The sequence below is a fragment of the Paraburkholderia xenovorans genome, assembly GCF_046030735.1.
GTDB classification, from domain to species: Bacteria; Pseudomonadota; Gammaproteobacteria; order Burkholderiales; family Burkholderiaceae; genus Paraburkholderia; species Paraburkholderia xenovorans_A.
The window spans coordinates 1-57,671 of the sequence record NZ_JAQQBV010000005.1 but is presented as its reverse complement, the minus strand read 5'-3'; the positions used below and the strand labels follow the sequence as shown (position 1 = coordinate 57,671).

Annotated in this window: 45 protein-coding genes (1 of these 45 running past the window's edge); 12 read left to right on the top strand and 33 right to left on the bottom strand. The window is 60.9% G+C overall.

All coding sequences use genetic code 11. The features are described 5' to 3' along the window. The 17 genes from PQQ51_RS06485 to PQQ51_RS06405 form a co-directional block, all read right to left on the bottom strand. Positions 1 to 376 carry the 5' portion of an Lrp/AsnC family transcriptional regulator gene (locus PQQ51_RS06485; protein ID WP_408495799.1) on the bottom strand. Its footprint begins 119 nt before the window's first position, so 376 of the gene's 495 nt are visible here — the first part of the coding sequence; its start codon is at positions 374 to 376; the stop codon falls past the left edge of the window. Between the two features lie 48 nt (positions 377 to 424). Then, positions 425 to 1,150: a haloacid dehalogenase type II gene (locus PQQ51_RS06480; protein WP_408495797.1), complete on the bottom strand. Its 726-nt coding sequence runs from the start codon at positions 1,148 to 1,150 to the stop codon at positions 425 to 427. 102 nt (positions 1,151 to 1,252) lie between these two features. Continuing rightward, positions 1,253 to 1,978 carry a haloacid dehalogenase type II gene (locus PQQ51_RS06475; protein ID WP_408495796.1) on the bottom strand — a complete coding sequence of 242 codons (726 nt, stop codon included), beginning with the start codon at positions 1,976 to 1,978 and terminating at the stop codon, positions 1,253 to 1,255. A gap of 527 nt (positions 1,979 to 2,505) precedes the next feature. Next, positions 2,506 to 4,107 carry a peptide chain release factor 3 gene (locus PQQ51_RS06470; RefSeq protein ID WP_408495794.1) on the bottom strand — a complete coding sequence of 534 codons (1,602 nt, stop codon included), beginning with the start codon at positions 4,105 to 4,107 and terminating at the stop codon, positions 2,506 to 2,508. Between the two features lie 322 nt (positions 4,108 to 4,429). Beyond that, the gene (locus PQQ51_RS06465; protein WP_408495792.1) at positions 4,430 to 5,575 is read right to left on the bottom strand and encodes a fimbrial protein; all 1,146 of its coding nucleotides are present in this window, start codon (positions 5,573 to 5,575) and stop codon (positions 4,430 to 4,432) included. Between the two features lie 27 nt (positions 5,576 to 5,602). After that, on the bottom strand, positions 5,603 to 8,290 hold the full coding sequence (locus PQQ51_RS06460) for a fimbria/pilus outer membrane usher protein (RefSeq protein WP_408495790.1): 2,688 nt from the start codon (positions 8,288 to 8,290) through the stop codon (positions 5,603 to 5,605). A 137-nt stretch (positions 8,291 to 8,427) separates the two neighbouring features. Next, on the bottom strand, positions 8,428 to 9,171 hold the full coding sequence (locus PQQ51_RS06455) for a fimbria/pilus periplasmic chaperone (protein ID WP_408495788.1): 744 nt from the start codon (positions 9,169 to 9,171) through the stop codon (positions 8,428 to 8,430). 77 nt (positions 9,172 to 9,248) lie between these two features. Beyond that, the gene (locus PQQ51_RS06450) at positions 9,249 to 9,815 is read right to left on the bottom strand and encodes a fimbrial protein (protein ID WP_408495786.1); all 567 of its coding nucleotides are present in this window, start codon (positions 9,813 to 9,815) and stop codon (positions 9,249 to 9,251) included. A 375-nt stretch (positions 9,816 to 10,190) separates the two neighbouring features. Beyond that, complete coding sequence (locus PQQ51_RS06445) at positions 10,191 to 11,573, bottom strand: MFS transporter (RefSeq protein ID WP_408495784.1); 1,383 nt, start codon at positions 11,571 to 11,573, stop codon at positions 10,191 to 10,193. A gap of 118 nt (positions 11,574 to 11,691) precedes the next feature. Then, positions 11,692 to 13,131, bottom strand: a complete 1,440-nt coding sequence (locus PQQ51_RS06440; RefSeq protein ID WP_408495783.1) for an NAD-dependent succinate-semialdehyde dehydrogenase — start codon at positions 13,129 to 13,131, stop codon at positions 11,692 to 11,694. Then, positions 13,128 to 14,165 carry an aldo/keto reductase gene (locus PQQ51_RS06435; protein WP_408495781.1) on the bottom strand — a complete coding sequence of 346 codons (1,038 nt, stop codon included), beginning with the start codon at positions 14,163 to 14,165 and terminating at the stop codon, positions 13,128 to 13,130. The genes PQQ51_RS06440 and PQQ51_RS06435 overlap by 4 nt, the downstream gene beginning before the upstream one ends. A gap of 89 nt (positions 14,166 to 14,254) precedes the next feature. Further along, positions 14,255 to 14,779 (bottom strand): formaldehyde-activating enzyme, encoded by a 525-nt coding sequence (gene fae / locus PQQ51_RS06430; RefSeq protein ID WP_408495779.1) that lies wholly within the window; start codon positions 14,777 to 14,779, stop codon positions 14,255 to 14,257. 604 nt (positions 14,780 to 15,383) lie between these two features. Further along, positions 15,384 to 15,674 carry an H-NS histone family protein gene (locus tag PQQ51_RS06425; RefSeq protein WP_408495777.1) on the bottom strand — a complete coding sequence of 97 codons (291 nt, stop codon included), beginning with the start codon at positions 15,672 to 15,674 and terminating at the stop codon, positions 15,384 to 15,386. Positions 15,675 to 15,836: 162 nt separating this feature from the next. Then, positions 15,837 to 17,036, bottom strand: coding sequence for a serine hydrolase domain-containing protein (locus tag PQQ51_RS06420; protein WP_408495775.1), 1,200 nt, complete (start codon positions 17,034 to 17,036; stop codon positions 15,837 to 15,839). A 117-nt stretch (positions 17,037 to 17,153) separates the two neighbouring features. Next, positions 17,154 to 17,357, bottom strand: coding sequence for a hypothetical protein (locus PQQ51_RS06415; protein ID WP_408496087.1), 204 nt, complete (start codon positions 17,355 to 17,357; stop codon positions 17,154 to 17,156). 525 nt (positions 17,358 to 17,882) lie between these two features. Continuing rightward, positions 17,883 to 18,143: a hypothetical protein gene (locus PQQ51_RS06410; protein ID WP_408495773.1), complete on the bottom strand. Its 261-nt coding sequence runs from the start codon at positions 18,141 to 18,143 to the stop codon at positions 17,883 to 17,885. An 88-nt stretch (positions 18,144 to 18,231) separates the two neighbouring features. After that, entirely contained in the window at positions 18,232 to 19,707 is a 1,476-nt protein-coding gene (locus tag PQQ51_RS06405; RefSeq protein ID WP_408495771.1) for a sigma-54 interaction domain-containing protein, read from the bottom strand. A 313-nt stretch (positions 19,708 to 20,020) separates the two neighbouring features. Between PQQ51_RS06405 and PQQ51_RS06400 the strand changes: the two genes are divergently transcribed. Continuing rightward, positions 20,021 to 21,421, top strand: a complete 1,401-nt coding sequence (locus PQQ51_RS06400; RefSeq protein WP_408495769.1) for a GntP family permease — start codon at positions 20,021 to 20,023, stop codon at positions 21,419 to 21,421. Positions 21,422 to 21,439: 18 nt separating this feature from the next. Here the strand turns inward: PQQ51_RS06400 and PQQ51_RS06395 are convergent, their stop codons facing one another. Together PQQ51_RS06395 and PQQ51_RS06390 are read right to left on the bottom strand one after the other, a co-directional pair. After that, entirely contained in the window at positions 21,440 to 21,823 is a 384-nt protein-coding gene (locus PQQ51_RS06395; RefSeq protein WP_408495767.1) for a VOC family protein, read from the bottom strand. Next, the gene (locus tag PQQ51_RS06390) at positions 21,820 to 22,728 is read right to left on the bottom strand and encodes a sugar phosphate isomerase/epimerase family protein (protein WP_408495765.1); all 909 of its coding nucleotides are present in this window, start codon (positions 22,726 to 22,728) and stop codon (positions 21,820 to 21,822) included. The genes PQQ51_RS06395 and PQQ51_RS06390 overlap by 4 nt, the downstream gene beginning before the upstream one ends. 276 nt (positions 22,729 to 23,004) lie before the next feature. On the opposite strand from PQQ51_RS06390, the gene PQQ51_RS06385 reads away from it, so the two are divergent. Further along, entirely contained in the window at positions 23,005 to 24,282 is a 1,278-nt protein-coding gene (locus PQQ51_RS06385; RefSeq protein ID WP_408495764.1) for an ABC transporter substrate-binding protein, read from the top strand. 81 nt (positions 24,283 to 24,363) lie between these two features. On the opposite strand, the gene PQQ51_RS06380 is transcribed toward PQQ51_RS06385, so the two are convergent. Next, positions 24,364 to 26,016, bottom strand: coding sequence for a GMC family oxidoreductase (locus PQQ51_RS06380; RefSeq protein ID WP_408495762.1), 1,653 nt, complete (start codon positions 26,014 to 26,016; stop codon positions 24,364 to 24,366). A gap of 47 nt (positions 26,017 to 26,063) precedes the next feature. Beyond that, positions 26,064 to 27,155, bottom strand: coding sequence for a Gfo/Idh/MocA family oxidoreductase (locus PQQ51_RS06375; RefSeq protein WP_408495761.1), 1,092 nt, complete (start codon positions 27,153 to 27,155; stop codon positions 26,064 to 26,066). A 300-nt stretch (positions 27,156 to 27,455) separates the two neighbouring features. Here PQQ51_RS06375 and PQQ51_RS06370 point away from each other — a divergent pair, with 300 nt between their 5' ends. Next, a complete protein-coding gene (locus PQQ51_RS06370; RefSeq protein ID WP_408495760.1) occupies positions 27,456 to 28,604 on the top strand; it encodes an MFS transporter in 1,149 nt (382 codons plus the stop codon). 27 nt (positions 28,605 to 28,631) lie between these two features. On the opposite strand, the gene PQQ51_RS06365 is transcribed toward PQQ51_RS06370, so the two are convergent. From PQQ51_RS06365 to hisD, 4 genes are all read right to left on the bottom strand, one after another. After that, positions 28,632 to 29,714, bottom strand: a complete 1,083-nt coding sequence (locus tag PQQ51_RS06365) for an MFS transporter (protein ID WP_408495759.1) — start codon at positions 29,712 to 29,714, stop codon at positions 28,632 to 28,634. A 173-nt stretch (positions 29,715 to 29,887) separates the two neighbouring features. Further along, positions 29,888 to 31,411, bottom strand: coding sequence for an amino acid permease (locus tag PQQ51_RS06360; protein ID WP_408495757.1), 1,524 nt, complete (start codon positions 31,409 to 31,411; stop codon positions 29,888 to 29,890). Between the two features lie 257 nt (positions 31,412 to 31,668). After that, a complete protein-coding gene (locus PQQ51_RS06355) occupies positions 31,669 to 32,799 on the bottom strand; it encodes a porin (protein WP_408495755.1) in 1,131 nt (376 codons plus the stop codon). A 442-nt stretch (positions 32,800 to 33,241) separates the two neighbouring features. Then, positions 33,242 to 34,525 carry a histidinol dehydrogenase gene (gene hisD, locus PQQ51_RS06350; protein WP_408495753.1) on the bottom strand — a complete coding sequence of 428 codons (1,284 nt, stop codon included), beginning with the start codon at positions 34,523 to 34,525 and terminating at the stop codon, positions 33,242 to 33,244. A gap of 463 nt (positions 34,526 to 34,988) precedes the next feature. Here hisD and PQQ51_RS06345 point away from each other — a divergent pair, with 463 nt between their 5' ends. The 3 genes from PQQ51_RS06345 to PQQ51_RS06335 all read left to right on the top strand — a co-directional run bounded on the left by PQQ51_RS06345 (position 34,989) and on the right by PQQ51_RS06335 (position 39,157). After that, on the top strand, positions 34,989 to 35,648 hold the full coding sequence (locus tag PQQ51_RS06345) for a ThuA domain-containing protein (protein WP_408495751.1): 660 nt from the start codon (positions 34,989 to 34,991) through the stop codon (positions 35,646 to 35,648). 108 nt (positions 35,649 to 35,756) lie between these two features. After that, entirely contained in the window at positions 35,757 to 37,544 is a 1,788-nt protein-coding gene (locus tag PQQ51_RS06340; RefSeq protein ID WP_408495746.1) for a thiamine pyrophosphate-binding protein, read from the top strand. A 14-nt stretch (positions 37,545 to 37,558) separates the two neighbouring features. Then, a complete protein-coding gene (locus PQQ51_RS06335) occupies positions 37,559 to 39,157 on the top strand; it encodes a GMC oxidoreductase (RefSeq protein ID WP_408495744.1) in 1,599 nt (532 codons plus the stop codon). Positions 39,158 to 39,220: 63 nt separating this feature from the next. Here PQQ51_RS06335 and PQQ51_RS06330 read toward each other — a convergent pair whose 3' ends face one another. The 5 genes from PQQ51_RS06330 to PQQ51_RS06310 all read right to left on the bottom strand — a co-directional run bounded on the left by PQQ51_RS06330 (position 39,221) and on the right by PQQ51_RS06310 (position 45,297). Beyond that, positions 39,221 to 40,303, bottom strand: coding sequence for a LacI family DNA-binding transcriptional regulator (locus PQQ51_RS06330; RefSeq protein ID WP_408495742.1), 1,083 nt, complete (start codon positions 40,301 to 40,303; stop codon positions 39,221 to 39,223). Between the two features lie 205 nt (positions 40,304 to 40,508). Beyond that, positions 40,509 to 41,600, bottom strand: a complete 1,092-nt coding sequence (locus PQQ51_RS06325; protein ID WP_408495740.1) for an ABC transporter ATP-binding protein — start codon at positions 41,598 to 41,600, stop codon at positions 40,509 to 40,511. 2 nt (positions 41,601 to 41,602) lie between these two features. After that, positions 41,603 to 42,388, bottom strand: coding sequence for a carbohydrate ABC transporter permease (locus PQQ51_RS06320; protein WP_408496085.1), 786 nt, complete (start codon positions 42,386 to 42,388; stop codon positions 41,603 to 41,605). Positions 42,389 to 42,497: 109 nt separating this feature from the next. Further along, positions 42,498 to 43,361, bottom strand: coding sequence for a carbohydrate ABC transporter permease (locus tag PQQ51_RS06315; RefSeq protein ID WP_408495738.1), 864 nt, complete (start codon positions 43,359 to 43,361; stop codon positions 42,498 to 42,500). A gap of 178 nt (positions 43,362 to 43,539) precedes the next feature. Beyond that, positions 43,540 to 45,297, bottom strand: a complete 1,758-nt coding sequence (locus tag PQQ51_RS06310; protein WP_408495736.1) for a thiamine pyrophosphate-binding protein — start codon at positions 45,295 to 45,297, stop codon at positions 43,540 to 43,542. Positions 45,298 to 45,569: 272 nt separating this feature from the next. On the opposite strand from PQQ51_RS06310, the gene PQQ51_RS06305 reads away from it, so the two are divergent. Both PQQ51_RS06305 and PQQ51_RS06300 read left to right on the top strand, forming a co-directional pair. Continuing rightward, the gene (locus PQQ51_RS06305; RefSeq protein WP_408495734.1) at positions 45,570 to 46,472 is read left to right on the top strand and encodes a helix-turn-helix domain-containing protein; all 903 of its coding nucleotides are present in this window, start codon (positions 45,570 to 45,572) and stop codon (positions 46,470 to 46,472) included. An 85-nt stretch (positions 46,473 to 46,557) separates the two neighbouring features. Continuing rightward, a complete protein-coding gene (locus PQQ51_RS06300) occupies positions 46,558 to 47,334 on the top strand; it encodes a DeoR/GlpR family DNA-binding transcription regulator (protein WP_408495732.1) in 777 nt (258 codons plus the stop codon). Here the strand turns inward: PQQ51_RS06300 and PQQ51_RS06295 are convergent. After that, positions 47,331 to 48,344: a glycoside hydrolase family 3 N-terminal domain-containing protein gene (locus tag PQQ51_RS06295; protein ID WP_408495730.1), complete on the bottom strand. Its 1,014-nt coding sequence runs from the start codon at positions 48,342 to 48,344 to the stop codon at positions 47,331 to 47,333. The two genes, PQQ51_RS06300 and PQQ51_RS06295, sit on opposite strands and share 4 nt — an antisense overlap. A 5-nt stretch (positions 48,345 to 48,349) precedes the next feature. After that, positions 48,350 to 49,396 (bottom strand): glycoside hydrolase family 3 N-terminal domain-containing protein, encoded by a 1,047-nt coding sequence (locus PQQ51_RS06290; protein ID WP_408495728.1) that lies wholly within the window; start codon positions 49,394 to 49,396, stop codon positions 48,350 to 48,352. A 347-nt stretch (positions 49,397 to 49,743) separates the two neighbouring features. On the opposite strand from PQQ51_RS06290, the gene PQQ51_RS06285 reads away from it, so the two are divergent. Together PQQ51_RS06285 and PQQ51_RS06280 are read left to right on the top strand one after the other, a co-directional pair. Then, on the top strand, positions 49,744 to 50,730 hold the full coding sequence (locus PQQ51_RS06285) for an alpha/beta hydrolase family protein (RefSeq protein ID WP_408495726.1): 987 nt from the start codon (positions 49,744 to 49,746) through the stop codon (positions 50,728 to 50,730). Positions 50,731 to 50,803: 73 nt separating this feature from the next. After that, positions 50,804 to 51,205: a RidA family protein gene (locus PQQ51_RS06280; protein ID WP_408495724.1), complete on the top strand. Its 402-nt coding sequence runs from the start codon at positions 50,804 to 50,806 to the stop codon at positions 51,203 to 51,205. A gap of 52 nt (positions 51,206 to 51,257) precedes the next feature. On the opposite strand, the gene PQQ51_RS06275 is transcribed toward PQQ51_RS06280, so the two are convergent. Beyond that, positions 51,258 to 54,737 (bottom strand): ATP-binding protein, encoded by a 3,480-nt coding sequence (locus PQQ51_RS06275; RefSeq protein ID WP_408495722.1) that lies wholly within the window; start codon positions 54,735 to 54,737, stop codon positions 51,258 to 51,260. A gap of 318 nt (positions 54,738 to 55,055) precedes the next feature. Here PQQ51_RS06275 and PQQ51_RS06270 point away from each other — a divergent pair, with 318 nt between their 5' ends. Together PQQ51_RS06270 and PQQ51_RS06265 are read left to right on the top strand one after the other, a co-directional pair. Further along, on the top strand, positions 55,056 to 56,720 hold the full coding sequence (locus PQQ51_RS06270; protein WP_408495720.1) for a methyl-accepting chemotaxis protein: 1,665 nt from the start codon (positions 55,056 to 55,058) through the stop codon (positions 56,718 to 56,720). A gap of 551 nt (positions 56,721 to 57,271) precedes the next feature. Beyond that, entirely contained in the window at positions 57,272 to 57,523 is a 252-nt protein-coding gene (locus PQQ51_RS06265) for a hypothetical protein (RefSeq protein ID WP_007178686.1), read from the top strand. Positions 57,524 to 57,671 lie beyond the last annotated feature (148 nt).

Here is a 57,671-nt window from a genome sequence, read left to right as displayed (position 1 = left end):
CAACCTCCTGATAATGCCCGATGTTCTTGACGAGAAACTTGAGTAGATAGTCATAGCCGCCGCTCACCAAATGGCACTCGATTATCTCGTCGAAGTCCCGCAGATTTGCCTCGAAGCGCACAAAGTCTTCACGGCGGTGGTCATGGAGCATGATCTCCGTGAAGACCGTGACCGTGCTGGTCAGTCTGGTCAGATTGATATGGGCGCCATAGCCCGAAATGATGCCCGCGGCCTCAAGACGTTTCACACGCTGCAAACAGGGACTGGCTGAGAGCCCGACGGCACTGGAGAGGTTCGCGTTCGTCATGTTGCCGTTCTTTTGCAGTTCGGCAAGGATCTTGATATCGATCCGGTCGAGTTTCTGTCGATTGCTCATAACGTGCTTGGTCGGTGTCGGCTGCGATGTCAATCGAAGATCGTCGTGCTATCCATTTGACAACTGCTCATGGTGCGCTTTGACCAGCTGGGCCATACTCGTAAACTTGAACTCGACTGAAGGCTCAGCAAGCGTTCTTAGTGTCGCGCCAAACCCGCGCTGTTCGAACCGGCGATGAATCCAGCATGAGCGCAGCCCGAGCTGCCCGGCGGGCTGATGATCATGATAGACGCTATCCGCAATGTGAAGGGCTTCCTCTTTCTTCACGTCAATCGAAGTCAGCACATCAAACAGATAATCGAAGTTTCGGTGTGACGGCTTGTAGGCCCCGACGTCTTCCGCGGTCACGATGGCGTCGAATTCCACCGCAAGCCTGGCGTTGCTGGATCTGAAGCTCTCGTTATCGACGTTGGAGACGATCACAAGCTTGAAATATTTCTTCAGATACTGGAGCGTACTCGCCGAGTCCGGGAATGCCGGCCAGTCGCGGATTGAGTGCCCGTAGGCAACAGCTTCATCCCAGGAATATCTGACGCCCCACTCTTCGGCGAGTCTCTTGTAGACGACCTGCAAGAGTCGGTTATACGGCAGCTCCGGGGTTGCCAACTGCTGAAAAGACTCGTGCCGGGCGTGCGCCTCGAGAACCTGATCGCGTGTAAGAGGATTGGCGAGACGGGCCGTGAGTGTCGACAGGCCCTCGGCTATCCCGGACTCCCAGTCAATCAACGTGCCGTAGCAATCAAACGTTAGTGCCTTGAAATCGGTCAACTGCACACCAGCCTCCGTCTTAAGATTTGCAACCCACCGAAATCGCCAACGGGAAAAGCTACTGACGCGGCGGTCAGCGCGCACCACGCCAGAGCTCTACCAAACCGCTTACTTCTTCAGCAGCGCCTCCTGGTGCGCTTTGGCAAGGTCCGCCATGCTGTTGAAACGGAAGTCGATATTCGGCTGCGCGCCCGGGTTCATCGTGGCGCCGAAACCCGGCTGCGAGTGACGGCGATAAATCCAGCACGACGCCAGACCAAACTCATTGGCAGGCTTGTGATCGTGGAAAAGGCTCTCTGCGGTGTGCAGGATCTTGTCTTTGCTGATGCCACGATCGCCTAGCTTTTCAATCATATACTCGAAGTTGCGCGGCGACGGCTTGTACGAACCAACGTCTTCCGCTGTGATGATCGCGTCAAATTCGACCTGCAGCTTCGCGTTACTGTACGTAAAGCTCTCGTTGTCGATATTCGATAGGATGACCAACTTGTAGTATTTCTTGAGGTACTGCAGCGCGCCTACGGTATCGTCGAACGCAGGCCAGTTGCGAACGGATTGGCCGTAAGCCACGCACTCTTCGTGCGTGAACGAAACGCCCCATTCTTCGGCGAGACGCTTGTACACGATGGGCAGCAAGTCCTGATAGCGCTTGGCCGGGGTGTACTTCTGCTGCGACGATTCGTGACGGGCATGAGCCTCCAGCACCTGATCACGCGTGAGCGCCGGCTTCACGCGATCCAGCAGGGTGCGCAGCCCCTCGAAAATACCCGTTTCCCAGTCGATCAGCGTGCCGTAGCAGTCGAAAGTCAGTGTGTTGAAGTCGGTCAGTTCCACAGTCACTCCTGTCATGTGTTGGTGATGGAGAACTCAGTGTAGTCAGACGTCCCGGCATCCAGAACCGATGTTTGGGTTATCGCCAGCAGCTTTTGTTGCCTTGGCATGACTCAACAGCAGATTCTACCGGCAGCCTCCGGGTGACCCTGTACGCGAGCGGCGCAACTATGTAAGTGCGCTGCGTCACCGCCGGTTGAGTCGAATCAACGAGACTTCGCTCATTTGGGGATCCGCATGGCGCGGGTCGGCGTGGTCATTGATGGGTTGCGTGGGGACACGAACGACAGTGGCGATCTGGAACGGTACCGTTATGGCCACAGTCTCAATTGCAATCAACAGCCGCTCCCGGAACTCAGAAGCCGTACGTCCGCTCCGTGTTGGAGCGGTTCCGGCATCCCACCTCGTTGACGCCAATTGCGCCACACCCATTCACGCTGATTCGCAAATGGGGCGCAAATGACTGAGTTCCGGCGCGTTATGTAAAAGAGGAATCAGGCGGAGCCTGGTGCTCTCCACGATACGCCGGCTTACATCGCTTTCTTGAACGGCGCGCCCGAATGCTCGCGCAATTCGTTGAACACGATCTTCGGCCACGCTTTCTGCGCGACTTCGATTTCCGACACATGCGAGGCCAGATACGTCGGCGCATCCGATGCATCGAGCGCAATCCGCGCCGCGTACGAATCGGTGAAACGGCGCAACTCCGCTGCATCGTCGCAGGTCACCCAGCGCGACATCCGGTAACGTGCCGGCGCCATCCGCACATCGACCTTGTATTCCGTCGACAACCGATGCGACACCACTTCGAATTGCAGTTGGCCAACCGCGCCGAGAATCATCAAACCGCCGACTTCCGGACGGAACACCTGAATCGCGCCTTCCTCACCGAGCTGCTTCAGCGCTTCACCGAGCTGCTTAGCGCGCATCGGATCGACCACTTCCACCGTCTGAAAAATTTCCGGCGCAAAAAACGGCAAACCGACGAACTGCAATTGTTCGCCTTCGGTCAGCGTATCGCCGAGACTCAACGTGCCGTGATTCGGAATCCCGATGATGTCGCCAGGATACGCCTCGCTAACCGTCTCACGACGCTGCGACAGGAACGTCACCACGTTATTCGCGCGGAACGTCTTGTTCGTGCGCGTCACTTTCACGGCCATGCCGCGTTCGAAATGCCCCGAACACACGCGAATAAATGCCACGCGGTCGCGGTGCGCGAGATCCATGTTCGCCTGCACCTTGAACACGACGCCGGTGAATTTCGGCTCGTCCGGCATCACCGGACGTTGCACGGTCATCCGCATCGACGGCGGCGGCGCCAGATCGACCAGCGCGTCGAGAATTTCCTTCACGCCGAAGTTGTTGATCGCCGAGCCGAACAGCACCGGCGATTGCTGACCGGCGAGGAACTGCTCGCGATCAAAGTCGGGCGACGCGCCGGTAATCAGGTCGATCTCTTCCTTCGCCTTGACCCACGCGTGACCGAAGCGGCGTTCGCCCTCTTCGTCACCCAGCGCTTGCAGCGTTTCGACTTCTCCGCCCGCCTTATCCTGCCCGGCGCGGAACAGACGCACCTGGTCGCGCTGGATGTCGTAGACACCCTGAAAGTCCTTGCCCATGCCGATCGGCCACGTGAACGGCACGGCGGCGACGCCCAGATGCTGTTCGATCTCGTCGAGCAGCTCGAGCGGCTCGCGCACTTCGCGGTCGAGCTTGTTGATGAACGTGACGATCGGCGTCTTGCGGCTGCGGCAGACTTCGAGCAGCTTGAGCGTTTGCGCTTCGACGCCGTTCGCGCCGTCGATCACCATCACGGCGGCATCCACCGCGGTCAACACGCGATAGGTATCTTCGGAGAAGTCTTCGTGGCCCGGTGTGTCGAGCAGGTTGATGACGGCGTTACCGTACTCGAACTGCATCACCGAGCTGGCCACCGAAATGCCCCGCTGCTTTTCGATTTCCATCCAGTCGGACGTCGCGTAGCGATTGCTCTTGCGACCCTTCACGGTACCGGCGATCTGGATCGCGCCCGAAAACAGCAGCAGCTTTTCAGTGAGCGTGGTCTTGCCCGCGTCCGGGTGGGAAATGACCGCGAACGTGCGGCGGCGTTTGAGTTCGGAGACTGACATCGGGTCTGGCGGTCACTGATAGAGGTTCGGGCGATCCCCAAAGGCTTGTGGCCCCTGGTCTGCCACGTTAGGCGCGGCGGCGTCGAGCTGCGGGAGTTGGGCTGGGAACCCTCGTCACAATGGCAACTCGACCGCGTCGGAACCGGGTCACGAACGAGCGTTCGACAATACGGGAATCGCCAGCGCAGAACAGCGCAAGGTGCGAATGATACACGTCATGGGGATGCGCGTCGGGAAATGCGGTTTGGGGGCCAGATAGCGCGTAGACCGGAACGATCTCCTACGCGCTATCTGGCCGAACCATTTCCCGGTCGCCGGGGCATTATTGATAGGACATCGTAAACGTGGCGAGCGCCTTCACGGTCCCTGCAGTGACGATGCCTTTGCTGATGTAACGTGCTGTCAATGGGACCGACAAGAGGCCGTTTGGCGAATCACCAATTAGCCATTGGTTTTTATTGCCGACCGCCGCCGAATCCGCTCCGAACGAAACGGGCGCTCCTGAGCCGTTTAGTATCTGAATACCGACCCCTTGAGCTGTCGAGTCCGAGGAAAGCTGAAGCGTATTACCCGTGTTGGCAGGATTGACGTTATCAGTCAGCGTGATCCACACCTTTGCTCCGCTTGTGCAGTTGAGCGACAACGGAACAGCGATAGGCCCCGTAACTGTCCCGACACCGGACGAGAGCGCCAACGTGGACACTGTAGGCAGTTGCACAGTAAGGGCTGGTTGGCTGACGGAGCAGGTCGCGCCCATGAATGTTCCCGACGCAGAGCCAGAGTAGGCGAACCCCGACAATTGGCTACCCAAGCCACCGTCTGATGAAAAGTAGCCAAGGCGCACCGGCGGGACTGACGAGAGAGACACGACACCGGGAGCAATCTTGCCGGTGACCACAAATGAGGCCGTCAACGTAATATCGACCGTGATCGCCGCGCCGCCAATCACGCCGGTTAAAGTACCGCAGTCAAATATGTAGCCGCCGCTGGTGTTGTTCAATACTTTATTGGCGATGTTGCATTTCGCCGAACTGACACTGTACCGAATGCCAATGCCAGACACGTTGGTGAGGAAAACATCGGTGTAACCCGCCACAGTCGACGCACCGGTCGGCAGATACAGTTGAAATGTTGTCGAAGTACTTTGAGTCCCTGTCGTATTAAACGCGCACGACAGTGGGAACGTGGTCGGTGCGAGCGTAGTTATTGTGGATCCAGCAGACGCATTCGAGGGTACAGCAACGGTACCAACAGCGAGGTTTTGATCACTCACGGTGGCCGAGCAAACCAAGCGTGCATTCGCCGACATGGATACCAAACTAACAATCAAAGCCAACATGCCATATGCAAAAAATCGCTTCAGCGAAAAGGCTCCGTGGTACACAAAATCGTGACTGCGATCGGCCTGCCGTCTGCACCAAATAACTCTGGGACAACACCCACGCTGTGAAAGCGTTAACATAAACATAGCTGGCACCTTCTCAATTCAATCGTTTCAATTTGCAGAACTGCTGCGCGAGTGAAGTGACTCGCCTCCGCCAAGGCAATGCCCCTCCACAGACGTATAAGCCGCGGTTGCCTTACCCGTCTGCTTCGGCAATACATAATCGATCCGGCACTGCTCGGACGCCGCCTCGCCCCACTTCACAAACAACGACCCCTTGTCTTCCAGACCACGCACGAAGATCCGGCTGTCCTGCGCGACAACGCCGACGTTGCGACCATTGCCGTCAACCACGTCCACGCCAAACGGCAACGCCTTATCACCGAGCTGCGGCGCGCGAATCAACGCCGCACGGCCGCTTACCGTCTTGTACTTGAGCATCACCACCGAGCCGAGGCGAGGCACAGCCTGTTCCGAAGTCGACTCGAATTCGACATCGGTCGAGGTTCCTTTCGGGTCGATGTCGACGGTATTCATCCCGTACGGCGTCAGGTAAGGCACCACGGCGTAACCGCGGCTATCGAGCTTGACACCCGGCGAACTCGTCACGCTTGCGCCCGCTGCGCCCGGCGCGTCGACGATGCCAAACGTATCGCCCACGGTTTGCGAGAAAGTCACGCCACCCGGATGCGCGACCACCGTGCCACTGATACCGGCAGACATCTGACTCGAACCCGATCCCGCACTCGCCGACGCCGTCATCTGCGCATACGGCGCGCGCCATGCACCGATCACACCGGTATTGGCGGAGCGGCCGCCACTGGCGCTGGCATATGTGCCGTACGCGTTGTACGAGTACTGGTTCGCGTCGCCGAGCGAGCCGCTCAGGTTGGCTTGCAGATTGGTGTTGCCGCCCGAGCTCGACAGATTGGTCGACAACAACGGCGCATGCTGGCTATGGCCGAGCGGAAGCGTCGTGCTGAGCATGTACTGGTTGGACATCGAGCCGTCCGAACTACGGGTACGCCCCGCCGTGATGCTGTATGTGCCGTACTTGAAACTGTTCGTGTAACCGGCTTGATAAAACGTATCGCTACCGCTGTGATTCCAGTACTGCTGCGACGAAGCGCTCAGAAACACGGTTCCATGGCTCTTGAGGTTCTGATTGACCGTGAGCTGAAAGCGATTGCGCTGACGATAGACGGAATTCGTATCGCCACCACGCATCGCGAGATCGCGAACCGAGGCCGCGTCCGACAGATTCATAAAGCCGGCGGTCGAGTAGCGATAAGCAGCAACCGCAATATTGGTGTCCGTCGGATCGATGAACTTGTTGTAGCCAACGCGCAGACTGGTGCCGCGCATCGTGCTCTGGTTCGGGATTTGCGTTTGCGCACCGGTAACGTCGGCTGAAACCGCGCCAAACCTGGTGTTCAATGCCGCGCCTACGTCAGCCGCTACGTAGCCATTAGCCGCCACGCCGCCGCCGTAAGCCGTCAGCAGGTTGGTGAGACCGCGTTGCAACGTGAACTGCGCGAAGTTCGGCTTCGTTACGAGCGAGTCGTTACGCAACTGTCCGGCGGTCACCGAGAAACGCGTCGTGCCGGGCCGCAACGATTGCGCCACCGACGCGAACGGTACCGTGAAAGTCTTGGTGCGGCCATCGGCTTCGGTCACCGTTACGTCGAGGTTGCCGCCGTAGCCGGTCGCATACAGGTCGTTGATTTCGAACGGACCCGGCGACACGCTGGTTTCATAGAGCAACTGACCGTTCTGACGGACAGAGACACGCGCATTCGTCTCCGCGATGCCACGCACCACCGGCGCGTAGCCACGTAGGGATTCAGGCAACATGCGGTCGTCGGTGGCGATCTGCGCGCCGCGGAACTGCACGCTGTCGAACACGTCGCCGGTCGTGTAGCCGTCGCCCAATGTCACTTGTGATTTCAACGCGGCTACGTCGTGTTGCACGTAGGTCGCGATGTTGTCGACATGCGAACCCTGGCCCGTCGCCTGCGATATCGACGATTGATGACGGAAATGCCATGCGCCAATATTCAAACCCGCGTTCAGGCCAAGGTAGCTTTGCGTCGACTCCATGCCCGAGCCGGCGGTGTGATAAGTGTTCGCGTTGTAGCTCACAAAGCCCGCGTTTACACCGGTTTGCCACATGTCGGGTGGCACATAGCCGCGCGCGGCATTGCGCATGTATTTCTGCGGCACGCTCAGCGTGAGTTTCTGCTCGGAGAAGTCGAAGTCGATCGTTGCGCCCGGCACGATTGCGGCAAGGTCGACGCATTCGTCGTCGGCCGCGGCGGCGCTTGCACTCGCGGCGGCATGCGTGTCTTTGACTGCATCGGTTTTAGCATGCGTTGATAGCTTTGTGCCGGTATCCGCCGCGACCTTGTCGAAATCGACGCCCAAGGTCTCCAGCATCTGACGGCTGAAGCATGCACGCGAGCTGTGACCGTCATGCGTAGCCACGAAGCGCACATCCTGACGCGCCACGCGAATCTCGTTGACCCAAAGATCGACGGCATACACCCCCGGCTCCACCGTATTGCCGCGCGCAAAACGCCCAACGTCCACGGTTTGCGCCGGGTCCGTACGCAAAAAAGTCGTATCGAATTGAACCGCCGCGATTTTGTCGACGCTTTCTGCCGCATTCACGTTCGCCGACTGGGTGCCGCCAAGCCCCGCGAACACCGACATGACAACGGCGATAACGGGGTTCAGGCCGAACGAACCAGAACAATCGCAGATGCGAGCATGCGACTGATGACGAGGTGAGAGTTTCATGATCTGACTGACTTCCGATGTCTTGCAACAGGCGTGCGGCGTCCGGTGCGTTGCTGATGCAACGCACGCCATTTACTCGAAGTGGGTTTTATGCAATTAGGCGCAGGGCTGCCGACCGAACAGCCGGTTGATGCGCGTTATGGATTGAGTGTCGCGTCGCCGTCGATGGCGCCGCCGTAGTCACTGATCGCGGTGTAGTGAACCTTCGCGCCGGCCGATACGCCATTCATCTTTGCAACCGGCAACACGGCCGACGCATGCGGCGCAACCATGCCGCCCTGTTCGTTCTTGAACAGGTGACCGCTGCTTTCTACATCGACTTCGCTAAATGAAACGTAGTAGGGCGTCGGATTGGAGACGCTTACTGCCTGCCCCTTGCCATCTGGCGACACTCCGATTTTCCAGCTCAATTGCGCGGGTGCGTCTTCTGGCTTGCCGGGCAGTTTGGCCGGACGTACGAACATTTTGATGCGGGTGCGATAGGCCAATTGCAACGAATTCACGCCTGAAGTCGCGTCCGCTTTGGGTGGAATATCCAGCACATTGAGCCAGTAGATCGATTCGCGATCCTGCGGCAGCGCTTCGCCGCTGTACATCACGCGCAGTGTCTGCGCTTTCTTCGGATCCATCCGGAAAATCGGCGGCGTGATGATAAACGGCACCTTGATATCGCCGGGCTTGGCATCTGCGTTACCGTCGTCCATCCATACCTGTACGAGCGACGGATTGTGGCTGTCGTTGTCCAGCTTGACCGTGACTTCGCGCTGCTCGAGCGGATACACCACTCGCGTACCGCCGATCGTCACGCTTGCCTGTGCGCCGCCTGCCAGTAGCGCACAGACAAAACCGGTTCCTATCGTGATTTTTTCGAGCAACTTCATCACAGCACCTTTGAACTTAATCTTGAAATGAGGCCGTAAAAAAGGCGTTCACCTAAGCGAACGCCCCCGGTCATCGCTTACTGATACTGCATCGTGTATTGCACCGACGTGCTCACTACGCCCGGCGTTGCCTTGCCCGTAGCGTAGTACTGCGCGAAGTACTTCATGTTTGCCGAACCGCCGGAGATGGTTGCGCCGTTGCCAGCGATGTCGTTGTTCGCACCGGTCGTGATGTTGATCGGTTGCATCGACGCGTTCAGCAGACGCACCTGGACGTTCGACGCCTGGCCCGAAGCGGCCTGGTTAGTCAGATAACCGGTGTCCTGGGCAACGGTCGGACCGTTTTCGAAGGTGGCAACCGCCTTGGTAGCCGCGCCCGAGCAGCCGCTCAGTGCGAGCGTCATGTCGGTCGGGCTGGACGTGCCGGCAACCGCGCCTTGCGTGGCGAGCGTGCCTGCCGAAACCGTCGGCAGCGTGACAGCCAGGTTAGCGGGCGAGCCCGATGCTGTGCCGTTGATCGAGCAAGTGGTGTCCGAAACCGTGCCAGTGAAGGCGATCGTGCCGTCCGCCGCGTGGGCGCCGAACGATGCAACGCCCAGCAAACCGCCAGCAGCGATCGCAATTGCGGGGAGGAAAGATTTCATTTTGTTGCTCCAATTGAGTTAAGAAATATTGAATCGGCGATTGATATTCAGTGAGATTCGCCATTCGCCCTCGGGTGTTCCAATGTTCGAGCCCGGGAATAACGGCTTTTCTTCGAATCATTGGCCGATCGTTCAGGCGCAACGGAATACTAAAATCCAGCGCGGCACTAGTACCTAGGACGATTCTGATTTCATCCCGACTCTTGATGGCAATTCGAAATATTTCCGATTAGTGGATTCTTTTTGCTTATTTGAAATGAGATTTTTCCTAAGCCCTTTGGATAAACGGCCTGGCCGAGACTTCGAGCACCCAATAAAAAAACCGCCGCACCGTTACCGGTGCGGCGGTTTTTTTGCCGAAGTATTTGCGTCGTGTTACGCGCCGCTAGCTTCGTTGAGCGTCAGGTGTTTGGTCTCAGGCGCCCAGGCGATCGAGACCAGCATCCCGATCAGCAGTACGGCCGCGAGCACCATCATGGTTGCGTGAAAACCAAGATGGACGATCCCCAACGGCAGAAGGAACGTACCGACCGCCGAGCCCAGCCGGCTGCACGCGATCGCCAGCCCGACGCCACACGCGCGCACCTCGGTCGGGAAACACTCCGGCGGAAACACGCCGACGAGATTCGAGAACGCGGACATCGTCAGCGTGAACACGGCGAACGCGACGATCATCGCCAGCGTTGCGGACTCGGGCAGCACGGCGAGCGCAACCAGCGACAAACACGTCACCGCGAACGAACCAATCAGGAATGCGCGGCGCGACAGTTTGATCGTGAGCCAGATGCCGATCAATGCGCCGAGCACGAGGAACCCGTTCAACAGGAAATCGGCGCCCGAGCCATCGTTCAGATGGATCGCCTTGAGGATGGTCGGCAGAAATGTGTAGATCGCGAAATACGGAATCACGAGGCACACAAAGAACGCGCAATTGAAAATGGTCCGCCGAATCAGGTCTTTCCGGAACAGCCGCATGAAGCCGCCGCGCGCTTGCGCGTGTTCGTCGTCGCCACTGTCGAGCGTCACGTGGGGGCCGAAGTGTTTGAGTACGACCGCCTTCGCTTCCGCGACGCGACCTTTGCCGCTCAGCCAGCGCGGCGACTCGGGCGTGCCCATGCGCAGCACCAGCACGATCAACGCAGGCACACCGGCCGATGCGAGCAACCATCTCCATGCATCGGGCGAAGCATCGGCATAGTGCATGCCGAGCACGTTCGCGACCACATAGCCGATCGTCCATACCACGCTGAACGAGCCGAGCAACGTACCGCGATGCTTGCGCGGCGAGAATTCCGCGAGAATCGCGTGGCCGACCGCAAAATCGCCACCCATGCCGAAGCCAATCAGCACGCGCAATACGCACAACTCCAACGGCGATCGCACATAAAACTGCGCAAACGCTGCCGCGGTGATGATCAGGAAGCTCAACAGAAAAATCTTCTGCCTTCCTAATTTATCCGACAGCCAGCCAAAAATCAGACTGCCGACAAAGATCCCCATCAACGCGGAACTGCCGATCATGCCCATCCAGAATGCGTCGAGAGGCATCTGGCGATTCAGCGAAGCAAGCGCGTAACCGATCGTGCCGAGCGCGAAGCCCTCGGTAAAGTGCGCACCGAACGTCAGCCCGGCGATCTTGACGTGAAACGCATTGAGCGGCACGTCGTCGAGAGAAACGGGACCACGCATGGCCGCTGCGGCGGACGGCATCGTGGGGGCGAGGCCGAGAGTGGCCGTATGGATATCCTGATTGCTCACGCTGTCTCCTTCGTTTTGTGGGCCGCCCGCGCGCGGTCGGCATAGGTCCGACCCAGGCGGCTTCGTCCGCCTCCATGCATGCAATACGAGGCGGACGCTTCAACGCGGGAAGCCGGGACTACCGTCCGAGGCCACCCATCATCATGTACTTCAGTTCGGTGTATTCATCGAGCCCGTACTTCGAACCTTCACGGCCGAGCCCCGACTGTTTGACGCCGCCGAACGGCGCAACTTCCGTCGACAGAATCCCCTCGTTGATGCCGACCATGCCGCTTTCCAGCGCCTCCGCCACGCGCCATGCGCGCGCGAGGTCGCGGGTGTAGAAATACGCGGACAGACCGAACGGCGTGGCATTGGCGGCGGCGATCGCCTCGTGTTCGGACGTGAAGCGGAAGCACGCGGCCACCGGCCCGAACGTTTCTTCCGCGGCGATCAGCATCGACTTCGATGCGTCCACCAGCACCGTCGGTTCATAAAACGTACCGCCAAGTGCGTGCGGTTTTCCTCCGGTGAGGATTTTCGCGCCTTGACTCAACGCGTCGGCGACGTGCGCCTCGACTTTCTTCAGCGCCGCCTGATTGATCAGCGGACCCTGCTCGACCTCGCCTTGCAGCGCATTGCCGACGCGCATCTGCCGCACGGCTTTGGTCAGCGCCAGCGTGAACGCGTCGTACACGCCGTCCTGCACGTAGAAACGGTTCACGCACACGCAGGTCTGCCCGGTGTTGCGGAATTTCGAGGCCATCGCGCCTTGCACGGCGGCTTCGATATCCGCGTCGTCGAATACGATGAACGGCGCGTTGCCGCCCAACTCCAGCGACAGCTTCTTCAACGTATCCGCCGACTGCTTCGCGAGCAGTTTGCCGACGCGCGTCGAACCGGTGAACGACAACTTGCGCACGACTTCCGATTCCGTCAGCGCGCCGCCGATCGCAACGGCATCGCCGGAGACGATGTTGAACACGCCCGGCGGAATACCCGCTTTTTCGGCGAGCACGGCCAGCGCAAACGCCGACAAAGGCGTCTCTTCCGACGGCTTGAGCACCATCGTGCAACCCGCCGCCAGTGCCGGCCCGGCTTTACGCGTGATCATCGCGAGCGGGAAATTCCACGGCGTAATGGCCGCGACCACGCCGACCGGTTCGCGCGTCACGATGATCTTCGCGTGCGGGTTCGGGCTCGGAATCACGTCGCCGTAACTGCGCTTCGCCTCCTCGGCGAACCATTCGAAGAAGCTTGCCGCATAGCCGACTTCGCCGCGCGCTTCCGCGAGCGGTTTGCCTTGCTCGAGCGTCAGCAGTTCGGCTAGCGCGTCGCGGTTGTCGAGCATCAGTTCGCCCCAACGCTTGACGCGCGCACCGCGCTCTTTCGCCGTCAGTGCGCGCCATGCCGGAAAAGCGCGCTCCGCAGCGGCAATGGCTTGCGTGGTTTCCGCCGCGCCGCCGTTCGCCACCTGCGCGACGATTTCGCCGGTCGCGGGATTCAACACCGCATACGTGCTCGCGCTTTCGTGCCATTCGCCGCCGATGTAATGGCCGGTCCGGAGAAACTCGTTCATGCGGCTTTCTCCAGGGTTTCGTCGAAAACGCCTTGTGCAAGCCGTGGCTCGCGCGCAATTCGTTTGCCCGCCGTGTAATCGTTGATCAGATCGCATGGCGTGTAATTGCGTTCGAGTTCGAACAGCTCGTCCGCGTTGAGATGCGTGCCGAGTGCGGCCACCGCGCTATCGAACTGCGCGGGCGTATCCGCGCCGACCAGCATGCTCGCCACGCCGCCGTGATTGAGCACCCAGGCCTGCGCGATCTGCGCCGCCGACACCCCACGCCGGGCCGCCACGCGCGCGACCGACGCCGCAATCTCACGCGACGCGATATCGCCGTACATTTGCGCGGTGAAGAAATCGGTCTGATTGCGCGTCGAGTTCGGATCGCAAGTCAACAGACCGCGCGCCAAAGGACTGAACACCGAAACGCCGACGCCCTGATCCTGGCAATACGGAATCATTTCGCGCTCTTCCTCCCGATACGCGAGATTGAGTTGCAGTTGCATGTTGATCGGCTTGTGCCAGCCATTGCGCTCACAGACCTGCATGATCCTTGCGAACTGCCAGGTGTACATGGTCGACACGCCGATATAGCGCGCTTTGCCTGCACACACGATGTCGTTCAGCGCGCCCATCGTTTCTTCCACCGGCGTGTTCACGTCGAAGAAATGCAGCATGTAGATGTCGACGTAATCCATCCCGAGGCGCCTGAGCGACGCGTCGATGCCGTCCATGATGTGCTTGCGCGAATGGCCGCCGGCGTTCTGATATGCGCCCATGTCGTAGCCGACTTTGGTCGTCACCACGATTTCCTCGCGGCGCGCGAGACGCTTCAGAATGCGGCCCAACACTTCTTCGCCGACGCCGGTCGAATAGAAGTCGGCGAGGTCGATGAAATTCACGCCGGCTTCGAGCGCGTGCCGCACGATCGGCTCGCTTTGCGCTTCGTCGAAGATCCACGGCTTCCATTGCGGCGTACCCATGTTCATCGTGCCGAGGCACAGTCGCGAAACCTTCAGGCCAGACTGGCCGAGGCGAATGTATTCCATTGCAGTATCTCCTTCCCTATCTCGTGAAAGTGCTGTTTCGCGCGATCGCATCAGACGGCCCGCCGGCATGCGAATCGCGCTTACGGGTATCAGCGTTGTTTGGGGGTGTAGAACGGGTTCGAGACTTCGCGCGCGGCGGCGAACACTTCGTCGCGATGCGGCAAGCCCTTCATCGCCGCGACGATCGCGTTCTTGCACGCGCGGTAGTTGTTCTCGAAGACGGCGTCGAGATCGTCGGTGCCCGGATTGACCCAGTTCGCCGACACCACCACCCAATCGTTTTCCGCTTCCGGCGGCAGCGTGCCGTTCTCGAGCGACTCGGCCACCGCCTTCGCGATGCCCGCTTGCGAAGCGCCCCACGTTGCGTTGCCGTGGAAGTCGCTGCCGATCTGCGCCTTGTTCACGTACAGCGTCAGCGGCTTGGTCGGCACACCCGGCCGCGCGATCACGACGAACGGCGCATGGCCCGCGGATGGCGTCGCCAACGCGGTGGCGAAGGCCTGGCCCGCCGGCCCGTTACGCGGACCGACCAGCACGTTGATATGCGCGAGGTTCACGCCTGGGCCTTCGAAGCCCTCGCCGATAAAGAGTTGTTTGTCCGTCGATACGCTCATGGTTTGTTCCGTCGGTGTTGAGTGGATGGCCGATTGTGCGGCGGCGCTTCAACGGCCCTGTATCGATGAGTTTTGATGTGGGGTATGAGGCGAACTCAACTCCGGGTTTGTCCCGAGCGGAGGGGCATAGCAGACCCTTTCACGCAAAGGTGAGGGTTTTCGGGACCTGAGATGGCGACGCTCCAAGCGCGGCCAAAGGTGATGTCAGTGGAAGACGGCCGCGCACCGGCAACGTGTTGCGGGGTTCACTGCAGATGTTCGATAGTGCAGCGTCAGACGCCCGTGAAGACGGGCCGCGCGATTCTTCTCCTGACTGGAGAGGCGCACCAGCAAAGGCTGACAAGGGTTAGCGCCGATCGTGATGGGTTGCTGGAGCCACGCCGGACAAGCGCAAAGAGAGGTGCGAACTACGCCGACGCCTGGCTCACCGAACAATCAGAAACAGATGTGATGCACGTGAACCGCCGCACGGATCGGTAGATCGGCATGCGTGAAAGGTGAGCGTTTTCGGGACTCCGCTGCGGTGCGGAAAAAACGCTGCGCGGGTTCACTTCAGAAAAAAGCGCGGAGTGAAAGCTCGCGCTCCGGTACCACGCCTGGCAGTTCAGGCATCGATCAGAAACCGTTCGCGATTCTTGCCGGCCAGCCAGCCTGGCGAGCGGCCACGGCCGCTCCACGTCTCGCCGGTCTTCGGGTTGCGGTACTTGGCAACCGATGCCGGTTTGCGCTGCGCCTTGGACTTGCCCGAGAAACCCAGCTCTTCCGCGGTCAGATCGTATTCGGCGATCTTCTGCTTGATGTCGGCGATCGCCTGCGCGATTTCTTTCTCACGTGCCACGGCAACTTCCTTGTGAAGCTTTTCGAGTTGCGCGGTCAATTGCTTGTATGAGGCCATGACGGATGCTCCGAACGGTTTGACGAACTGCAGACGGGCGCCCCAGGAGGAAGTCCCTTTGGCGGACACTATCAGACGAAAAAGGTACCGGATAGAGCGCCCGGCGCAGCGCTACTCGCGACAGCCGATCGTACGGCTCGGCGGCCGATCCGCGCGGCGCGCTCAATCGTCAATCGCATCGTACACGCGGCGCTCGAAGTCGACCGCCATGGGAAACGCTTCGATCCCACGACGCTGGATCAGCATCAGACCGATCATGTCTTCCACGGGATCGGCGAACCAGCTCGTACCGTAAGCGCCCGGCCAGCCGAACGAACCGATCGAGCGATAGCCGTGCGCAAGCTGCTGCGCGGGATCGTCGACGACGGAAAGGCCGAGACCGAAGCCCTGACCCGCCCACACAATCTGTCCGAAAGCCGGCACGCGGCGCTGGTCGCGCGTCAGAAAGTTCGAGCGCATCAGATCGACCGAGCGATGCGACAGCAATCGTGTCGCCCCGACGCGCCCGCGGCCGAGCAGTAGTTGCGCGAATTGCAGATAGTCGTGCGCCGTCGACACAAGACCGCCGCCGCCGCTCTGAAACCGGTCGGCTTTGGCCCAGCGGCTCGTCGACGGATGATCCTCCACCACGCGCCGCCGCGAACCGGGATCGACGCCGTAGGCCGTGGCCAGCCGCGTCAGTTGCGGCTCGGGCACCCAGAAGGCCGTATCGCGCATGCCGAGCGGCTCGAAGATTCGCGTGCGGAAGAATTCGCCGAGCGACATGCCGCTCACACGCTCGATCAGCACGCCGAGGACATCCGTCGCGATGCCGTAGTGCCAGCGGGTGCCGGGCTGGAACATCAGCGGCAAACCCGCGATCCGGTTCAGCCACGCACCGATATTGCCGTGGGCTTCGAATCCGTTGAAAGCGGCGGCATACGCATCGGCCAACGGTCCCGTGGACGTGAAGTGATACGCGAAGCCGGCGCGGTGCGTGAGCAGGTCGAGCACGGTGAGCGGCGCTCTCGCCGGGTCGGTTTCGTCGAGCGGGCCGGACGGGTCGCGCAGCACGCGTGGCGCGGCCAGTTCGGGCAGCCACAGCGAGATCGGCGTGTCGAACGCGAGACGATCTTCCTCGATCAGCATCAGGATCGCCGCGCTGGTGACCGGCTTGGTCATTGACGCGATGCGAAACAGCGTGTCGCGCTCCATTGGCAATTGGCCGGCTTCGTCGCGCAGACCGAGCGGTTCGAAGTAGCCGATTTCGCCGCGCCGCCAGACCAGCGAAACAACGCCTGCCACTTCGCGTCGCTCGACATAGCCTTGCATCGCATTCGTGAGCGCCGTCAGCCGGGATGCTGAAAATCCTGCTGGATGCATGATGGTCCTGGAAGTGGATACCGGGGCGCCCGTGTGGCGGGCCGGCTATGTTCCCCTATTTTTGCAGAAAACGTTACCCGGTCAGACGGAACATCCGGCATCCACGGCGGCGTAGGTTCAGGTTTTCTGCCGCTCCTCGAGCGCCGAAAGCGCGGCATTGAGCCGTTTGACGCGGCTCGCCTGCGCCGGCACCAGCGTCGCGCCGGACATCGAATCGAGGCGGTGACGCCAATATGACAACGGAATACGGTCTTCAGCGGATATATGCGAGATTACATGTTCAAGATGTTCGATATCTTTTTCGAGTTGGTGGTGATTCATTGCTTTCCCCGGAATTACTCGTTGAACTGTCTCAAAAGCATAAAACATGCCGTTATTACTTCCCCGTGCTGCTCACAACGGAAAATGTTTCTTAACTCCGTATTTAAATGTTAAACAGGTGGAAAAACCTCCTCGTTAATTTTGCCGGTAGAGCCTTACGTACGAGGATACTGCGAGTGATCTTCACGTTCCGTTAGCCGCCGCACCGACTTCGTCGGGAGGCAAATTTGCTTTGCATCCGGATTAACCTCGACTTGCAGATAAATAATCGATAAAGCAGCACTGGAAAATGCATAACGCATCATAAGGCGTTTTCAAAATAGACATTAGTGCTTGAGCTTTATGACCACCGTATGGCTTTCCGCAAGATAGGTGGGCGGCAGCGGCATTGACGCGCGCAGCGTTGAGAGAGACTGCGCGGTGGAAAGCAGAAGCGGCCGTCGCGCGGCGAAAGCACGCCGGCACAACGAAAAGATCGCAGCTATTTGAAAAACTCGAAGCGCCGGCGCAATGGCCGGCGAGGCGTCACTTCGCCTTACAGGCGTAGATCAGATTGAGCGTGCCGTTCTCATTGGTCTGGCGGACCACGTCGAACGCGCCGCCGCAACTCGCCGCGGCCTGTTGCGCGCAGGAATCGGAACCGTTCGGGCATTGGACCAGCGTCGTCGGGCGGCCGTCCGACAAAAACAGCGGCGCGCTGCTGCTGCACCCGCCCAACACGGCAATGCCGCTGACGACCAACGCGGCGCGAGCCAGGTACGCGAAAGAGGAGAGACTGCGTTTCATTGGAAACCCCGATCACATCTTGTTTTTTCGATGACGCGATTGTGCCATGCGGCAAATGCGCTGCGTCAGTCGATGTCGCCCCGCGTTGTCACAGCTCGATGCCGTAAGCGGCGATCTTCTTGTACAGGGTCGCGCGGCCCATGCCGATTTGCGCCGCAGTTTCGATCACGCGGCCGCCGTTGGCGCGCAACGCATCGCTCAGGAAACGCTGTTCGAATGCGGCCATCGCGTCGCTCCATAGTGCGGGAACGGGCGCATCCGCAGTCGCATCCGCAAACTGCGCGGCAGCCGACTTGAGCGGCGCATTCGCCTGACGCGTGCCGCCGTCGCGAACAGGCCCGAGAAACGGCGCCAGCGCCCGCGCGTCGATACGCTCGCTGTCGGACAGCATCACCGCCCGCTCGAGCGTGTTGCGCAATTCCCGCACGTTGCCAGGCCAGTCGTACGAACACAGAAGCCGCAGCGCGTCGTCCTGCAATTCGAAGTGACTGGCGCCGCGTACCTGCGTGGACAGATCCTCCAGCATCGCGTAGGCCAATGCCTCGATGTCCGGCAGCCGCTCGCGCAAAGGCGGCGCCTGGATCGTCAGCACGTTCAGCCGATAGAACAGGTCCGCGCGAAACCGGCCGGCCGCGACGAGCGCGGGCAAATCCGCCGACGTCGCGGCGATGATCCGCACGTCTGCGCGCACGATCCGGTTCGAGCCGAGCGGTTCGAACTCCTTGTCCTGCAGCACGCGCAGCAACTTGCCCTGCAACGACAGCGGCATGTCGCCGATTTCGTCGAGGAACAGCGTGCCGCCGTTCGCCAGTTCGAACTTGCCGACGCGGCCTTTCCGATCTGCGCCGGTGTAGGCGCCCGGCGCGGCGCCGAAAAACTCGACTTCGAGCAACGTATCCGGGATGGCCGCGACATTGACGGTCACGAGCGGCTGCGCCGCCCGCGCCGAGCCGCCGTGGATCGCATGCGCGAGGAGCTCCTTGCCGGTGCCGGTTTCGCCGAGCAGCAGCACCGGCGATTCGACCTGGGCGGCGCGACGCGCCTGACGCTTCACTTCGAGGCTGGCCGCGCTCGTGCCGACAAAGCTGCCGAACGTGTATTTGGCGCGCCGGGCCTGCGCGAGCGACTGACGCGTCGCGATCAGTTCCTGCTGCACACGCGAGTAATGCGAAAAGAGCGGTGTCAGCGCCTTGAGTTCGTCGAACAGCGCGAAGCCGACCGCGCCCACCGTTTCACCGGCATCGTCCTTCAACGGCAGGCGCGTGACGACCAGCGGCTCCCGATCCGTTTCGAGGATGTCGAGCAGAATCGGCTTGCCGGTATTGACGACTTCACGCATCAGGCTGTTTGGGATCACTGCTTCGCAATCGCGGCCGATCGCCTGCTGCGGATCGGAGAACCCGAAACGCGCTGCATAACGTTTGTTGATCCACACCACGCGTGCATCCGCGTCGACGATAAACGTGCCTTCGCTGAAATTTTCGAAAGTGCGGAACAGCGAATCCATCGCACGGCGCAGGACGTCGCCGTAGGTGGCGGGCAAGCCCGCCCAATCGTTCATCATGGTGTGGCTGTCTCCAGCTATCGTTTTACTTGCACTTGTCTCATTTCATAGACTATCTTATCTCACCATAGAGACCGCCAAAAACACGGCCACTTAGGGGTTTAACCTCATTTCCGGCCACGTTCGGCCTCTTTGCGTCCCGTTTCAGAGACGTTTGGGTACAATCGGCCGCATCACGTTTCGAGCTCCGGCCCGGGAAATCAACGGGCAGGCGGCTGCGACGGCTGTGGCATGGAACCTGCATTTGCGGGCGCCGTGCCTTTGCCGTATCGGGATCGCGTACACGTAGAACAACCAAGCTTTCGGAGACTCAATGTCCTTTGTAATCGTCCTCGCCGCGCTGGCGTTTCTGATGTTCGCCGCGTACCGCGGCTATAGCGTCATTCTCTTCGCACCGGTCGCCGCCCTCGGCGCTGTGCTGCTCACCGATCCGTCGGCCGTCGCGCCGGTGTTCTCCGGCATCTTCATGGAGAAAATGGTCGGCTTCGTGAAGCTTTACTTCCCCGTATTTCTGTTGGGCGCGGTGTTCGGTAAGGTCATCGAACTATCCGGGTTCTCGGAATCGATCGTGGCCGCCGCTATCCGTTATATCGGCCGCTCGCGTGCCAACGCCGTGATCGTCGCGGTGTGTGCGCTGCTCACCTATGGCGGCGTGTCGCTGTTCGTGGTGGTATTCGCGGTCTATCCGTTCGCTGCCGAGTTGTACCGTCAAAGCAATATTCCAAAGCGTCTGATGCCGGGCGCGATCGCACTCGGCGCATTCTCGTTCACGATGGATTCGCTGCCGGGCACCCCGCAGATCCAGAACATCATCCCGACCACGTTCTTCAAGACCACGTCGTGGGCCGCGCCCGTGCTCGGCGTGATCGGTTCGGTGTTCATCATCGTGGTCGGGCTCACGTATCTGGAATGGCGCCGCCGTGCCGCGATGGCCAAGGGCGAAGGCTACGGCACGGATCTGCTCAACGAGCCGGAACGCGTCGAATCGAAGCAACTGCCGAATCCGTTGCTGGCAGTCGCGCCGCTGGTGCTGGTCGGCGTCGCGAACTTTCTGCTGACCCGCTGGATTCCGAACTGGTACGGCGCGTCGTACACGATCGCTCCGGAGATCCTGCCGGGCATCCACGCACCGGTCACGACGACGATCAAGAGCGTGGTCGCGATCTGGGCCGTTGAAGGTGCGCTGCTGCTGGGCATCGTGATGGTCGTGGTGACCGCATTCGGCCGCGTGCGCGAGCGTTTCGCGATCGGCACGAAGGCCGCGGTCGCGGGTGCGCTGCTGGCTTCGTTGAACACCGCGTCGGAGTATGGCTTCGGTGGCGTGATCGCCGCGTTGCCGGGTTTTCTGGTGGTCAGCGATGCGTTGAAGAGCATCCCGAATCCGCTCGTCAACGCAGCGGTTTCCGTGAGCTCGCTTGCGGGTATCACGGGTTCGGCATCGGGCGGGATGAGCATCGCGCTTGCAGCGATGTCGGACACGTTCATCAAGGGTGCCGAAGCCGCGCATATTCCGATGGAAGTGCTGCATCGGGTGGTTGCGATGGCGAGCGGCGGGATGGACACGTTGCCGCATAACGGCGCGGTGATTACGCTGCTGGCGGTGACGGGTTTGACGCATCGTCAGTCGTATCGCGATATTTTCGCGGTAACGGTCATCAAGACGCTGGCGGTGTTTGTCGTGATCGCGGTTTATTACGCGACGGGGTTGGTTTAAGGCGGGGGGAGGGGCGAGTCAAACCGTCACCTCAACCAGATTGCCATCCGGATCCGAAATAACCGCTTCAAAATAGCCGTCGCCTGTCCAACGCGGACCTGACACCAAGGTCCCGTTGGACTCCATCCTCCGCGCGACGGCCATCACGGCATCCTCGCTGCCGAGCGAAATCGCAATATGCGCCCAGCCGACCCGATGGTCGTCCACCGACTGCGGCGCCAGCCTCGGCACATGCATCAGCTCGATCGCCGGTCCCTCCGGCAAGCGGGCAAAGCGCGAACTGAATCCTTGCGTTCGTTCACTTCTGTATGTCTCGCCGATCTCGGCCCCGAACAGGTCGCGATAAAAGTCGGACGCCCGGTCGAGGTCATTCGTCCAGAGCGCAACGTGAGCGATTTTCATAAAACCATTTTCCGGAAGGGAACAGGTCGAACCAGCGTCTCCATCAACGACTTCAGCTCACGCGCAACCAGATAGCCGTTCTGTTGCTGTTTGCGCTTGCAGAACAGTTCGCAACTCCACCACCCTTTGTATCCGGTCGCCCTCACCGCATCGGTCCATTCCTGAAGATCCAGTACTCCAGCGCCGGTCGGCACATCGCGGAGCACGCTCTCGTTGGGAATACCGCCGTCGAAATGAAGCGAATCGCAGACGTGCACGCCGTAGATCAGATCTTTGTCCAATCTGGCGACGTCGTCAGGTGTGACGCCCGACGTGTAGCAGTGCCAGTAGTCGACCACCACTTTGACGTTGCTGCGCGCCGCCCGCTCGATCAACCGGACTGATTTCTCAAGTCCGTTTACCGGCGACCATGAAAGCGTCTCGAGGTACAGCAACAGCCCGGCTTCTTCAGCCATATCGGCGAGCACCGCAAGATTTTTAGCGGTTATCGCAATCTGCTCGTCTTCCGGATAACCGAGAACGCCGGCGTAGTGGTCGGTGCGCCCGAACGCAGACCATTCGATAACCGCCTGGACATTGACCGGCCCCGTCAGAACCTGAACACCTTTTGCACCCGCAGCAGCCGCAAGATGGAAAATTTCGCGCGCTCTACTCCAGAGCGCTTCGGCGTCTTCCCCCTGTCGCTCGATATCGATGAGAAAGCCCATGCCCGGTACGTACACATCGGCAAGAAGCTGCTTCAGATCGTGGATCGAATAGCCCGCGTCGAGATAGCTCTCGATCTTGTTGCTGGATAGCTCGACACCGTCGAAGCCCACGGATCGCATGATGTCGATGTCCGTGACCAGGTTCGAGTGTTTCGCAACGGTCGCGTGCAGGACGAGTGTGTCTTCCTTCCCAATCATCTCCGATTCCTTTGGTCTGTTGCCACGATAACGGAACCAGTTTGACCACCCAATATCCGCTTAGCAATTTCGCAACCGCGTCATTCGCAGACGCAACCCGACGCACTTATTCCGCAGAAGCAAATCGACGCTAGCCGCGCGTCAGTTAGCGTCGCAAAACTCAAGGTAGCGAAATTGCATACGTTAATTTGCCCTCGAATACTCGGAACTGCGCTCACCCATTCAAAAGTGATGAATGTCAGCGATGAATATCGACACCTATGAGGAGATTGTGCTGTGAAACTGAAATCGAAGCAGGGGCAAGTATTGGCGCGTGTTGTCGCTTCCGCGGTGGCAAGCCTTGCTATTAGCGGCATCGCTGCTGCGCAGACGCAACAGGTCGAAGTGGTTCACCAATGGACCTCGAGCAGTGAGTCGTACGCACTTCAGGCCCTCAAGGATGCGTTGCAAAAGAAGGGCGTGGGCTGGAAGGATAGCGCGATCGCCGGCGACGACGGCGCGAACCAGCAGCAAGCGCTTCAAGCCCGTCTGGCTGCCGGCAACGCACCTGCTGCGGCTCAGGCGCAGCCTCAACTGCTGTTTTCCTACGCGGAGCAGAACGAGCTTGGAAGCATCGACAGCTACGCGAAGGCCGGTAACTGGGATCATCTCGTTACACCGGAGCTGATTCCCTATTTGAAGTACAAGGGCACCTGGTACGGCGCGCCGATGGACGAGCATCGCGAGAACATGTTCTGGATCAACAAGAAGATCCTCCAGAAATACGGCGATAAAGTCCCGACCACATGGGACGAATTCAATGCCCTCGCCGAAAAGATGAAGAAGGACGGCATCATTCCTGTCGCGCTGGGCGGTGAGGACTGGCAAGAAGCCGAGATCTTCAGCGATCTCGTGGTCGGCATGGGCGGCGCGGCGTTCTATAAGAAGGCGATCATCAACCATGACCCGGCCGCGATTCAAAGTCCGACGATGATCAAGGTGTTCGATGAACTCCGGAAGATCATCAGCTATACCGATCCCAATCGGGCAGGCCGCGACTGGAACGTCGCCACGCAGATGGTCATCGACGGCAAAGCGGGCATGCAGATTCACGCGGACTGGGCAAAGGGTGAATTCCTGCGCGCAGGCAAGAAACCCGGTGTCGACTTCGTCTGCTCCGCAACGCCGGGAAGCGGCCACGCGTTTATCTGGGTGCTGGACTCGTTCACGTTCTTCAAGCAGAAGAATCCGGCTACGCAGGCAAACCAGGCCTTGTTGACCAATGCGGTGATGGACCGTGACGTGCAGGAAAGCTTCAACCTGCGCAAAGGCTCCTTGCCGCCGCGGATCGACGTAGCGCAAGACAAATTCGACGACTGCGCGAAGGTGAATTTTGCAGACCGTGCGGCGGGCAATAAAGCGGGCGAGGTGATGCCGTCGTTCATCGAAAACGCGGCACTCGAACGCGATATCCGTGCAGCTTACGTCGATGTCGTCACGCAGTTCGTGAACACCCCTTCGATGACGTCAGCCGACGCCGTCAAGAAGCTTCTCGCCGCAGCCAAAAACGTCTGATTGCAACGCATGCTTGCTCTGCCCTTCGATAGAAGGGCAGAGCAAGCAGAACAACCGCGAAGCCAACGCTCCGCGCGAGCATCAGACCAGACTGATCACTTTTCCTTTCGACCGACTCACTTCAGCTTGTGCCTTTACGCCCGTGTCCCGGCCGCGAATCAGGTCAGAGGCTTTCTCGCCGATCATGATGCACACCGCGTTGGGATTGCCCGAAATGAGATTCGGCATAACCGACGCATCCGCGACACGCAGCCCCTCGATACCGTACACGCGGAGTTCCGGGTCCACCACGGCGAGCGCATCGGTGCCCATGCGGCAGGTACCCGCGGGGTGAAGCGCAGCGTGCGCCTCCTGCTGGCAGAAGCGGCGTAATTCGTCACGCTCCAGCGCGGGTTGAAACGGCACGAACCGGCGCTCGATGTATTTCCTTATTGCCGGTTGGTCCATGATGTCCATTGCCTTCGCGCATCCTTCCACCACGGCGTCGAGATCGTAGGCGTCGCTGAAATACATTGGAGCGACGCGCGGCACGTCTAAAGGATCGCGACTGTTCAACGTGACGAACCCACGCGAGCGCGGTCTGATTTGTCCGAGGTTGACGGTGCAGCCGTTACCTCCGGGCACACTGTCGACGCCCTCTTCAATCCCTGCGCCGACCACCAGGAAATACTGGATGTCAGGCGTCAATTCCGTGCGATTTCCCCACCAGAACGCGCCGCCCTCGATCAGATTGGATGCCGCCGGCCCGCTATTGAAAAGCGCGTATTGCAGACCCGCCATGGCCTTCCAGCGCAGCTTCTTGTATTTGTCGTAGCTGTACGGTCCTTTTAGCTGATACACGAGAGAGATCTCGATATGGTCCTGCAGATTCTCTCCAACGCCCGCGATGTCGGCATGCACCTCAATACCGTGTTTGGCGAGTTCCTCTCGTGGTCCAATGCCTGAGAGCATCAGGAGCTTGGGCGAATTGATTGCGCCGGCGCAGAGGATGACTTCTCGCTGCGCCCGCAACTGCTTTGACTTGCCGTGCTCGACAAATTCGACGCCGACCGCGCGGCCCCGCTCGATGAGAATCCGCGTCACGCGCACGCCGGTGCGCACCGTCAGATTGGGCCGACCCTCGGCGGGGCGGATATAGGCCACCGCCGAGCTGCTTCTTTTGCCGTCGCGTGCGGTGATCTGATAAAGCCCGCATCCCGTCGGGTCACCCGAGTTGAAGTCTTCGTTATAAGGAAGGCCGGCTTGTTGACAGGCTTTCAGCCACGCCTTTGTCAAAGGATGAATATGGCTGATATCGGAGACGCCGAGCGGTCCGCCCACGCCGTGACTTTCATTGCTGAAGCGCTCATTGTCTTCCGCCCGGAGAAAGTACGGCAGTACATCTTCATATCCCCAACCGGCGGCGCCGGAGTCGCGCCACTGGTCGTAATCGGACGGCACGCCCCGAATGTAGATCATCGCGTTAACCGAGCTTCCTCCGCCGAGCACGCTCGCCTGCACCATCGTCGGCATGTCCTTGCGGCCCTGCTCGGCCATCGGCACCCACGGAATCCGCTTCAGCAGCGGCCCTTGCGCCGTCTTGTAGTAAGCGCCGGGAATGTGAATATACGGGCTGCTGTCGCGCGGCCCTTCCTCGAGCAGCGTCACCGTCGAATCGCTGTCTTCGCTCAGGCGGGATGCAACGACGCACCCGGTCGATCCGCCTCCCACCACGATATAGTCAACCATCGCCATGCCCATCCTTTTCCGTTTCTGGATTCCGCTCCGCTGACGCCGACGATTCAGAAATGCGAGCGTCTGTCGTTCTCGAAGGCCACACGCTCTTCTTCTGTCAACGACAATGTCGTGGAGCGGCCCTCTGCCGCTGAAATCGAAGCGGCTTCCAGAAGTGCAATGAGCGCTACTGCCTCTGCCGGCGCTACCGGGTTCGGACCTTCACCACGGATCGCGCGTTCCAGTTGAACATAGAACTGGGACTGATCGCCTCGCGTTGCCGGCACCACACGTCGCTTTGACAAAGCGTCAGCCGGGTCGATGACATACGCGTCGTCAGGATCGACGCCGTACGATGGGTTGCCCGGCAACAGGCCCGCAATCAACTGCTGCTCCTGAATGTCCTGCGCCTGCTTCATCACTGAGCGGTTCGTGCCGTGTACGAGGAAACGCATGCCGAATCCCGGCACCACTTGCGCGCCGCGCAGAACGACCCTCATGCGGCCGTAGCCGAGGACGACCGTGAACCAGTCGTCGGTCCTCGCCCCGGTTCGCTGCTGCGCGAACGATGCAGTCACGAACTCCGGCAGTCCGAATTGCAACAGCACCTGATCGGCCACATGAGGGCCGAGGTCGAACCACGTTCCGCCGGCAGGCACCGGCTCTTCGCGCCAGGCTTGCGGGACGTTCGGCGCGTAGCAGTCGATGTGCGATTCGAAATGGACGATATCTCCGAGACTCTCGTGACGGATCGCATCACGCACGGTCAGATAGTCGCTGTCCCAACGGCGATTCTGGAAAACGGCCAGATGCTTGCCGACACGTTTGGCCAACGCCGCAAGTTCGCGCGCTTCCTTGAGCGTCGGCGTGAAAGGCTTTTCAACGACGACATGCTTGCCGGCTTCGAGTGCGAGCTTCGCGAACCGGTAATGACTTTCGTTGACACTCGCGACGATCACGAGGTCGACCGACTCGGCAACGGCCGCCTGTTCCGGGCTCAGAATTTCGATAGACGGGTCGTCAAGCGTGACCTGCTCCGCACGCTGAGTGCCAATTGCAACGAGTTGCAGACCCGGCACGCTGGCGATCAACGGCATATGAAAGTGACGGGTAACGAACCCATAGCCGATGATCGACACTCTGATCTTCTGGTCTTGCACAGCACGTCTCCTGTGAATGGCGTGGCGGCACGCAACATGCGCGCCGATACCCTATCGTCCGCGACTAATAAAGCGGTATCAATTTCGCGAGCGCCGCATTCCTGACGCAAGCCGGCGCGCGAATTGCGTCACTTTGCGTCCCACGAAACAGCACGGTATGCACCTGGTTCATCGCGTCACGGTGCGTCATCGAAAGCCGGTTTGCGAAGTTACATGCACGCGACACGCCAATTACACTCGAAGGCCGGCGCCCGTCCGGGCGCGTGCCGGGTTCCGCTTCCGCCATTACTCAAAGACCCCATGGACACCACAAGCGTCAGCCGAAGTTTTGCGTCTTCCTCGTCCGCGCGCGCTTCTACACGTGCCGGCTTCTTCTCCTTCGGATTGTTCCTTTCTGCGTGGGCTCCTTTAGCGCCGCTGGCCAAACTGCGTCTGCATCTGTCCGATAGTCACTTTGGCTTCGCACTGCTCTGCTTCGGGCTCGGCTGTCTCGTCGCAATGCCTATCGGGACCGCGCTAGCGGCCCGCTTCGGATGCAGAAAGATCATCCTGTCGGCGGGGCCCGTGGTGTGCGTGTGTCTCTTTCTGCTGGCGACGACTGAAAGTCCCGCTGTTCTCGTCGTCAGCCTGCTGATTTTTGGTTCGGGACTCGGCGTCACCGAGTCGGCAATGAATCTGCAATCCGCTGTCGTACAGCGATCTCACGCCGAACCGCTCATGTCGGGCTTCCATGCGTGGTTCAGCATCGGATGCATTGCGGGAGCAACCGGTGTAAGCGCATTGCTCTCGGCGGGTTTGACCGCTGAACTCGCTGTCGCCTGTGTCAGCGCGATCCTCGTTTTCATCTGGAGTTACTACGGCAAACACTTTCTCGCAGCCACGAGCGAAGGATCAAAGTTCGTTCTGACACTGCCACGAGGACGTGTTCTCTGGATCGGTGTTCTTTGCTTCATCTCGTTTCTTGCGGAAGGCGCGATGCTCGACTGGAGTGGCGTATTCCTCACTACCGCGAAAGACTTCGAGCCTTCTCGCGCGGGCTACGGTTACGCCTGCTTCGCGATCGCCATGACCGCCGGACGGCTATCGGGAGATTTTCTTTCCAGGTCGCTGCAACCACGCCGCGTTCTCCGGGCAGGTGCGTTACTCGCAGCGCTCGGAATCACGTCGCTCGTGGCAGCGAATCATTGGCTGATCCTGATGCTGTCTTTCGCTTTGGTCGGATTCGGACTGGCTAACATCGTGCCGAGCCTTTTTCTGGTGGTCGCCCGACAACACGTGATGCCGATAGCGGTGGCGATGCCGGTTGTCGCCACCATCGGTTACGCAGGGATGCTGACCGGGCCCGCCTTTCTCGGCAACATTGCCGAGCATGCCAGCCTGCAAACGGCGTTTCTCACGATCGCCGCCATGCTCTTTGTGATTATCGCGACCGCTAAAGTCGCAGATTGAATCGATAACCGTAAACGGCGAGCCGACTTACTCGCCGCGAAGAACCGTTCGCGCACTCGCCGCGATAATGGTTAGCAGAACGACAACCGCGAGAAATGCCGTGGCCAGCGTGGTATAGCGCGCGACCGCGCCAATGAGCGCCGGCCCGACGAAAACCCCACAGTAGCCGATCGTGGTCATCGCTGAAACGGCGGCACTGGTCGGCATCCGCTTCTGCTTGCCGACCGACGAAAACAGAACCGGCGCGATGTTCGAACATCCCGCTCCGACGAGCGCGTATCCAAGCAAATCTACCGCCCAGGATGTCGCGAAGGCGGCCAGTGCAAAACCGGCCGCGGCGCACAAACTGCCCACGATCACGATACGGGTTCTACCGAGACGGCTGACCATCCGGTCGCCCATCAGTCGGCCCGCCGTCATGGTTGCCGCAAACGCCGCATATCCATATCCGGCGTAAGCGTGGGACATGCCGCGCTCGGCCGTCAGGAACACGCCGCTCCAATCCAGTACAGCGCTCTCAGCCAAAAAGACAATGAACGTGAAGACACTCAGTACCAGCACGATGCCGCGCGGGACGGCAAAAAGCGTTGCCTGACTCGTCTGCGGTTCGGCGATCAATGCGGGATACGCATAGCACAGTGCGATAACCATCAGCAGAGTGGCGATGATCGTCGATGTGCCGTGCGATAGACCCGCGGTAAGGAGCAGGCTCGCGCCCGCAGCGCCGCCGATACCGCCGACACTGTAGAACGCGTGAAATCCCGACATGATCGAGCGCCCGCTTTCGCGCTCGACCTCGATCGCCTGAATATTCATCGCGACGTCGACTACTCCGGCAGCCATGCCGAACAGCGTCAGCACACAGATCGCGGAGGGCACATCGTCGACGAACGCAAGCGCGGGGAGCGTTGCGCAAAGCGCCACGGTTGCGAACGCGATCACCGCCCGGCAGCCGAATCTCGCCGCGAGGCCGCCGGCAAACGGCATCGCCGCCATTGAACCCGCGCCGAGGCAAAGCAATAGAAGGCCGAGTTGACCATCGTCAAGTCCGACTCTGGCTTTGACAAACGGCACTAGCGGCGCCCACGACGCTCTTCCGTAACCGGCCACAAAGAAGATAGCGCGCGTTGCAGCCTAGCGAGTGTTGAACGAAGTTCTGCGTTGAGCGAGATCAGAAGCCATGAACTGATTGAAGTAGAACTGCTTTTGCGGTTGTGGACGCGGGCGCGGACGCGGACGCGGTCAAGCCTGGGGTTCCGGATGCGATGAGCGGCGCAGGCCCTTTAGCGCACGGTTTCGACCCTTGCATAGCCGGGGCTGGAGACCTCGCTATCGCGCGCTGCCTTGCTCGTGATCGGCGGCCCCGGAAAACGCCTTTTTTCAAGGCCGAACCACGCAACGACAAGAATGATCAAAAAGCTGACGAAATAGTGGATCAGTATATCCGTCGGCGGTTGCAAGCCGACCCAGATGATAAAGATCCCGCCGATGATCGCGGCAGCGCCATACGGCCTCGACAAAACACCGAGCCGATAAGGACCGTAGCGACGATTGCGGGCAAACATCGCCGCGCCGATCGCCATTCCGTACGCCAGTTGATAAAACAGCGCGGTGCCGGCAACGAGCGCATTGAATGTCGACGAGTACAAGGTCACGGCGATGCCGGCGAGCGCGCCAGCCCAGATTCCCGTGACCGGCGTATAAAAGCGCGGCGATACGCGACTGAAGTACTTCGGCAAGCCCTGGTCGCGCGAAAACGAGTACACCGCGCGCGACAGCCCCGTCAACGCACTGGCGCCGCAAACGTAAGCCGAAATCGTCAGCGAAACGATGATGGCGTCCTTCAGCAGACGCGGTGCGCGGATTTGCTCGAAGAGCGTCGAAAAGCCGTCACCGCCTTTTCTGGCGATTGCGACCGGATCGCGCATCGCCATGTAGAAAAGCACGAGCAGCGCTGCGCCCATCACGACGGACAGGATCACTGAAGTGCGCATCGCCTTTGGAACGGCGCGCGCGGCGTCGACCGTTTCCTCCGACACGTGAGCCGCCGCGTCGTAGCTGGTCACGATCCACATGGGCAAAAGCAACGCGTACCCGAAGGTGAGAAGCGCGTTCTCCGTATGCGGAACCACGCCGCCGCCGGCGTCGCCCGTATTGTTCGTGAACGAGAAGATGTGCGCGAGGTTCGTTAGATGAAGGTTGTAAAGCATCACGCCGATCAGCGCGACGGCGCCCACGAAAGTCACGTAAGCGCCTGCGGTCACGAACCGCGACAGTGTCCGCACACCCACGTGATTGAGCACGGCCCAACTGCACATAACGACGACCACGCCGGCGACCTGCTGCCAGTATCCCCAATGAGAGGTGTCGATATGCAAAATGCCGCTGAGGATCAGCTGGTTGAACAGCAGGTAGAACGCGACCGATGTCCCGCCCGCCGAGAACACGTAGCCGATCAGATTGATCCACGCAGTGGCCCACCCCCACGCTCTGCCGCCCAACACCGACGACCAGTGATACAGCCCGCCCGCAGTAGGAATGGCCGAGCTGATCTCGCCCAACGAGGCCGCGGTTACATAGGCCAGCGCGCCGCCGATCAGCCACGTCACCGTCATGCCGAAGGCGCCCGCGGTTCCGAGACCTTGCTGCATGTTGGCGCCGAGCGCCCAGAACAGCCCAATGGCCATGAACGACACGGCAAAGTTGCCGAAGCCCGACATCCCACGCGAGAGCTCCTGCTTGTAGCCGAATTTTTCCAGCAGGTCGGTGTCCTGCCGTCCGATATCCATGGGCGCGCGGTCATTCATCACCATTCTCCAGCAGCATCCGCCCCAAAGGAGCCAGACGATCAAAACTGCGAAAGAGATATCGGCGCTCGTCGCACGGTCATGTCCTGCACAGCTTCACATCGCATCACTTATACGTATAAGTCTTATGCTGGACCGTTCAAATTTTCAAGTCAACATCGGCCAACTACGTGTTTACCCTCGCTGCAACGGTTAAAAAGAGGCGCCCACGGCTGGAGTCGACCGCGGGCGCCAAATCGCACAGCCCTCGTTAAACCTTAGAACTTATGACGCAGTCCGACGATGGCAAGCAACTGCGATTGCTTGCCCGCGTCGACGTCGTACGATCCGACCACGGCCTGAGCGTCACCTGCTCCGTTCTGCCCATTGGCATGCGTGTACGCACCGGCGAGATAAACATCGGTGCGCTTGCTCAACAGGTAGTCGATGCCCAGATTCGCCTGGTGATAGGTCGCCGACGAATTGCCGCCGGACTTCGTGTAGTTGTATCCGCCGGCCAGCTCGAATGCGGGCGTCAGCATCCAGATGGCAAAGATCGAGCCGTTCTGGAAATGCTCCGATCCGGTGAACAACGAAGCGGCGTCCGCGCTGTATTGCGTGTACGAATAAGCGGCGCCGGCCGTCACGGGACCCATCACGTACTGACCGCCGACGCGTGCAATGTTGATGGATCGCGCCGACGCATAGGCGGCATTAACCGAGCTATTGAAGAAGCTGTCGGCTGTCGTCGTTCCGCGCGTCGAAAGCGCGGTATTGCCGTTATCCGCGTGCAGGAAGCCGCCGGCCACGCCCAATCCGGCGTTGTTATACGCGGCCGCAGCCGACCACGTCTGCCCGGAACCCGTGGAACCCGCGATACCGCCGGGTGCATACATCGCCTCGACAACCACGCCGCCCCACGTCGGGCTCGTCCACTTGATGGCATTGCTGAAGCGCGCGCTATCGTCGTAGTTATCGATGTCGCCCGGCGGTGCGAACAGACCGCTGTAGTTGTCGGCCGTGAGCGGCTGCAACAGGTCCGTGACGGGGTCGTACTGGCGCCCGAGCGTCAACGCACCGTACGTCGTGCTGGCGAGACCGACGAATGCCTGGCGGCCGAACTCACGCCCATTGTTTCCCAATTGCCCGGAGCCCAGATCGAATCCGCTCTCGAGCTGGAAGTTGGCCGTGAGGCCACCGCCCAGATCTTCGGTGCCTTTGACGCCCCATTGGTTGCCCGACAGGTTGCCGGAAGACAACTTCCACTGCGAACTCTGACCGCCGCTATTGTGAATGTACGCAATCCCCGTATCGACGATGCCATAAAGAGTAACCGAGCTTTGAGCATGAGCTCCCGTAACGTAGGCGGCAGCACCAAGAGCGACTACGGAGAAAATCTGACGTTTCATTGACTCACCCTGCTGGATGTTTGTATTGAGGAACAATTCCGGCGTGTACCGTTGGCTACTCTCCCGCTGCACCGCCGGAAATATCGCTTACTTACTACTGGCCTTGCAAAGAAATCGTGGGGAGTCGGGTCTCCTGTTTTTTATTCGTCATACTGAATGAGTAGATGATTTGCTCATGGATCGTCGCTCTGCCAAATCGAACTAACCGTTCACCGCTTAACGAAATTCTTCGAATCCTGAGTCACTTTCCTGACACATCGATGTGTGATGCATCCTCACTTGCGTCGAAGTATTGAAGCCCAATAATCAACGCTCAATTTCGCAAGCGGCCTATTTGTGTCGCAAATCGACGCACAAACTGCGTCACCGCCGGAGTCGAACTCAAAAAAAATCGGCACTCTCGCGAGTGCCGACTATCGGACAACATTCAAACCCGGATGATCTACGCCGGTTTGCTGAACCTGCGAATGCGGATGTCCGCCTGCTCCTTGTGACCGGCGAACCCTTCCATGGCACAAAGCCTCGAACAATACTCGCCGACGAGCACGGAGGCTTCGTCAGTCAGCACGCGCTGATAGGTACAGGTCTTGATGAATTTCCCGACCCACAAACCGCCGGTATAGCGCGCGGATTTCATCGTCGGCAGCGTATGGTTGGTGCCGATTACCTTGTCGCCATACGACACATTCGTCCGGTCGCCGAGGAAAAGTGCGCCGTAGTTGGTCATGTGCTCGAGGAAGTACAACGGGTCGCGAGTCATCACCTGCACGTGTTCCGACGCGATGCGATCGGCCTCTTCCACCATCTCGTCGACGGTGTCGCACAGAATGATCTCGCCGTAGTCGTGCCACGCGACCGACGCAATCGCCGCGGTCGGCAGAATCGCTAGCTGACGCTCGATTTCCGCCGGCAACGCTTCGGCAAGTTCTCTCGAATTCGTCAGGAACACGGCAGGCGAATTGACACCATGCTCGGCTTGTCCCAGCAAGTCTGCGGCGACGATTTCGGCATCCGACGACTCGTCTGCGATGACGAGGGTTTCCGTCGGGCCCGCAATCAGGTCGATGCCGATCTTGCCGAACAGTTGGCGCTTGGCCTCGGCAACGTACGCGTTGCCCGGACCGACAATCATGTCTACCGGCGCGAACTGCTCCGTGCCGAGCGCCAGCGCGGCGACCGCCTGCACACCGCCGACGCAGTAGATTTCGTCAGCACCGGCCAGATGCATGGCCGTCACTATGGCGGGGTGCGGCTTGCCGTCGAACGGCGGCGCCACGGCTACGACCCGTTTTACGCCGGCCACTTTGGCCGTCAGCACGCTCATGTGCGCCGATGCAAGCAGCGGGTATTTGCCGCCGGGGATATAGCACCCTACCGAGTTCACCGGCACGTTCTTATGACCCAGGATGACCCCCGGCAGCGTTTCGACTTCAACGTCCCTCAGCGCCGATTTCTGAACCTCGGCGAAACGGCGCACCTGCTGCTGCGCGAACTTGATATCCGCAAGCTCGAGTTCCGACAAGGTAGCAACACACGCGGCAATTTCCTCGTCGGTCAAACGAAACGACGCGGGTGCCCAATTGTCGAACTTCTTCGAATATTCACGCACCGCCGCGTCGCCGTTGGCGGCAACATCGGCAATGATCGTCTCCACGGTGTTGCGAACCTGGGTCGCAATCTCCGTCTGGACGTCGAGGGGCTTGCTCTTCTTAAGATACTCAATCACAACTGACCTCCAAGGGTATTCCGAGTGCCATCTCGCATCACCCTGCATCACCGGCTTCGACGCGATATGGCGGACATTTCAATCGATATTCAACTGGACCACTAAATTTTCGGCGCGCGTCACCGCAAAGGCAATTTCGCACCCGCATTCGAAGTGACGCACTGTGGCGCACCGACGAGACGCAGCGCCTGCAAGCACGATCAGATCGACGCGTGACCTCCGCGAGTTGCGCCCGCATGACATGCAGTATTTGGAATCAAATTTCCGAATTCAATTTCGCGGATCGCAAAAGCTCGACGCCATGTGACGCACGCCTTGCGTCGCTCCGCGCCGCTCCCATCCGATAAACGGGAAAAGGCGCCCAACCCAGGTCTCTACCCACTTGACACCTTCAATTTGAAGTCGCAGCATTCAACGACTTATACGTATAAGCCAATCGACATCCCCTCACAGGAGTTTGATCATGACACGCGTTCTTCATCTTTACGGCGGCTGGCCGGGACACTTCCCCTACGAGGTCGCCGCATGGACTCGCGAGCTATTCAGGGAGCTCGACTGGGACGTCGAGGAATCGACGGACATCTTTACGCTCGACCGTGATCTCACCCTATTCGACCTGATCGTGATCGGCTGGAACAACGCGGTCACAACCGAGACGCTGACGACGTCGCAGGAAAACCGCCTGCTCGAAGCGATCGAAAAGGGGACAGGACTCGCGGCCTGGCACGGCGCCGCCGCGTCGTTTCGCGCCAGCCTGCGATATCACATGGTGCTGGGTGGATCGTTCGTTGAACACCCCACCGGCGAAGGCTACCCGCATCCCTACATGGTCAACGTGACGGATCGCTCGCACCCGGTCATGCACGGTGTGGAGGACTTCGAGGTCCGCTCGGAACAGTACTACGTGCAGGTCGACCCGAATAACCACGTGCTGGCGGACACCACGTTCGACGGCAACCCGTTTCCCTGGCTCAAGGGCAACAAGTGTCCGGCAGCGTGGGTCAAGCAATGGGGCGAAGGCCGGGTTTTCTATCACTCGATCGGACACGACACCGGCAATCTGTCGGACCCCAACGTACGCCGGATGACGCGGCAAGGTCTCCAATGGGCGGCCCGTACCTGACTGCGAGTTTGCATCAGGAACATCTGATTCGTTTCAGCGAAAGCGCAGTGTTCCGCCCGGGCGTGTCATCCCGCGCGGCTCTTTATCTCACCTTTGCAGGATCTGGAAATGGCAAAGCTCACAGGCAGTCAAATCGTCGCTCAGACGTTGAAGAACTACGGCGTTGAATACGTGGCCGGGATACCCGGTCACGGTATCTGGACGCTCACCGACGCATTTCTCGAGAAGGATTCGGAAATCCGTTTCATCCAGGTGTTCCACGAACAAAGCGCTGTCCATCTGGCAGACGGCTATTACCGGGTCGCCGGCAAGCCGATGGCCGCGGTCACGTCGATTGGCGCGGGCGCCAGCAACACCGTGATCGGTATGGCAACCGCGTTCACCGATTCGACCAGCGTGATGCTGATCACCGGTGGGCCGCCGACGCACATGCGCGGACACGGTCTGCTGCAGGAACTCGAACGCTACACCGACAACGACTTCCCGAAGATCGCCGAGGCAGTGTCGAAGCGTCACTGGGTGGTGCAGCGCGTCGAGGAACTGCCGTTCGTCATGCATCGCGCGTTCAGTGCGATGGTGACGGGGCGTCCGGGCCCGGTTCACGTCGAGATTCCGATGGACACGCAGGCAGAAGCCGCCGAAGTCACGCTTCACGATCTCGAAGAGCGTGTGCCGGTCGGCAAGGTCTTCCCTGATCCGGCCGCGGTGAGCAAAGCCGCGGACGTACTGCGCAGCGCGAAGCGCCCGGTCATCGTGATCGGCGGCGGTGTGATCACCGGTGAGGCGTCGGCCGAAGTACTCGCGCTCGCCGAGAAATGGAAAATCCCCGTTGTCACCACATGGAACGGCAAGAGCGGCTTCCCTGAGGATCACGAACTGTTCGCCGGCAGCGTCGGCCAGACCGGTACGTTGTGCGGCAACAAGGTCGCGTCGACCGCGGACGTGATTCTGGCCGTGGGCTGCCGCTTCACCGACTGGTCGTCGTCGAGTTATGCGAAGGGCGTCACGTTCTCGATTCCGCCTGGCCGCCTGATTCATATCGACATCGACCCGCATGAAATCGGCAAGAACTATCCGGTCGCGGTCGGCATTGTCGCCGATGCGAAATATGCGCTCGCGCACATTGTCGACGCGCTGAAGAGCGACTCGGTCGAACGCGCCGAGTATCTGGATCAGGTTGCCGGCTACAAAGCCGAATGGGAAGCCAAACTGGCGACCCGCCGCGACTCGGATCGTTTTCCTTTCACCTCGCAGCGACCGCTCGGCGCGTTGCGCAAGATCTTCCCGCGCGACACGATCGTCGTGGTCGGTTCGGGCAACACCCAGGGCGCGGTCAAGCAGACCTTCCCGGTGTACGAACCGCGCACCCATCTGACCTCGGGCGGATTCTCGTCAATGGGCTGGGCCGTACCGGCTGCAATCGGTGCAAAGCTGGCGGCGCCGCATCGACCGGTGGTTTGCGTGCTTGGCGACGGCGACTTCCTGATGACGTCGCAGGAAATCGCTATCTGCGTGACGAACAACATTCCGGTGGTGTTCATCGTTCAGAACAACGCGGGCTACATGTCGATTCGCGGCGGCCAGCGCAAGCAGACGAGCCGTCATATCGGCACCGAGTTCAATCACCCGGACGGCACGCCGTATTCCCCGGACTTCGAAGCGCTCGGCAAGGCGTTCGGTCTGAAGTCGTTCCGCGTGAACAGCAACGACGAGCTCGAACCGATCCTGCAGGAAGCGCTCGATTCGAACGCGCCGGTACTGATCGAGATTCCCACCGATCGCGACGCGGCCGGTCCGTGGGTGCCGGGCTGGTGGGACTTCCCGATTCCGGCGTACATTACCGATGAACGCCAGGACGAGTACACGCAGTTCCGTCAATCGGAACAACATCTGTAAAACGAAGAGGCAGTATGAGCGATGCAACGATTGTTCATCGCGCAGTGTCCGACTTTGATGCCTTCGCGCCGATCACCCGGCGCGAAGTGCAGACGGTCGTTCCTGGCGACGATGGCGTGATGACCTGCGACGTAGTAATCATCGGCTCGGGGATGGGCGGATCTACCTTCGCCCACAGCCTCGCCGGACAGAACCTCGATGTGCTGATCGTGGAGCGCGGCGATTTTCTGCCCCGTGAGATTCAGAACTGGACGACCGAATCCGTCTTCGGCGAGGGGCGCTATCGCAACGCCGAGCATTGGATCGACGACAGCGGCAAGCCGTTTTCGCCAGGCGTTTTCTATTACGTCGGCGGCAATACCAAGGTATTCGGCGCGATGCTGCCGCGCTTCCGTGAAGCCGACTTCGGCACGATCGAGCACGCCGAGGGTGTGTCCCCGGCGTGGCCGATCACCTATGCCGATATGGAGCCGCACTATGCCGCAGCCGAGCGGCTGTATAAGGTCCACGGCCAGCGAGGCAGCGATCCGACCGAGCCCTGGCGCTCCGGCGACTATCCGTTTGCCGCGCTCGAGCATGATCCGGCGCTGCATCGGCTGCACGCTTCAATGCAGGCTCAAGGCTTGCAGCCTTTTGCGATGCCTGCCGCGGTCGATTACGGCGATGGCCGGCCATGCGTACTCTGTTCGACATGCGACGGCTACCCTTGCATGGTCGATGCCAAGGCCGACGCGGAAGTCTCTGCACTGCGCCCGACGGTCGCCAGCGGCCGCGCGCGATTGATGGTTCAGACGAAGATCGACCACCTCGTTATGTCCGCCGACGGCAGCAGGATCGAAGAGGCTCGTGGTACCCGAAACGGCTTGCCGGTTCGCATCAAAGCGAATCGATTCGTGCTGGCATGCGGTGCAGTCAATTCGTCGGCGCTGCTATTGCGATCCGCGGACAAAAACCATGCGGAAGGAATCGGCAATAGTTCGGGACTTCTGGGCCGCAACTACATGGTTCACAACAGCACGTTCATGCTCGCGGTCGATCCACGACGCTTCAACCAGGTTTTCTTCCAGAAGACGCTCGCGATCAACGACTGGTATCTCCCGTCGAAGTGGAATAGCTTTCCACTCGGCAACATTCAGATGCTCGGCAAGATTCGCGAGCCGATGGTGACCGGCATGTATCCGTGGTTGCCCAAGGCCGTATCGCGCTATGTCACCGACCATAGCGTCGATCTCTATCTCACCAGCGAAGATCTGCCGGACCCGGAGAATCGCGTGACGTTCAATGCGCAGCAAGGCCGGATTCAGGTGCGCTGGCGCCCGAACAATCTTCGAGCCCACGAAGAGCTCGTGAAAAAAACGATCGCGATGATGCGCAAGGCCGGGTATCCGTTTGTCTTCACAAAGCGTATGGGCATTGCCACCAACTCGCACCAGTGCGGCACCGCTTTGATGGGCAAGGATCCCGCGAAGAGCGTCCTCGACACGAACTGCAAATTGCACGACGTCGACAACGCATGGATTGTGGATAGTTCGTGGTTCCCTTCGTCCGCGGCAGTCAATCCCGCATTGACGATTGCCGCCAACGCCATTCGCGTGGCGCAGACGTTTCGCTGAAAAACGGCAACGCGGCAACTTGGCAACGACGAGCCGGCGTGGCCGAATGGCCTGCCGGTTTTTTTAGCTGCGTTTTTTCCGCCGAGGTTTTGTCGTCGAGCGAACGACTAACTCGGTCGGCAGGATGATCCGGGTGGCGGGAGGCCTCTTCGAAGGCGGCGCATTCAGTAGTTCTGTCAATAGGCGCGCAGCGTGCCGGCCCTTTTCGATCAGAGGCTGCCGAATCGTTGTCAGACCGGCGGCCGCCGCCTCGGGAATATCGTCGAATCCGATCACGGACAGTTGGTCTGGAACGGACACCCCGCGCTCATTGGCGATCGTCAGGAAAGACAGCGCCATCACGTCGGACGTGGCGGCCACTGCGGTCAATCCCTTGCTCGCCAGGATCTGTTCGGCCGCCCAATCGCCGGACGCGCGATCGAATCCGCCCGCCTCGATGATCACCATGTCGTCAAAGCCCAGGCCCGCGGCTTTTCCCGCCGACAGATATCCTTCGAGGCGAGCTCTCACCACATTTTCCGTGGACTGCTGGAAGCGCTTTTGCGTGACCGGCCCTCTCAATCCATCAGGTCTCAGACGATCGGCAATAATGCCGATCTTGCTATGACCGAGGTCGAGAAGATGTTTCATCTGGATCACGCCTGAGCCGAAGTCGTCGATGCCGACGAACGGCGTGCCTTCGATAATCGGTGCGTCGACTACGACGAACGGAATGTTCTGCTTGCGCGCCATCGCGACGACCGGGTAGTCGTCCGGCAAGTTGTACGCGATCAGGCCGTCGACAAACCCCCGCACCGCGAGGCTGACGCTGCCAGGTTCCCCCGACTGATTGACCAGGTCTTTTTGCAGCGGAAATAGTGCGAGAGCAACGTTCGCGAGTTCTCCGATTTCGCCTATCCCACGCAGGAGCCCGGTAGTTGACGGATCGATAAAAGCATAGGGAAGCTCGTCGGAAATCATCAGGCCGATTGCGCCGACGCGCCCGGAGCGCAGACTGCCTCCTCGAACATTCGGACCTGGATATCCGAGCTTCCTCGCGACCTTCAGAATGTGTTCACGCTGAGCCTCGGAGATCTCGGACGGCTTGTTATAAGCGTACGAAACAGCCGGCTGCGAAACCCCCGCGGCGAGCGCAACATCCTTCATCGACACTGTTCGTTTCATTTCGAAAGAGGGCATCCAGTCCTTGTAGTGCCGAGAAGGATATCGTACAGGCAGTGTCGCGTGCGCCTTTCAATCGTCGCATGTGGCCGCGAGCGTCCGACGTGCCTGAAAAGGCCGTGCGGGAATCGAAGCTGCCAGTACATCGGCAGCCAAAATCCCGGTCAATGCCCGTCCCGTCTTTCGATCGTCACGCCACGCGCTCTTCCGTCACCGCGTCGAATATCAGAGCCTTATTCGGATTCGCACTCAGTCGCACGGTTTCGCCCACCTTCCCCACGCCAGGCGCGAACCGGGTCATGAGCGGCTCACCCGCTGCGGAAACCAGCACGAAGTTGTCGGCGCCGGTCGGCTCGACCACATCGACTATCGCCTCGAAGCCGTCGCTGTCGGCGTTCAGCGCGAACCACTCCGGCCGGATGCCGAGTACGATCTCGCGCCCGATATGACGCTGCTGTGCAATCGACAATTGTCCCAGCGCAATTTTCAACGGACGCTTCTTGTCCGGACCGCCGACAAACGTGGCGGCCGCTCCATCACCCTGAAGTTTGCCCTTGATGCAATTCATCGCGGGAGAGCCGATGAAGCGCGCGACAAACAGGTTATTGGGCCGGTCGTACACGTCTTCAGGCGTGCCGATCTGCTGAACTTCTCCGCCCTTCATCACCACGATCTTGGTGGCGAGGGTCATCGCCTCGATCTGGTCATGCGTGACGTAGACGGTGGTCGTGCCCACACGCTGATGCAGCTTCTTGATCTCCGCGCGCATATCCGTGCGCAGCTTGGCATCGAGGTTCGACAACGGTTCGTCGAAGAGGAAAATCTTGGGCTCGCGAACCATCGCGCGGCCCATCGCAACACGTTGCCGTTGGCCGCCCGACAACTGGCTCGGTTTCCGGTCGAGCAACTGGTCGAGTTGCAGGATCGACGCCACGCGTTGCACTGCGGCTTCCTGCTCGCTCTTCGATGCGCCACGCACTCGCATGCCGAACGTCAGGTTCTTTCGCACGGTCATCGTCGGATAAAGCGCATAGGACTGGAACACCATCGCGATATCGCGTTTAGCGGACTCGATGTCGTTCACGACGGTGCCGTCGATAATAATTTCGCCGTCGGATACGGGTTCGAGCCCCGCGATCGCGTTCAGCAACGTCGACTTGCCGCAACCCGAAGGCCCGAGGAGAACCAGGAATTCTCCGTCATCGGCGTCGATGCTGATGGCTTTCAGGCAAGCCACGTTGCCGTAGTTTTTACGAACATCCCGAATATGCAAAGAAGCCATCATTACCCCTTGACCGCGCCGGCCATCAGCCCGCGCACAAAATATTTACCAGCCAGAACATAAATGACCAACGTGGGCAACGCGGCCAGCAACGCCGCCGCCATATGCACGTCGTACGGACGTTCACCCGCGCTCGCACTCACCATGTTGTTGAGCGCCACCATGATCGGTGTGTTCTGCCCGCTCGTGAACGACACGCCGAACAGGAAGTCATTCCAGATGCCGGTGAATTGCCAGATCACGGTCACCACGATCATCGGTACCGAAAGCGGCAGGATGATATGGCGGAAGGTGGTCCAGAAACCCGCACCGTCGACTCGCGCCGCTTTGATCAGATCCTGCGGCACCGTCATGAAGTAGTTGCGGAAGAACATCGTCGTAAACGGGAGGCCGTAGATCGTATGCACAAGAACGAGTCCGCCGATATTTCCCGAGAGTCCCAGCACACCGAGCGTCTTCGCGAGCGGAATCAGAACGGCCTGATACGGCGTAAAGCTGCCGAACAGAATGATCCCGTAGACGAAACGCGATCCCCTGAAATTGAACTTGGTCAGCGCGTAGCCGTTGAGCGCGCCGAACAGCGCCGACAGCACGACGGCCGGCACGACCATCAAGACGGTGTTGAAGTAAAAGCCGCGCAAACCCACGCAATCGACGCCGACACACGCGTTTTGCCACGCGTCGACCCACGGCTGAAAAGTCGGTCTCAGCGGCACGGAGAGTATCGAGGTCGAACGGATCTCCGCCATGTCCTTCAGCGACGCGAACACCATCACCACCAGCGGCATGATGAAGAACGCAGCGAACGCGATCAGCACCGCGTAAAGAACGGCGCGGCTGACCGTCCGGGTAAGGGTCCGGCGGCGATTTCTGGGGCGCGCCGGACGATGGGCGAGATTAGAGGCTATCGTGGTGCTCACGCTTAAACTCCGAAAAGAGATACGGAACAATAATGACGACCACGACCAGCAGAATCATCACGGAACTCGCCGCGCCTTGAGCCAGTTGGCCGCGGCTGAAGGTGAGGTTGTACATGAACGTTGTCGGGAGATCGCTCGAGAAGCCGGGGCCGCCATTCGTCAGCGCAACGACCAGATCGAATGAGCGCACAGCCTGATAGATGAGAATCACGATCACGCTGAACACCGACGATCGGAGCATCGGAATGATGATCGTCGAGTAGATGCGGAACACACCGGCGCCTTCCATCTGCGCCGCTTTGACGATTTCACCGTCGACGCCACGCAGTCCTGCGAGAAAAATCGCCATCACAAAGCCGGCTGTTTGCCAGACCGCAGCGATCACCAGCGTATAAACCGCCATTTTCGGATCGATCAGCCAATTGATATGAATACTGGTCCAGCCGATGTCGTGAAAAAGCTTTTCGAGTCCGAGGCCGGGATTCAAAATCCACTTCCACGCGGTACCGGTCACGATCAACGAGACCGCCATCGGATACAGGTAGATCATTCGGAGCGTCCCTTCGGCGCGCACCTTCTGGTCGAGGAAAATCGCGAGCAGCAGACCGATGACAAGCGAGATGACCATGAACGCCACGGAGAAAAGACCGAGGTTGACGACGGCCACATTCCAGCGATCGGAGTTCCACAGGCGCACGTACTGCGCGAGTCCGACGAAATCGTAATTCGGTGCGAACTTCGAATTCGTGAACGAGATCAGCACCGACCAGCCGATAAACACGTAGACCGCAATAGTCAGCACGACGATGCTCGGCGTCAACGTAACGACCGCGGGATTCAAAAACTGCTTGCGTCGCGGCGACCGCGACTTTGCGCGTCCGTTCGCATCTCCGGACTTCAGAGATACGTTCAGTCTGCGACTCGTATCTACTTCCATAAACTCGCCTCTGTAGTAAGACATCAACCAAAAACGGAACGCGGCGCGCTGGATCCATGCATTGCCGAAGTGCCCAATACGCTCACTCGACAGCACTCCCTTCGGGACGGCGCGTCGGATTCTTTTCCACCGAATATCCGGAACCTCCGCAAAAGCCCGCGAGCGACGCGTAGTCTTCACGGGCAGTCAGAATTTCCACGAGCGCCGGTCCGCCGCTCGACAGCGCGCCTCTCAATGCTCGTTCGAGTTGAGATTCATGCTCTACGCGCCAGGCCTCCAGTCCGAAACTTCGAGCGATGTCGGAGAAATCCGGTGAATAGGGTCTTCCGTTGGGCATGTTGAATTCAGAGCCGACATGCCGGCCCAGAAGCTTCTGTTGCAGGAACCGGGTCGACATGTGTCCGCAGTTATTCAGCACGACGAACACCAGCGGCAAACCGTGCATCACGCACACGGCCATCTCCGGAAGAGACTGGAGAAAGTCGCCGTCGCCGACCACGCATACGACATCCTTGGCCGGCACCGCCAGTTTTGCGCCGATGGCCGCCGGAACCGCCCAACCGACCGCGGGCGAATTCGCGCAAGTGAGTTGGGTGCGCGGCAGGTACGCGCGGAACACCTGCTGAACGGCCATCAACGCGGTGCCTGGTCCTGCGACGACAACTCCGTCCCGCTCCATGACGCGTTGAAGCACGCTGATCGGCCGTTGCGCCGAAAATGGCGTCTTGAGCACCGACGAGCGCTCTGCGACGAGTTGCAGCCACTGCGTCTTCAGTGCTTCTATCGTCGCGAGCCAGCGCTCGTGTCGCGACACAGCGCGCCGCGATCGCTGGGGAGATATCGCAACGGACATGTCGCGAAGCGCGCGGGTTGCATCTGCATGAAAGTCCAGCTCCCAGCTTTGATCGTCCTGCGGGGGGGCGAGAGAAACGCGGATCAGCATCCGTTCGACCGAATCGCCGGCCGCATGCAGTACATCGGGAATGCCGGCCCAATCGGCGTCCTTGCAGCCCACCACGAGAAGCAGGTCTGCACGCGCGAGAATCGAATTGCCGACCCCAGTACCGAAATTCCCGGCGGACAGCCCGCTAATCGGATGGTCTTCGGGTACGACGCCCTTCGCGCCGGCCGACGTCACCACCGGCGCGCCGAGCCGGGTTGCCAGTTCGAGGAGGGCGTCTTTCGCATCGATTGCTTCGGTCCCGATCCCCGTCCCCACGAAGATCGCCGGCCGCATTGACGACAGCAGCAGTGCCACCGCCTTTTCGACCAACCGAGGATCCGCTGCCGGCGGCTCTGCCAACTGTTGCGCATGGAGCGCATGCATGTCGATCTCGAGCGGCTCGCTTTGAACATCGAGAGACACCTCCATCTGCACAGGCTTTGGCTGACTCGCCAGCAGCACGCCAAACGCAGACTGCAAAACATCCGGCAACTGCGCTGCGTTCTGCACACTCCAGCGCGTGACACCGCTACTGTTGACTAGCGGACCGCGTTCGGAAGAGGACGCGTACTGCGCAGGCCCTGCAAAGCTGCGGCCACTTATCATCAGCGCCGCGCTGGCGTGCGCTTCCATCACAGTCATGTCTGTCGGCATCGGCATGTCGTTGCCGCTTACCCCGCCGATGAGCGCCATAGGCCGGCCGCACGCACGATGGAAGCCGTCGGCGAGGTGGACGGCGCTCCTCGACTGCATCACCTGAATGAACGGGATTTCCCTGCCGCCATCGAGAAATGCGTCCAGCAGCGGCAGGCAGTCTCGGCCCGGCACACCGGCCACGTACTGGACGCCGTAGTTCTTCATTGCTTGCGCAATGACCTGTGCGCCCGTTAGCTTCAATCTCGTCTCCTTCGGATTTAGCGTCTCATGCGGCGATCCGCTCAAAGACACCGCCTGCTCGTTGGAGAGGAGTATTTGCTACTAAAAAAATGCACTCAATTTCGCAGACGGCACAAACGAGACGCACTGTGACGCACGGAAAGCAGTACACTGAATCACGGCAAGGCCTGCTGGCCCGTGGCGACTCACGTCGCTAAAACAACGTGGTTTTCGCGGGGTTTTTATCAGTTGGCATAGCGCCGACGGGCGCGTACCATCCGGCGATTCACAGCGTGGCCAACCCTGGCTTGCTCGACATTCCCGCTAAACAATTCGGCACAGTCCGAAGCTTTTCCCCATACAAAGACATGGACCGACAGCAAGACCTCGCAAATCTCGCCACTAACCTGTCTCTGCTGGTGGCTTCGTTCGATTCGGTCGCGGACTTCTGCCGCAAGCTCAACGTGAATCGTCAGCAGTTCAACAAATATCTTGCCGGCTACCATGTTCCTTCGCAGAAGGTCCTTCTGAAGATATCGAAGTTCTTCCTGATGGAGCCAGGCGATCTGTTCATGCCGCCTGCTGAATTCCGCAGCTTCTATGAAGGCCTCGAATATGAACTTCCGCTCGACCTGAAGTCGGCCCCGCAATTCGTAAGATTTTTGCCGCTGATCAAATCGTCGGTTGCGCCGCTGCAAGACTTCCTCGGCGTCTATCACCGGTATCACAATTCGTCGATCTACAAAGGGCGGATTCTGCGCTCCGTCACCTGCATCTATGAACACGATTCGGCCGTGCGCTACGTGACTGTCGAGCGTTTCCCATTGCAGGACAGCACCAACAAGGTTGCGTACTCCTTCACTTATCACGGGTTCTGCTTCCTGCTCGGCGACCGGATTTTCATGATCGATTTCGAAGGGCGTCAGAAAAACGAAATGACCTTTTCCGTGCTCACGCCACAACATCGGCGACCCATCCGGTTCCTTTATGGCGTGGTCACGGGCGTCGCCTCGTCCTCCTTCCGGCAACCGTTTTCAACGCGCCTCGCTTTGTGTTTCGTCGACCGTGGTTCCATTCGGAAGAAGCACCTCCGCGAAGCAACGGTTCTGCTGCCAAGCGATCAATCGTTACCGCTGGAGATACGCGAATACATGACCGGTGACCAGTCAACCATGGTGTGGGGTGGAGAAGGTTGACAACCCGCATCCAGGCGTAAAAATGCAATCGCCTACTCTATAATGCGCGGTATTGCTCAGTACAGCTCGCTTATAGGGTTCGTCCATGCTTACTTACGAGGCGCTTCCAGATGAGCGTCAGCAGTACATCCGCTCGCTGCTCGCATCAAAAGGGAAGGTATTCGCGGCGGATCTGTCCGCGAAATTCAGCGTGTCCGAACACACCATTCGCCGCGATCTGAGCGATCTCGCCAAAGCGGGCGCATGCAGAAGAGTGTACGGGGGCGCGGTCGCCATTCCGCCTAACGACGGCAACCTGCAGCATCGGATGGAGCGGGAACCCGAGCGCAAAGACGCATTGGCGGTTGCCGCCATTTCGCTGTTGAACGACAACCAGTGCGTTTTTCTCGATACCGGCAGCACGAACCTGTCGATCGCGCGAGCGATTCCAGCCGATCTCAAACTCACTGTCGTGACCAACTCGCCGGTCATCGCATCCGCGCTGCTGGAAAAGGACAACGTGACGCTGATCGCGCTGGGCGGGCAGGTCGATAAAACGATTGGCGGCACGGTCGGCGTGCTTGCGGTCGAGGCGATTCAGAGGCTGTCGTTCGACCTCGCATTTCTCGGCGCGTGTGCTATCGACGCGCAGGAAGGATTGACGGTCTTCAGTCTCGAAGACGCGTCATTCAAACGGGCCGTCGTGACCCGAAGCGGAACAGCGGCGATAGCCGTGATCAACGAGAAGTTGCTCAGCGTCGCGACGCATAACGTCACGTCTATCGACAGCATCTCGACCATTATCGTCGAGGCCGATGCGCCGAAAAAACAGATTCGCGCATTTACCGACCTCGGTGTGCAAGTACTCGTCGCATCCCATTAGACGGTGCGCGCAGTCAACCTGTAGACCGCACCGGCGGCTGATTCGAGCCGCGACAAATCGAGCTTGCCGCCCTCGACCGCCGCGACGATCGCGTTTGCGATCTCCCCGATGTGCGGCACCGCATTCGGAGACAGCAGCAGCAGATCGGCACCGGCCGCGAGTGAGGCAACCGCGGTCTCGGCGACAGAGCGGTTGCCGATAGTCGCCTTGTGGTCGAGATCGCACGTCATCACGAGTCCGGTGAATTTCAATTCGCCCCGCAAGAGCGCGATCAGGTCAGCAGATAGCGATCCCGCTACGGCCGGCTGAAAAGCCTCGAAGCGCGCCGGCCCCATCATTACCGCACTCGCACCCTCGTCGATTCCCGCCTGGAAAGCGCCCCATTGAGCGCGTAGTTCGTCCAGCGACAGGGGCACCGTCGCATCGTCTTTCGCCGGATGACCTCGCAACACAGGGTGTCCGGGAAAATGCTTCAGCGTGGTGTTGAGACCCGCACGGCGCGCGCCGCGTATGTACGACCGCACCATTCGCGACGCGGTCGACGGATCGTCGGCCAATGTGCGGCCGTCGAGCCATTGATTGCCACCGGTCAGCACGTCGGCGGTGGGGGAAAGGACCAGGTTGATGCCCGCCTCGGCTACGCCACGCGCCGCCTCGAAGCAGGCCTGCTCCAACTCGGCCTCCGGCATGCGTTGCGCCGCGTCGCGCGCCGGCAACTTCGCAGCAACCCCTTGCAGCCGATGCACGGCGGCAATATCCGCATCGGCCGCCAAGATCAACTCGCCGCCTGCGCGTGCCTTCAAGGTTTTGATTGCGTGATGCCAGGCGTCAGGCGTTTCCCGCCTGAGCCGTTGTTCGCTCATTCGCCCCGACACATACTCTTCGCCTGTCTCGCCGAACAGAAGGCTCTTGCCTCCGTTCTCCAGAAAGCGGGAAATTGAATCGTCGGCTTCGAGTGTTTCGAGCACCGGCAACAGCACCGCATGCGCATGGCGGGAGAGTTCGCTCATGATGGTTAGCCGCCCAGGTTGCCAGCGATACCGGCGTCATGCCCGGTTTCCAGTTGGCGCGCGAGGGACCGCACGCGCCGCGCTGCGTCGGCGAGTCGTTCGTGCGCGAGCGCCCCGCTCTTCACCGCGTCGACGATCGTCCGGACGATCGTGTCGAGGCCTGCCTGGCTCGACACGAGCAGGAGGTCGGCGCCCGCCACCAGCGATGCCACCGCGACTGCCTCGACCGTTCGTCCGCGCAAGATACCCGGCGCATCCAGGTCGTCCGAAATGATCAGGCCTTGGAAACCAAACTGATCACGCAGCAAGGACAGCGTTTCACGAGACGTACTGGACGGCTCGTTGGCGTCGACAGCCGGCACCAAAGCGGGACCGGACATCACGGCGCTGACGCCGGCGCCGATCACGTCCTTGAACACGACGAGACTTGGCTCGAGTTGGTCCAGCGTGGCCTCGACGATCGCCTCATGAAGCGCCGGATCGAGTCGGGTCAGCGGATGACCGGGGAAATGCTTGGCCGTCGCAGCAACACCGGCGGCCTGAACACCGCGCACAAACGCGCAGGCAATGCGGCTGACTTCGGTCGGATCGACGCCGAGATTGCGCCCCTCGAGCCACGGGTTGATGCCGGATACGACATCGACGATCGGTGCGAGAAACAGATTGACGCCCAGCGCGCGTGCCGCTTTCGCTACCGCGGCCGACTGCCGCGTGATTTCATCCGCCGACAGCTCGCGGGCCTTGTCGAAGTCCGGCAGCGAGGGCGCAAGCTGATGAAGGCGCTGGATGCCGCCAAGCTCCTGGTCGATCGCAATGATCACACCCGCGCCGGCGCGTTCGCGCGCGAGCGCGGTCATGCTTTCGAACTGCTCGGCCGACTCGTTCGCACGCCGCTCGTCGCTCATTGCGCGCGCCACATATTCTTCGCGGCTTTCGCCGGGGAGAAGCGAAACGCCGCCGTTGTCCAGATAGCGCAGCACGACGTCGTCGAGTTCGAGGCCGCCAAACGCTGGGAGCAGGACCGCGTGAGCGTCCTGGATGAGATCGTTCAAGGCAATATCTCCGGTTGGTAAGACGCGCGCTATCGGACAAGATCGCGATCTAAGCTAGAAACCGGGCATTGATCGTTATAGCGCGTTTTAGCGCAGTATAGCCCGTTTTATGCATGGCGCAAGGACTTATTGACACCCGATTATGCTCGGTTATGCATGATTTGGGGGAACGTATGCTGGCTCTACCGATGGCCTACGAAACTTGAACACGGTTAGCCGACGGGTGCGCACGCGACATGGGAGGCGTTGCGCCCGACACGCGCTTGACCCGCATGCGTTCCGGTGTTTTGATCTGATCGCGCGAAAATACCGCGCGCGACAGAACAACAATGCCGAGGTGTTCGCTGATGCTCTTCACCCATCCCACACGCGCGCTGGCGCGCAGTCTGATCGCGGCGACCACGATGACGATCGCGCTCGCCGGCTATACGGCTTCGGTTTGCGCGGACGAACGCGACCCCGTCGCCGAAGATATTCACGAGACCGTCGTTCAGGTGCCGATGACCGAGCATGGTCTGTTCGGCGAGCACACCCGCGAACTCGTCGCGACCACCTATATGCCCGACGGAGCCGGGCCGTTTCCGCTGATCGTGCTGAGCCACGGCAGTCCGCCAAACGCTCGCGATCGCTTCAAGGTCGGCCGCTTCCGCAAGCTCGCGCAGATTCGCGAGTTCGTGAGTCTCGGCTTCGCCGTGATCGTGCCGATCCGCCGCGGTTATGGCGCCACCGGCGGCGAATACGCGGAGGGCACCGGCTCGTGCCAGAACCCCGACTTCGAAGGCGCCGGGCAAGCGGCCGCGCAGGACCTGCTCGCCGCCATCGCATTCGCGGACAAGCTGCCGCAAGTCGATCGCGACAAGGTCGTCCTGGTCGGACAATCGGCGGGCGGCTTCGCGTCGCTCGCGGCCGCGAGCTATGCGCCGAAGGGACTCGTCGCGGTGCTTAACTTCTCCGGTGGACGCGGCGGCGATCCATCACGTCATCCGGGCCAGCCCTGCGGACCCGAGAAGATGGCGCAAACGCTCGCGCACTTCGCATCGACCACGCAGGTTCCGGTGCTGTGGCATTACGTCGAGAACGATCAGTACTTTGCGCCGGAGGTCGTCAAAACCTGGTTCAGCGCGTTCGAAGCCGCGGGCGGGCATGGGCAACTGGTGTACGAACCGCCGTTCGGCCGGGACGGTCACGGCATGTTTTCGGTGGATCGTTCGATCCCGATCTGGCTGCCGCATGTCGAGCAGTTCCTCGGCCCCATCGTTACGCTAAAGCAAAGCGCATCGCCGACACCGCCCGCCCCCACCGCGCGCGCCGCCGGTCCCGACCCGACACCGTAAGCCGCGCTGTCGCCGGACTTTTGATCGGTTAGCCTAGCGCCTCGTCCATTCCTCGACACTCGCGCGCTCCGCCATGACCTCAAGCCCCACTTTCTGGATGATCCCGTCCGCGCCGACGCCCGTCGGCCCGTTCTCTCACGCGACCGAAACGGACGGCTGGGTATTCCTGACCGGCCAGATGCCGACCTCGCCCACCGACGACGACGCACCGCTGCCGGAAGGTGTCGTCGCGCAAACACAGCGCGTGATGGACAACCTGGTGCTCGTCCTGCAAGGCGTCGGGCTGGGTTTGCAACACGTGGTTGCCGCGCGGATCTTCCTGACGGAATTCAAGCGCGACTATGCGTCGATGAACGCGGTCTACCGCGCGTACTTCCCCGCGGACGCGCTGCCCGCCAGAACCTGCATCGGTGTCACCGGACTGGCGCGCGACGCATTGGTGGAGATCGACTTCATCGCGAAGCGGCCTGCCTGAATCGACGCGGCGTGGGAGCGGTGAAAGCCCACGCGCGGCGAGCCGGTCTCGCTCAATGCATCGATTCCTCGTCCAGTCCGAAGCGATCGCATAGCGCCTCGTGCAGCGAGACCGCGCGTTCGTCCATCTCGGTCGTCCAGGCTTCGCTCGTATCGCACAGCCGTTGCAACTCGCGGCATCGCTGCGCGAAGTGCGGCTCCTGAACGAGCATGAACGCGCCGGACGCGCTATGCGCCCAGTCGCGTAACGCCTGCTGGTTTTCCTCGTCGACGATCGCCAGCAGTCGCGGCAAATCTTTTTGCAGATGCGCCTTGAGCATCGCCGTATAGCGCGCTTTGTCGTCGGCGCTTAACGTCATGGGTGTTGCGTCAAACGACGTTTCATCGCTCGCGGCAGCACCCGGCCGCGCGGACAGCGCCGCCAGCAACGCAGCCTCCAGCTCACCCAACGACGCCGGTTTGGCCACATAACCGCTGAAGCCGCGCTCGCGCCATCCTGCGCCCGGCTGTTGCTCGGTCACCGCGCTAAACGCCAGCACCGGCACGTCGGCACCCGACTCACGCAACGCGGCGAGCAACGCGTAACCGTCCATGACCGGCATGTGGATGTCGGTCAGCACGATGTCGAAATCGGCCTGCTCAAACGCGTCGAGCGCCTGGCGGCCATCGCCGGTGATCGTCGGCGCGCAGCCCAACGCGTCGAGTTGTTCGACGATCAGCGTCTGGATCAGCGAATTGTCTTCTGCAATCAGAACCTTCAGACCGCGCAGCGCCGGATCGGGCACTGCTGCCGGCAACAGGATCGATGTCGACACCACTGCGGAGCCGGCCGCCGGGATGGCGGCAGCACCGGCGACAACCGCGCCCCCGGTAGCGAGTTCCACCGCCGACAGAATCGCCGTGCGGCTGAATTCCGTCGCTTCGAGCACGCCCTCCGCACGCGAAGCGGGCCGATGCGGCCCGTTGCGCGTCACCCACACCGCACCGGCCGGCTGCACCGCGCGCAACTCCGCTATCGCGTCGAGCCCGTATTCCCCGGTGATCACGATCGCGTCCGGCCGGTTCACCCGCAACCAGGCTTGCGCACTGCTCATCGACGTGACTGCATGGTCCACCCAGCCGGCTCGCCGTAACCATTCGCCGAGCAGATGCCCCGACTCGCGCTCGCGGCACACCACCAGCACGTTGCCGCGGCGAGCGGGCTCGACAACCGGCTCGCGCAGCGCGTCAGGCGGCAGCGTGAGCGGAATCGATACGCTGAAGGCGCTGCCCACGCCCACCACGCTTTCGACCGTGATCTGGCCGTCCATCAGTTCGCATAACCGCGCGCAAATCGACAAACCGAGGCCCGTGCCGCCGTAACGACTCGACGTGCTCGCTTCGCCCTGCTCGAACGGCTTGAAGATGCGCGCCACCAGCGCCTCATTCATACCGATGCCCGAATCGCTGACCCGGCAAGCGAGAACCGGCCGTCCTTGCGAATCGTGCGTGACTTCGGCCTTCAGCGTGATCTTGCCGCACAACGTGAACTTGAACGCGTTGCTCAGCAGGTTGTTGACGATCTGCGCAATGCGCGTGCGGTCGCCGAGCAGCACCTGGTCGAGCGTCGGCGACAGATGGGAGTAGAAACGGATCGCGCGTTCGGCCGCCATCGGCACATACGAGAGCGCGATGTTTTCGAAGTCGTCGATCGGACGGAACGGCTCGCTCAGCAACTTCATCTCGCCGGCGTCGATCTTCGAGAAATCGAGAATATCGCTGACGATGCGACGCAGCGCATCGGCGGCGACGCCGAGCGCGCCGAGCCGCTGCGCGTGGACTTCGAGCCCCGGCGTGCGGGCGAACAGTTCGAGGTTGCCTAACAGCGCGTTCAGCGGCGTGCGGATTTCATGACTCATCGACGCGAAGAAATTCGAACGTGCGCGCATCATCGCTTCGGTGTTCTGCTGTGCGAGCCGCAGTTGCTGTTCAAGTGTGTGCTGCGCGCTGACGTCGAGAATCGCGCAGAACAGCACGTTTTCGCCGGCATAGCGGGCGGGGGCGTAAGTGAACTGGAGAAACTGCGTGCGCAGCGCGCCGTCCTCGTCCAGCGAAGCAGCGTGCGGCAACGCGGGCACGCCGAAGGCCGCGATCTTCGCAAACGATGCAACGGAAGGCTGATCGGGCCGCTGCGCGCGAAACGCCGCGCCGATGTGCGGCGGCAACCGGTTGCTGCCCGTTTCGATATGCAGCAAGGTTTCGGCAAGCGCGTTGGCCGTCAGAATCGAATAGTCGCTGTGCCGGACGATGCACAAGCCGACCGGCGTCGCGCTCACGAGAATCTGGTTGATCGTCTCGCTTTCGAGCGCGCGCGACGCTTCGGCGAACGCGTTGTTCAGCAGGCGCAGCCCCCAGTAACGCGCGGTCAGCGCAATCGTCAGCAAAGTCAGCAACATCAGCGCTGCGAGCACCGCCAGTTGCCAGCGGAGCGTGGCGATCAGCGCGCGCCACGAGATAAAGCCGACCAGCGAGCCGAAACCGTGCGGCAGCGGCTCGCTCAACACCATGCCGTCGTTGGTGTGCCGATACTCATCGAAGTGCGAACGCGCGGTCAGATCCTCCAGCATCTGCGTGGTTTGCGCATCGAGGGGCGGCGAAGACACGATCACGCGATGGTCCGCCGTCATCAGCAGTAGCGTGCCCTCGTTGGTGGGCCGCGCAAGATACGCGGCGAGCGCATCGACCGGCACGCTCATCACAATCAGCGTGACCGGGGTGTCGTCGGCATAGAAGGCGCTTACCGCCGAAATCACCGGCGTGCGTTGCAGCGGATCGAGATACGGACCGAGCCACACGCGTTCGCCCTTGCCGGGCACGCGCTTGCCGGTTTGCTTCAGCAGTTCGCGCTCGAGCGTGTCGCGCAGCTTGCCGACGGTTTCCGGTTGCAACGACGACGGATTCGCCGACGCACCGGCCGCGGCGCCGCTAGGCGGCACGGCAAGCGAAGGCAGAACCGCCGCGTAATCTTCGCTGAGCCCGATCAGGGTCGCGCGCTGTCGCAACTCGAACGACATCTGCGTCACCAGCGTCGACTGTGCCGCTTCATACACGCGCCAAAGATTCGCGCTGAAGTTCGGTCCCCAGGCAGCGCGAGTGGCTTCGCCCACGAACACGTCGAACTGCGCGTCGATCCCTTCGACCGTACCGCGCGCAAAACCGCTCTGCCGGATCGATTCGTCGACGGCACGGGGCGCGGACAGGACGTTGGCGGTGCCGTGATAGAAGGCGAGCGTGAATTCCGCGCGACGCAGAAACGACTCTTCGCGATTCAGGAGCAGCGAGATCGCGCTGGCATTCTGGACTGCAAAGTTACGCCGGTAATCGAGTTGCTTCGCGGCGGCGAGCGCCGCCAGCAGAAGCACGAAGATCGCGACGATCAGCATCAACGATCCGATCGTCGCGAGATAGAGGCGCCGTTGGCGCTTCGCGCTCTGGGCGAGCGATGCGAACGCCAGAGTCAGCGACTCCTGGGTACTGTCGAGGATCTTCTGCATCGGCTTGCGAAAAGGAGCACGGCTTGCGCAGGCGGACGGCGGCATCGTCGCCGTGACAAATGCATCTGCGATGCCTGCTGCGTGTTCGGGCGTTGGTTCGGGCGGAGTGTAGCGCTTTTAGAGGTAGCACGGCACGCATCCGGCACCGATTGCCCCAGCTCAACCGGTATGCATCAAGCAACCCTGCATTAACGGCTCAATGCCCGGAAAACCTGAGTGGTTTGCTGGGAATCCCTAAAGAGTGCGGGGGTAATGCCGTTAATTGCGGCATAGCCGTAATGACCGCGAACACTCGCGGACGCACCCGCAAGGAAAGCCATGCGCAACAATCAGCCCGTCAGTGGGCACGAATACGAATTCCCTTCGTCGCAGATGTTAGTGTCCGCGACCGACCTGACTGGCCGCATTCAGTACTGCAATCCGGCCTTCATCGCCGTGTCCGGTTACACGCGCGAGGAACTGATCGGCCAGCCGCATAACCTGATCCGCCATCCGGACATGCCGCGCGAAGCGTTCGCCGACATGTGGACGACGATCCGCGACGGCCGTCCGTGGACCGCGCTCGTCAAGAATCGCCGCAAGAACGGCGACCACTACTGGGTGCAGGCGAACGTCACGCCGGTGGTGGAGAAAGGCGCGGTCGTCGGTTATCTGAGCGTGCGCGTGAAGCCGGAGCGCGCCGCGGTGCGCGCCGCCGAGGCACTGTATGCACGCATTCGCAGCGGCGAATCGCGCGCGTTCAGATTGCATCGCGGCGTGGCGGTGCGCACCGGCCTGCGCGGCCGTCTGCAAGCGCTGATGCGTCTGCCGGTCACGACACGCGCGGCGCTCGGCTATGCGATCACGCCGACCGCATTGCTGCTGGCCGGACTCGCCGCATGGGGCGGCATGCCGCCCGTGCCGTTCTGGATCGCGTTCGGCGTCACCACGGCGGTCAGCCTCGTCTCCTGGCAGATGCTGACGCGACAGCTCGGCGCACCGATCCACGACATGTCCGGTTTCGCGACCCGTCTCGCCGCCGGCGATCTGACCGCCGATCTCACCATCGCGCGTCACGACGATCTCGGCGACGTGCTGCAGGCGTTGAATCAACTGAAGGCGAATCTCGCCGCGATCGTCTACGACGTGCGCGCGCAGATCACCGGCATGCTCGACAACGCGCGGGAAATCTCGAGCGGCAACGTCGATCTCGCGCGGCGCACCGAATTGCAGGCCGCGTCGCTCGAAGAAACAGCCGCCACCATGGAGCAGCTGACCACCACCGTGCAGGCCAACGCCGACGCCAGCGTGCGCGCGCTCGATCTGGCAAAAGACGCGCAAGCGGCGGCGGCTGTCGGCGGCAAGATCGCGGGCCAGGTCGAGCAGACCATGGCGAGCATCACGGCTGCGTCGAAACGTATCGCGGACATCACCGGCGTGATCGACGGCATCGCGTTCCAGACCAACATCCTCGCGCTGAATGCCGCCGTCGAAGCCGCGCGCGCGGGCGAAGCGGGCCGCTCGTTCGCGGTCGTCGCGGGCGAGGTGCGGATGCTGGCGCAGCGTTGCGCGGCGTCGTCGAAGGAAATCAAATCGGTGGTGGAGGCAAGCGCCACCGAAGTGGCGCTCGGCACCGAACTGGTCGCTCGCACCACCTCGCAGATGCGCGAGATCGACGAGGCGGTGAGCCGGGTGTCGTCGATCATCGTCGAGGTGGCGAATGCGAGCAACGAACAGGCCGAAGGGATTCGCCAGGTGAACCAGGCAGTCTCGCATCTGGATGGCGCCACGCAGCAGAACGCCGCGCTGGTGGAACAGGCGGCGGCCACCGCGCAGCGTCTCGCCGAGCAGGCCGACGTGCTGGACGAAGCCGTACGTCTCTTCACCGTTGCCGACGCGACACCCGCCCGACACACCGCCACGACGGCGCGCCCGACCTCCGCACCGGGATCGTCGCGGCACACGGCGCGCGAGCCCGAGTGGGATGAAGCCACAATGGTCTGATAGATCGGCGTTACTCCCACCTCGACAGTCCCATTTCGACACACCAGGATAGAACCGTCAGCGCCCATGGTTGCAAGGGCCGGCTGACCCGAGTAACAACGGCGTTTAACGGCCCGTCCTTTCCGGACGGGCTATTTTTTTGCGCGAGCTCCCGTCGCAAGCGTTTGGCCCAGGCTTACCACGCAAGCCCGCCGCACAAAACCGGCAAAGTCGGCGGCAACTTGAAGCGGACCGTACCCGCAAGACCGAAGAAACGGGTTTCGCCTAGCCGACGCATGCGTCACTGCCATGACAACAGGGCTCGAACAAGTGCACCGCGACGGGGCACGAAAAATGCATCCGTCGTTTCGTGGAGTCGCGTTAAACTGGCTGCGACGCTCACGCGTCACGCCGCTATCAGGCGGCGAGCCGCGCCAGGCAACGCGCAGCGCGGTGCGCCGGCAAGCATATAGCAGAACGGGCGAATTCCCAGGGTGTAAGTGTGGCGCGACAGACGGCGCGCAAACCTGCCCGTACAATGGTTCGATCAACAACGTAACAAGGACAACTCGATGCGCACTACCGGGTCCTCCGGGTCAATGGCCCTGCTCACCGAATACGACGACGCAACGGCGCGCGAACTCCGCTCGCTGCGCCTCGAATCGACCGAAGACGGCAAAGGCATTCTTCTGATCGAAGTCGACGAGCGCAAGCCAGGCATTCACCGCGAGGTGCGTTACGAAATCACGCCAGCCGAACTGATCGCGGCAATCCGCGCGCACGGCGCGGAGTTGCCGGGCGAACAACACAATCATCGTCAGTAAGTTCAGCTACGCGGCGCGCGCCCCCGCGCGCCCCGCCCGGCACCACACCCCCCCGCCGCCGGGCGGCGCCCCCCCCCCCCCCCCCGCCAACGCGAACCCCCCCCCCCGGGCCCCCCCCCCCGGGCCCCCCGACGCCGACGCTTACTTC

Bases quoted from the DNA above. Each gene is read 5' to 3' on its own strand.
- PQQ51_RS06330 (WP_408495742.1), bottom strand. From the start codon at position 40,303: ATGAAGGATGTTGCGCTCGCCGCGGGGGTTTCGCAGCCGGCTGTTTCG.
- PQQ51_RS06295 (WP_408495730.1), bottom strand. From the start codon at position 48,344: ATGAGCGAACTCTCCCGCCATGCGCATGCGGTGCTGTTGCCGGTGCTC.
- PQQ51_RS06410 (WP_408495773.1), bottom strand. From the start codon at position 18,143: ATGAAACGCAGTCTCTCCTCTTTCGCGTACCTGGCTCGCGCCGCGTTG.
- PQQ51_RS06455 (WP_408495788.1), bottom strand. From the start codon at position 9,171: ATGAAGTTGCTCGAAAAAATCACGATAGGAACCGGTTTTGTCTGTGCG.
- PQQ51_RS06395 (WP_408495767.1), bottom strand. From the start codon at position 21,823: ATGAAAATCGCTCACGTTGCGCTCTGGACGAATGACCTCGACCGGGCG.
- PQQ51_RS06325 (WP_408495740.1), bottom strand. From the start codon at position 41,600: ATGGCTTCTTTGCATATTCGGGATGTTCGTAAAAACTACGGCAACGTG.
- PQQ51_RS06380 (WP_408495762.1), bottom strand. From the start codon at position 26,016: ATGGCGATGGTTGACTATATCGTGGTGGGAGGCGGATCGACCGGGTGC.
- PQQ51_RS06425 (WP_408495777.1), bottom strand. From the start codon at position 15,674: ATGGCCTCATACAAGCAATTGACCGCGCAACTCGAAAAGCTTCACAAG.
- PQQ51_RS06390 (WP_408495765.1), bottom strand. From the start codon at position 22,728: ATGATTGGGAAGGAAGACACACTCGTCCTGCACGCGACCGTTGCGAAA.
- PQQ51_RS06270 (WP_408495720.1), top strand. From the start codon at position 55,056: ATGCGCAACAATCAGCCCGTCAGTGGGCACGAATACGAATTCCCTTCG.
- PQQ51_RS06360 (WP_408495757.1), bottom strand. From the start codon at position 31,411: ATGAATGACCGCGCGCCCATGGATATCGGACGGCAGGACACCGACCTG.
- PQQ51_RS06370 (WP_408495760.1), top strand. From the start codon at position 27,456: ATGGACACCACAAGCGTCAGCCGAAGTTTTGCGTCTTCCTCGTCCGCG.
- PQQ51_RS06265 (WP_007178686.1), top strand. From the start codon at position 57,272: ATGCGCACTACCGGGTCCTCCGGGTCAATGGCCCTGCTCACCGAATAC.
- PQQ51_RS06355 (WP_408495755.1), bottom strand. From the start codon at position 32,799: ATGAAACGTCAGATTTTCTCCGTAGTCGCTCTTGGTGCTGCCGCCTAC.
- PQQ51_RS06345 (WP_408495751.1), top strand. From the start codon at position 34,989: ATGACACGCGTTCTTCATCTTTACGGCGGCTGGCCGGGACACTTCCCC.
- fae (WP_408495779.1), bottom strand. From the start codon at position 14,779: ATGAGCGTATCGACGGACAAACAACTCTTTATCGGCGAGGGCTTCGAA.
- PQQ51_RS06450 (WP_408495786.1), bottom strand. From the start codon at position 9,815: ATGAAATCTTTCCTCCCCGCAATTGCGATCGCTGCTGGCGGTTTGCTG.
- PQQ51_RS06415 (WP_408496087.1), bottom strand. From the start codon at position 17,357: ATGAATCACCACCAACTCGAAAAAGATATCGAACATCTTGAACATGTA.
- PQQ51_RS06300 (WP_408495732.1), top strand. From the start codon at position 46,558: ATGCTTACTTACGAGGCGCTTCCAGATGAGCGTCAGCAGTACATCCGC.
- PQQ51_RS06320 (WP_408496085.1), bottom strand. From the start codon at position 42,388: ATGCCGCTGGTGGTGATGGTGTTCGCGTCGCTGAAGGACATGGCGGAG.
- PQQ51_RS06400 (WP_408495769.1), top strand. From the start codon at position 20,021: ATGTCCTTTGTAATCGTCCTCGCCGCGCTGGCGTTTCTGATGTTCGCC.
- PQQ51_RS06460 (WP_408495790.1), bottom strand. From the start codon at position 8,290: ATGAAACTCTCACCTCGTCATCAGTCGCATGCTCGCATCTGCGATTGT.
- PQQ51_RS06405 (WP_408495771.1), bottom strand. From the start codon at position 19,707: ATGATGAACGATTGGGCGGGCTTGCCCGCCACCTACGGCGACGTCCTG.
- PQQ51_RS06340 (WP_408495746.1), top strand. From the start codon at position 35,757: ATGGCAAAGCTCACAGGCAGTCAAATCGTCGCTCAGACGTTGAAGAAC.
- PQQ51_RS06420 (WP_408495775.1), bottom strand. From the start codon at position 17,036: ATGCATCCAGCAGGATTTTCAGCATCCCGGCTGACGGCGCTCACGAAT.
- PQQ51_RS06470 (WP_408495794.1), bottom strand. From the start codon at position 4,107: ATGTCAGTCTCCGAACTCAAACGCCGCCGCACGTTCGCGGTCATTTCC.
- PQQ51_RS06440 (WP_408495783.1), bottom strand. From the start codon at position 13,131: ATGAACGAGTTTCTCCGGACCGGCCATTACATCGGCGGCGAATGGCAC.
- PQQ51_RS06335 (WP_408495744.1), top strand. From the start codon at position 37,559: ATGAGCGATGCAACGATTGTTCATCGCGCAGTGTCCGACTTTGATGCC.
- PQQ51_RS06280 (WP_408495724.1), top strand. From the start codon at position 50,804: ATGACCTCAAGCCCCACTTTCTGGATGATCCCGTCCGCGCCGACGCCC.
- PQQ51_RS06465 (WP_408495792.1), bottom strand. From the start codon at position 5,575: ATGTTTATGTTAACGCTTTCACAGCGTGGGTGTTGTCCCAGAGTTATT.
- PQQ51_RS06435 (WP_408495781.1), bottom strand. From the start codon at position 14,165: ATGGAATACATTCGCCTCGGCCAGTCTGGCCTGAAGGTTTCGCGACTG.
- PQQ51_RS06275 (WP_408495722.1), bottom strand. From the start codon at position 54,737: ATGCAGAAGATCCTCGACAGTACCCAGGAGTCGCTGACTCTGGCGTTC.
- PQQ51_RS06285 (WP_408495726.1), top strand. From the start codon at position 49,744: ATGCTCTTCACCCATCCCACACGCGCGCTGGCGCGCAGTCTGATCGCG.